Annotated in this window: 59 protein-coding genes, 1 pseudogene and 1 riboswitch (2 of these 61 cut by a window edge); of the genes and pseudogenes, 37 read left to right on the top strand and 23 right to left on the bottom strand. The window is 41.0% G+C overall.

Annotated features, from left to right (window positions below):
- Positions 1 to 403, top strand: the 3' portion of a protein-coding gene (locus GD002_RS09580) for an IclR family transcriptional regulator (protein WP_153732130.1). The gene continues 353 nt to the left of window position 1, outside the view; 403 of the gene's 756 nt are visible here — the last part of the coding sequence; its start codon lies off the left edge, out of view; the stop codon is at positions 401 to 403.
- 42 nt (positions 404 to 445) lie between these two features.
- Here the strand turns inward: GD002_RS09580 and GD002_RS09575 are convergent, their stop codons facing one another.
- Both GD002_RS09575 and pxpB read right to left on the bottom strand, forming a co-directional pair.
- Complete coding sequence (locus tag GD002_RS09575; RefSeq protein ID WP_153732129.1) at positions 446 to 1,438, bottom strand: 5-oxoprolinase subunit C family protein; 993 nt, start codon at positions 1,436 to 1,438, stop codon at positions 446 to 448.
- Positions 1,435 to 2,166: a 5-oxoprolinase subunit PxpB gene (pxpB, locus tag GD002_RS09570; RefSeq protein ID WP_153732128.1), complete on the bottom strand. Its 732-nt coding sequence runs from the start codon at positions 2,164 to 2,166 to the stop codon at positions 1,435 to 1,437. Before pxpB ends, GD002_RS09575 begins: the two co-directional genes overlap by 4 nt.
- A 264-nt stretch (positions 2,167 to 2,430) precedes the next feature.
- Here pxpB and pxpA point away from each other — a divergent pair, with 264 nt between their 5' ends.
- The 3 genes and pseudogenes from pxpA (at position 2,431) to GD002_RS09555 (ending at position 5,242) form a co-directional block, all read left to right on the top strand.
- Complete coding sequence (pxpA, locus tag GD002_RS09565; RefSeq protein ID WP_153732127.1) at positions 2,431 to 3,207, top strand: 5-oxoprolinase subunit PxpA; 777 nt, start codon at positions 2,431 to 2,433, stop codon at positions 3,205 to 3,207.
- Positions 3,204 to 4,424, top strand: a complete 1,221-nt coding sequence (locus GD002_RS09560; protein ID WP_153732126.1) for an NRAMP family divalent metal transporter — start codon at positions 3,204 to 3,206, stop codon at positions 4,422 to 4,424. Before pxpA ends, GD002_RS09560 begins: the two co-directional genes overlap by 4 nt.
- A 26-nt stretch (positions 4,425 to 4,450) precedes the next feature.
- A pseudogene (locus GD002_RS09555) lies at positions 4,451 to 5,242 on the top strand (putative hydro-lyase).
- A gap of 317 nt (positions 5,243 to 5,559) precedes the next feature.
- On the opposite strand, the gene GD002_RS09550 reads toward GD002_RS09555, so the two are convergent.
- The 5 genes from GD002_RS09550 to GD002_RS18045 all read right to left on the bottom strand — a co-directional run bounded on the left by GD002_RS09550 (position 5,560) and on the right by GD002_RS18045 (position 9,259).
- On the bottom strand, positions 5,560 to 6,069 hold the full coding sequence (locus GD002_RS09550) for a YfiT family bacillithiol transferase (protein WP_153732125.1): 510 nt from the start codon (positions 6,067 to 6,069) through the stop codon (positions 5,560 to 5,562).
- A gap of 618 nt (positions 6,070 to 6,687) precedes the next feature.
- Positions 6,688 to 6,852: a hypothetical protein gene (locus GD002_RS17780; protein WP_194841542.1), complete on the bottom strand. Its 165-nt coding sequence runs from the start codon at positions 6,850 to 6,852 to the stop codon at positions 6,688 to 6,690.
- A gap of 1,305 nt (positions 6,853 to 8,157) precedes the next feature.
- Entirely contained in the window at positions 8,158 to 8,526 is a 369-nt protein-coding gene (locus tag GD002_RS09545; RefSeq protein WP_153732124.1) for a hypothetical protein, read from the bottom strand.
- Positions 8,527 to 8,528: 2 nt separating this feature from the next.
- Positions 8,529 to 8,684 carry a hypothetical protein gene (locus GD002_RS09540; RefSeq protein WP_153732123.1) on the bottom strand — a complete coding sequence of 52 codons (156 nt, stop codon included), beginning with the start codon at positions 8,682 to 8,684 and terminating at the stop codon, positions 8,529 to 8,531.
- Positions 8,685 to 9,130: 446 nt separating this feature from the next.
- Positions 9,131 to 9,259, bottom strand: coding sequence for a hypothetical protein (locus tag GD002_RS18045; RefSeq protein WP_255425156.1), 129 nt, complete (start codon positions 9,257 to 9,259; stop codon positions 9,131 to 9,133).
- A 26-nt stretch (positions 9,260 to 9,285) separates the two neighbouring features.
- Between GD002_RS18045 and GD002_RS09535 the strand changes: the two genes are divergently transcribed.
- Entirely contained in the window at positions 9,286 to 9,423 is a 138-nt protein-coding gene (locus tag GD002_RS09535; RefSeq protein ID WP_153732122.1) for a hypothetical protein, read from the top strand.
- 528 nt (positions 9,424 to 9,951) lie between these two features.
- Here GD002_RS09535 and GD002_RS09530 read toward each other — a convergent pair.
- The gene (locus GD002_RS09530; protein WP_153732121.1) at positions 9,952 to 10,335 is read right to left on the bottom strand and encodes a hypothetical protein; all 384 of its coding nucleotides are present in this window, start codon (positions 10,333 to 10,335) and stop codon (positions 9,952 to 9,954) included.
- Positions 10,328 to 11,134 (bottom strand): HipA domain-containing protein, encoded by an 807-nt coding sequence (locus tag GD002_RS09525; protein ID WP_153732120.1) that lies wholly within the window; start codon positions 11,132 to 11,134, stop codon positions 10,328 to 10,330. The genes GD002_RS09530 and GD002_RS09525 overlap by 8 nt, the downstream gene beginning before the upstream one ends.
- A gap of 502 nt (positions 11,135 to 11,636) precedes the next feature.
- Here GD002_RS09525 and GD002_RS09520 point away from each other — a divergent pair.
- Positions 11,637 to 11,888, top strand: a complete 252-nt coding sequence (locus GD002_RS09520; protein WP_153732119.1) for a hypothetical protein — start codon at positions 11,637 to 11,639, stop codon at positions 11,886 to 11,888.
- Positions 11,889 to 12,367: 479 nt separating this feature from the next.
- Here GD002_RS09520 and GD002_RS09510 read toward each other — a convergent pair whose 3' ends face one another.
- The 3 genes from GD002_RS09510 to GD002_RS17775 are packed head-to-tail and all read right to left on the bottom strand — an operon-like array spanning position 12,368 to position 13,942.
- Positions 12,368 to 13,027, bottom strand: coding sequence for a GAP family protein (locus tag GD002_RS09510; protein ID WP_153732117.1), 660 nt, complete (start codon positions 13,025 to 13,027; stop codon positions 12,368 to 12,370).
- Complete coding sequence (locus GD002_RS09505; protein ID WP_153732116.1) at positions 13,020 to 13,775, bottom strand: MerR family transcriptional regulator; 756 nt, start codon at positions 13,773 to 13,775, stop codon at positions 13,020 to 13,022. The genes GD002_RS09510 and GD002_RS09505 overlap by 8 nt, the downstream gene beginning before the upstream one ends.
- A gap of 20 nt (positions 13,776 to 13,795) precedes the next feature.
- A complete protein-coding gene (locus GD002_RS17775; protein ID WP_194841541.1) occupies positions 13,796 to 13,942 on the bottom strand; it encodes a hypothetical protein in 147 nt (48 codons plus the stop codon).
- Positions 13,943 to 14,092: 150 nt separating this feature from the next.
- Here GD002_RS17775 and GD002_RS09500 point away from each other — a divergent pair, with 150 nt between their 5' ends.
- From GD002_RS09500 to GD002_RS09485, 4 genes are all read left to right on the top strand, one after another.
- Complete coding sequence (locus GD002_RS09500) at positions 14,093 to 14,764, top strand: DUF4097 family beta strand repeat-containing protein (protein WP_153732115.1); 672 nt, start codon at positions 14,093 to 14,095, stop codon at positions 14,762 to 14,764.
- A gap of 199 nt (positions 14,765 to 14,963) precedes the next feature.
- Entirely contained in the window at positions 14,964 to 15,326 is a 363-nt protein-coding gene (locus GD002_RS09495; RefSeq protein ID WP_153732114.1) for an HNH endonuclease, read from the top strand.
- Positions 15,327 to 15,429: 103 nt separating this feature from the next.
- Positions 15,430 to 16,221: a winged helix-turn-helix transcriptional regulator gene (locus tag GD002_RS09490; protein WP_153732113.1), complete on the top strand. Its 792-nt coding sequence runs from the start codon at positions 15,430 to 15,432 to the stop codon at positions 16,219 to 16,221.
- Between the two features lie 167 nt (positions 16,222 to 16,388).
- On the top strand, positions 16,389 to 17,012 hold the full coding sequence (locus GD002_RS09485; protein WP_153732112.1) for a HutD/Ves family protein: 624 nt from the start codon (positions 16,389 to 16,391) through the stop codon (positions 17,010 to 17,012).
- Positions 17,013 to 17,133: 121 nt separating this feature from the next.
- Here the strand turns inward: GD002_RS09485 and GD002_RS09480 are convergent, their stop codons facing one another.
- The 3 genes from GD002_RS09480 to GD002_RS09470 form a co-directional block, all read right to left on the bottom strand.
- A complete protein-coding gene (locus GD002_RS09480) occupies positions 17,134 to 18,525 on the bottom strand; it encodes a sodium/glutamate symporter (RefSeq protein ID WP_153732111.1) in 1,392 nt (463 codons plus the stop codon).
- Between the two features lie 21 nt (positions 18,526 to 18,546).
- Complete coding sequence (locus GD002_RS09475) at positions 18,547 to 19,713, bottom strand: alanine dehydrogenase (protein ID WP_153732110.1); 1,167 nt, start codon at positions 19,711 to 19,713, stop codon at positions 18,547 to 18,549.
- Between the two features lie 342 nt (positions 19,714 to 20,055).
- The gene (locus GD002_RS09470) at positions 20,056 to 20,829 is read right to left on the bottom strand and encodes an SH3 domain-containing protein (RefSeq protein WP_153732109.1); all 774 of its coding nucleotides are present in this window, start codon (positions 20,827 to 20,829) and stop codon (positions 20,056 to 20,058) included.
- A gap of 290 nt (positions 20,830 to 21,119) precedes the next feature.
- Here GD002_RS09470 and GD002_RS09465 point away from each other — a divergent pair, with 290 nt between their 5' ends.
- Both GD002_RS09465 and GD002_RS09460 read left to right on the top strand, forming a co-directional pair.
- Entirely contained in the window at positions 21,120 to 22,601 is a 1,482-nt protein-coding gene (locus GD002_RS09465; RefSeq protein WP_153732108.1) for an S-layer homology domain-containing protein, read from the top strand.
- A gap of 386 nt (positions 22,602 to 22,987) precedes the next feature.
- Positions 22,988 to 23,749, top strand: coding sequence for a glucose 1-dehydrogenase (locus GD002_RS09460; protein ID WP_153732107.1), 762 nt, complete (start codon positions 22,988 to 22,990; stop codon positions 23,747 to 23,749).
- An 87-nt stretch (positions 23,750 to 23,836) separates the two neighbouring features.
- On the opposite strand, the gene GD002_RS09455 is transcribed toward GD002_RS09460, so the two are convergent.
- The gene (locus GD002_RS09455) at positions 23,837 to 26,422 is read right to left on the bottom strand and encodes a CBS domain-containing protein (RefSeq protein ID WP_153732106.1); all 2,586 of its coding nucleotides are present in this window, start codon (positions 26,420 to 26,422) and stop codon (positions 23,837 to 23,839) included.
- Between the two features lie 447 nt (positions 26,423 to 26,869).
- Here GD002_RS09455 and GD002_RS09450 point away from each other — a divergent pair, with 447 nt between their 5' ends.
- From GD002_RS09450 to GD002_RS09435, 4 genes are all read left to right on the top strand, one after another.
- The gene (locus GD002_RS09450) at positions 26,870 to 27,712 is read left to right on the top strand and encodes an MBL fold metallo-hydrolase (RefSeq protein ID WP_153732105.1); all 843 of its coding nucleotides are present in this window, start codon (positions 26,870 to 26,872) and stop codon (positions 27,710 to 27,712) included.
- Positions 27,713 to 28,027: 315 nt separating this feature from the next.
- Positions 28,028 to 29,311 (top strand): polysaccharide deacetylase family protein, encoded by a 1,284-nt coding sequence (locus GD002_RS09445; RefSeq protein ID WP_153732104.1) that lies wholly within the window; start codon positions 28,028 to 28,030, stop codon positions 29,309 to 29,311.
- A 20-nt stretch (positions 29,312 to 29,331) separates the two neighbouring features.
- The gene (locus GD002_RS09440) at positions 29,332 to 29,835 is read left to right on the top strand and encodes a sigma-70 family RNA polymerase sigma factor (protein WP_153732103.1); all 504 of its coding nucleotides are present in this window, start codon (positions 29,332 to 29,334) and stop codon (positions 29,833 to 29,835) included.
- Positions 29,832 to 30,905: a S26 family signal peptidase gene (locus GD002_RS09435; protein ID WP_153732102.1), complete on the top strand. Its 1,074-nt coding sequence runs from the start codon at positions 29,832 to 29,834 to the stop codon at positions 30,903 to 30,905. The genes GD002_RS09440 and GD002_RS09435 overlap by 4 nt, the downstream gene beginning before the upstream one ends.
- 398 nt (positions 30,906 to 31,303) lie before the next feature.
- Here GD002_RS09435 and GD002_RS09430 read toward each other — a convergent pair whose 3' ends face one another.
- Entirely contained in the window at positions 31,304 to 31,744 is a 441-nt protein-coding gene (locus GD002_RS09430) for a cell wall hydrolase (protein ID WP_153732101.1), read from the bottom strand.
- Positions 31,745 to 32,082: 338 nt separating this feature from the next.
- Here GD002_RS09430 and GD002_RS09425 point away from each other — a divergent pair, with 338 nt between their 5' ends.
- Positions 32,083 to 33,441 carry an S-layer homology domain-containing protein gene (locus GD002_RS09425; protein WP_153732100.1) on the top strand — a complete coding sequence of 453 codons (1,359 nt, stop codon included), beginning with the start codon at positions 32,083 to 32,085 and terminating at the stop codon, positions 33,439 to 33,441.
- 167 nt (positions 33,442 to 33,608) lie between these two features.
- On the opposite strand, the gene GD002_RS09420 is transcribed toward GD002_RS09425, so the two are convergent.
- Positions 33,609 to 34,016 carry a hypothetical protein gene (locus GD002_RS09420; protein ID WP_153732099.1) on the bottom strand — a complete coding sequence of 136 codons (408 nt, stop codon included), beginning with the start codon at positions 34,014 to 34,016 and terminating at the stop codon, positions 33,609 to 33,611.
- A 712-nt stretch (positions 34,017 to 34,728) separates the two neighbouring features.
- Between GD002_RS09420 and GD002_RS09415 the strand changes: the two genes are divergently transcribed.
- On the top strand, positions 34,729 to 35,937 hold the full coding sequence (locus GD002_RS09415; protein ID WP_153732098.1) for an MFS transporter: 1,209 nt from the start codon (positions 34,729 to 34,731) through the stop codon (positions 35,935 to 35,937).
- A 107-nt stretch (positions 35,938 to 36,044) separates the two neighbouring features.
- Positions 36,045 to 36,731, top strand: a complete 687-nt coding sequence (locus GD002_RS09410) for a DNA alkylation repair protein (RefSeq protein WP_153732097.1) — start codon at positions 36,045 to 36,047, stop codon at positions 36,729 to 36,731.
- A gap of 67 nt (positions 36,732 to 36,798) precedes the next feature.
- Here the strand turns inward: GD002_RS09410 and GD002_RS09405 are convergent, their stop codons facing one another.
- On the bottom strand, positions 36,799 to 37,362 hold the full coding sequence (locus GD002_RS09405) for an MEDS domain-containing protein (protein ID WP_153732096.1): 564 nt from the start codon (positions 37,360 to 37,362) through the stop codon (positions 36,799 to 36,801).
- 269 nt (positions 37,363 to 37,631) lie between these two features.
- Between GD002_RS09405 and GD002_RS09400 the strand changes: the two genes are divergently transcribed.
- Positions 37,632 to 38,354, top strand: a complete 723-nt coding sequence (locus tag GD002_RS09400; protein ID WP_194841540.1) for a ZIP family metal transporter — start codon at positions 37,632 to 37,634, stop codon at positions 38,352 to 38,354.
- Positions 38,355 to 38,481: 127 nt separating this feature from the next.
- Here GD002_RS09400 and GD002_RS09395 read toward each other — a convergent pair whose 3' ends face one another.
- Both GD002_RS09395 and GD002_RS09390 read right to left on the bottom strand, forming a co-directional pair.
- Positions 38,482 to 39,063: a collagen-like triple helix repeat-containing protein gene (locus GD002_RS09395; protein ID WP_153732095.1), complete on the bottom strand. Its 582-nt coding sequence runs from the start codon at positions 39,061 to 39,063 to the stop codon at positions 38,482 to 38,484.
- Positions 39,064 to 39,397: 334 nt separating this feature from the next.
- Positions 39,398 to 39,895, bottom strand: a complete 498-nt coding sequence (locus GD002_RS09390) for a hypothetical protein (RefSeq protein ID WP_153732094.1) — start codon at positions 39,893 to 39,895, stop codon at positions 39,398 to 39,400.
- 112 nt (positions 39,896 to 40,007) lie between these two features.
- Between GD002_RS09390 and GD002_RS09385 the strand changes: the two genes are divergently transcribed.
- Positions 40,008 to 40,895: a 5'-3' exonuclease gene (locus GD002_RS09385; RefSeq protein WP_153732093.1), complete on the top strand. Its 888-nt coding sequence runs from the start codon at positions 40,008 to 40,010 to the stop codon at positions 40,893 to 40,895.
- Here the strand turns inward: GD002_RS09385 and GD002_RS09380 are convergent.
- Both GD002_RS09380 and GD002_RS09375 read right to left on the bottom strand, forming a co-directional pair.
- Positions 40,854 to 41,399: a C39 family peptidase gene (locus GD002_RS09380; RefSeq protein WP_153732092.1), complete on the bottom strand. Its 546-nt coding sequence runs from the start codon at positions 41,397 to 41,399 to the stop codon at positions 40,854 to 40,856. The two genes, GD002_RS09385 and GD002_RS09380, sit on opposite strands and share 42 nt — an antisense overlap.
- A 55-nt stretch (positions 41,400 to 41,454) precedes the next feature.
- Entirely contained in the window at positions 41,455 to 41,775 is a 321-nt protein-coding gene (locus tag GD002_RS09375; protein WP_153732091.1) for a thioredoxin family protein, read from the bottom strand.
- Between the two features lie 196 nt (positions 41,776 to 41,971).
- On the opposite strand from GD002_RS09375, the gene GD002_RS09370 reads away from it, so the two are divergent.
- The 16 genes from GD002_RS09370 to sufU all read left to right on the top strand — a co-directional run.
- The gene (locus GD002_RS09370) at positions 41,972 to 44,356 is read left to right on the top strand and encodes a 3-hydroxyacyl-CoA dehydrogenase/enoyl-CoA hydratase family protein (RefSeq protein ID WP_153732090.1); all 2,385 of its coding nucleotides are present in this window, start codon (positions 41,972 to 41,974) and stop codon (positions 44,354 to 44,356) included.
- A gap of 28 nt (positions 44,357 to 44,384) precedes the next feature.
- Positions 44,385 to 45,560 carry an acetyl-CoA C-acetyltransferase gene (locus GD002_RS09365; RefSeq protein WP_153732089.1) on the top strand — a complete coding sequence of 392 codons (1,176 nt, stop codon included), beginning with the start codon at positions 44,385 to 44,387 and terminating at the stop codon, positions 45,558 to 45,560.
- Between the two features lie 31 nt (positions 45,561 to 45,591).
- A complete protein-coding gene (locus tag GD002_RS09360) occupies positions 45,592 to 47,391 on the top strand; it encodes an acyl-CoA dehydrogenase family protein (RefSeq protein ID WP_304624983.1) in 1,800 nt (599 codons plus the stop codon).
- A 48-nt stretch (positions 47,392 to 47,439) separates the two neighbouring features.
- A complete protein-coding gene (locus tag GD002_RS09355; protein WP_153732088.1) occupies positions 47,440 to 47,664 on the top strand; it encodes a hypothetical protein in 225 nt (74 codons plus the stop codon).
- A 50-nt stretch (positions 47,665 to 47,714) separates the two neighbouring features.
- Complete coding sequence (locus GD002_RS09350; protein ID WP_153732087.1) at positions 47,715 to 48,074, top strand: arsenate reductase family protein; 360 nt, start codon at positions 47,715 to 47,717, stop codon at positions 48,072 to 48,074.
- A gap of 78 nt (positions 48,075 to 48,152) precedes the next feature.
- On the top strand, positions 48,153 to 48,536 hold the full coding sequence (gene gcvH / locus GD002_RS09345) for a glycine cleavage system protein GcvH (protein WP_153732086.1): 384 nt from the start codon (positions 48,153 to 48,155) through the stop codon (positions 48,534 to 48,536).
- Between the two features lie 56 nt (positions 48,537 to 48,592).
- Positions 48,593 to 48,946, top strand: coding sequence for a toprim domain-containing protein (locus GD002_RS09340; RefSeq protein WP_194841539.1), 354 nt, complete (start codon positions 48,593 to 48,595; stop codon positions 48,944 to 48,946).
- Positions 48,939 to 49,238 (top strand): thioredoxin family protein, encoded by a 300-nt coding sequence (locus GD002_RS09335; protein ID WP_153732085.1) that lies wholly within the window; start codon positions 48,939 to 48,941, stop codon positions 49,236 to 49,238. The genes GD002_RS09340 and GD002_RS09335 overlap by 8 nt, the downstream gene beginning before the upstream one ends.
- A 51-nt stretch (positions 49,239 to 49,289) precedes the next feature.
- Positions 49,290 to 49,395, top strand: a riboswitch (SAM riboswitch).
- Between the two features lie 418 nt (positions 49,396 to 49,813).
- On the top strand, positions 49,814 to 50,839 hold the full coding sequence (locus tag GD002_RS09325; protein ID WP_153732083.1) for a methionine ABC transporter ATP-binding protein: 1,026 nt from the start codon (positions 49,814 to 49,816) through the stop codon (positions 50,837 to 50,839).
- Positions 50,832 to 51,500: a methionine ABC transporter permease gene (locus GD002_RS09320; protein WP_153732082.1), complete on the top strand. Its 669-nt coding sequence runs from the start codon at positions 50,832 to 50,834 to the stop codon at positions 51,498 to 51,500. Before GD002_RS09325 ends, GD002_RS09320 begins: the two co-directional genes overlap by 8 nt.
- A gap of 64 nt (positions 51,501 to 51,564) precedes the next feature.
- Positions 51,565 to 52,425, top strand: coding sequence for a MetQ/NlpA family ABC transporter substrate-binding protein (locus GD002_RS09315; protein WP_153732081.1), 861 nt, complete (start codon positions 51,565 to 51,567; stop codon positions 52,423 to 52,425).
- Positions 52,426 to 52,662: 237 nt separating this feature from the next.
- Positions 52,663 to 53,844 carry a dicarboxylate/amino acid:cation symporter gene (locus GD002_RS09310; protein ID WP_153732080.1) on the top strand — a complete coding sequence of 394 codons (1,182 nt, stop codon included), beginning with the start codon at positions 52,663 to 52,665 and terminating at the stop codon, positions 53,842 to 53,844.
- A gap of 264 nt (positions 53,845 to 54,108) precedes the next feature.
- Complete coding sequence (gene sufC / locus GD002_RS09305) at positions 54,109 to 54,888, top strand: Fe-S cluster assembly ATPase SufC (protein ID WP_153732079.1); 780 nt, start codon at positions 54,109 to 54,111, stop codon at positions 54,886 to 54,888.
- A gap of 18 nt (positions 54,889 to 54,906) precedes the next feature.
- The gene (gene sufD, locus GD002_RS09300; RefSeq protein ID WP_153732078.1) at positions 54,907 to 56,214 is read left to right on the top strand and encodes a Fe-S cluster assembly protein SufD; all 1,308 of its coding nucleotides are present in this window, start codon (positions 54,907 to 54,909) and stop codon (positions 56,212 to 56,214) included.
- Positions 56,214 to 57,443 (top strand): cysteine desulfurase, encoded by a 1,230-nt coding sequence (locus GD002_RS09295; protein WP_153732077.1) that lies wholly within the window; start codon positions 56,214 to 56,216, stop codon positions 57,441 to 57,443. Before sufD ends, GD002_RS09295 begins: the two co-directional genes overlap by 1 nt.
- A protein-coding gene (sufU, locus tag GD002_RS09290) for a Fe-S cluster assembly sulfur transfer protein SufU (protein ID WP_153732076.1) crosses the window boundary here: on the top strand, positions 57,433 to 57,671 show its 5' portion. The gene runs 199 nt beyond the window's last position; only the first 239 of its 438 coding nucleotides appear in the window; the start codon lies at positions 57,433 to 57,435; its stop codon lies beyond the right edge, outside the window. Before GD002_RS09295 ends, sufU begins: the two co-directional genes overlap by 11 nt.

Raw genomic sequence — 57,671 nt, 5'->3', positions numbered from 1 at the left:
CCAAAAGGTTCGACTCTATACAGCGGTTGGAAGGCATAGCCCCTTATACGCTGGTGCTTGTTCACGTATTATTTTATCGTATTTAACGGATGATGAAGTCAACAAATATTTGGATTCCGTCGAGAGAAAACAATGGGCGAAGGGAACGATCACGGATCGAGAGGAGCTATTGTCATCCATTCAGGAAACTAGAAAGAACGGCTACACAATTAGTCATTCTGAATTAGAAAACTATACGTCTTCCATCGCTGCACCTATATACGATTTCAGTGGTGAAGTGGTAGCGGCAATTAGCATAGCGGGAATTGAAGCTAATTATCAAGAAGACAATATAGAAAACCTGATTCCAAAAGTAAAAAAAGCTGCGCTAGAAATTTCTAGGCAACTAGGCTATGTGGAATAATAGAAACCTTGCTGCACAAATTTACGTGGCAAGGTTTTTTAGTTAACGAACGATTTTGTAGGTAACTCCGATTTCAATTTCCCGAATGATCTCTTCCTTCAACAGCAATAAACGCTCAGCTTCTGAATGACTGACGACCTCAAATCGTAGCTTTCCACCCGGCTTCAACTGTGAAAGACTTCCTAAATCAGCAGTGATCACTTGACCAATCTTCGGATAGCCGCCGGTTGTCTGTCGGTCGGCCATTAATATGATCGGCTTTCCGCTTGGTGGTATTTGCACCGTTCCAAACGTTACGCCTTCCGACAGTAATTCAAACTTCTCCTTTAATAAAATCGAAGGTCCTTCTAGGCGAGAACCCATTCGATTCGAATGTGGTGTGACGATATAGGGTGTGTTTAAAAATGCTTCAATACTTGAGTCATCAAAACGTTCAAATTCCGTTCCTTCTATCATCCGGATCGTTTGTAGGGACTTCAAACTAATAAGGGAGTGGTAAGGTACTAACCAATCACTCGTACTCTCTGATCTTGCTAACTTTTCGTATAGCTTTTTATTCATTTCCGTCAATTCTCCGCATGTGAGGGTATCGCCTTGCTGTAAAGGTCTACCTTCAATTCCACCGATGCCTGCCGTAATATACGTGCTTTTACTTCCCATGATCCTAGGTGTGTCGAAGCCGCCCGCAATGGAAACATAGGCGCGGCAACCTTCAAGAGCGAATCCAAATTTCAATACAGAGCCTTTTTTAATAATGATTGGTCTCCAAGTGGGCGCAATGAATCCATCAATTGTTGCCTGCAAATCGCCGCCAGTAATTGCAACTACTGTATCTTCGTTAAATTGCAGTGTTGTCCCGAATAATGAAATTTCTACGGCCCCTTCATCTTGAGGATTGCCTACCAGGATATTCGCTATGCGTAATGAGTAGCTATCCATGGCACCGCTTACAATTACACCGTATTTTTGCGAGCCGTGTCTACCAATGTCTTGCAGTGTTGCTAATAGTCCAGGGTTCAAAACGTTTATCGTCATTTTTTCACCTTCTCATAGTGTGCATATTCTTCAGATGAAATAGATACAAACTTTATCTTATCACCGGATTGTAGTAGGGAAGGTGGTGACATGTCGGGCAGAAATAATGCTTTAGGTGTTCGGCCAATGATTTGCCAACCTCCTGGTGTTTCTAATGGATAGACACCCGTTTGTTTTCCTGCGATTCCAACGGACCCTGGAGCAATCGCGGCTCGTGGAGTTTCTTTTCGGGGTGTGGCAATGCGCTCATCCATTCCTCCTAAGAAAGGAAATCCAGGAGCGAATCCAATCATATAGACAAGGTATTCCGGTTCGGTATGAATCTGAATGACTTCCTCAATAGACAATCCATGAAATTCCGCCACGACTTGTAGATCGGGACCAAAGTCGCCACCGTACAGTACAGGAATCTCTACTAGTTTTCCTTCTGTCTCTTGGGCTTCAGATATATGTGTCGCTAATTCATTGATATAATAGTTAACTTTTTCTAAAGGAGTACCTGAAATCGCAAATGTATTTGAACGATGGACTATATACGGAGAATAGTACACCGTCAAATTATTATACGCTGGAACCGATTCGATAAAACCATCAAATGGATGTTCATTTAGTAACTGTGTTAAGTTCTTCACTTGTTGATGGATGTCTGGATGAATACCTTCTCCTAATTTAATAATTAAAGCGGAATCTCCAAGAACTTTACTAACCAAAGTAGGCATTTTTTTCATTCAATCAACTCCTTCTAGTGCCGAAAAATGAAACTTTAATTCTGTTAAATGAATCTTAGTTCCATTATAAATTGCTAAAGTGAAATTACAAGCATAATAACTAGTAAATAAAAATACTTTCTATTTTTTGATAATAATCTATTCAACAGTAGAATTCTATGATAAACTGGTTTCAAGTTTAAAACCTTAGTTTCGAATTTCGGGAATTAATAGTTTGTAAACGCTTACTAATGAGGTTTTTATAATGATGAGGAGGTCATTTGCATGGTGAAAGTAGATGTAAATAGTGATTTAGGAGAAAGCTTTGGCCGGTATACGTTAGGTGAACAAGAAGAGATTTTAAAATACGTCACGTCTGCCAATGTAGCATGTGGTTTCCACGCTGGTGATCCATCGGTGATGAGAGAAACGGTGAAGTTGGCGATCGATAATGGTGTTCGAATTGGTGCACACCCAGGATTGCCTGATTTGGTTGGCTTTGGCCGTAGAGATATGAATATCACGCCTCAAGAAGCGTATGACATGGTAGTTTATCAAATCGGTGCACTGCAAGCATTTTTAGCCGTACATAACGAACCGATGCAACACGTTAAACCTCATGGTGCACTGTATCAAATGGCATCTAAAGATAAAGAAATCGCACAAGCTATTGCGCAGGCGGTATATGATGTGTCGCCATCACTCGTATTATTCGGCCTCGCCAATAGTGAACTGACAAAAGCAGGGGAAACGATTGGTTTAGTGACGGCGCATGAAGTATTTGCGGATCGGACCTATCAATCAAACGGTATGCTGACTTCACGTGCACAAGAAGATGCGATGATTACAGACCAAGAGCAATCGGCTAAGCAAGTGATCCAAATGGTGAAGGAAGGGAAAGTGATTTCTCAGCAAAACACAGAAGTTCTTCTTCAAGCAGATACGATCTGTATTCATGGAGATGGAGAAAACGCGGTGGAATTTGCGAAGTATATTACGGATTCATTGAAGAAACAAGATATTGACATTACGTCCTTTCCTATAGTGGAGGTCTCTACATGACAGAGAATAAACTAGAGTTAAATCAAGATCAAAAGAAAGTCACAAGAAGTGTTCTGCTTGGAGCGGCCTTCTTGATGGCAACGTCTTCTGTAGGACCTGGTTTCTTAACACAAACGACAGTTTTTACTGAAAGATTAGCGGCCAGTTTCGGATTTGTTATATTAATTTCATTGATTCTGGACGTCTTTGCACAAATGAATGTGTGGAGAGTTATCGCCGTTTCAGGGTTGCGCGGTCAAGAGATTGCCAATAAAATACTACCTGGTTTAGGCGTACTACTTGCTGTCCTCATTGTAGCAGGTGGATTAGCGTTTAATATCGGGAACGTCGCCGGTGCAGGATTAGGTCTCAATGCGATGCTTGGTATAGATCCCATACTAGGTGCCATTATCAGTGCCGTATTTGCAATCTTCATTTTCCTTGTGAAAGAAGCGGGGAAAGTGATGGATAAAGTTGTAGCGGTAGCAGGTATTCTCATGATCGTTTTAGTCGTGTTTGTAGCATTCAAGACGTCTCCACCAGTAGGAGAAGCAATCGTTAGAACGTTCAATCCAACAGAAATTAGCTTCTTTGCGATTGTCACGCTTGTTGGTGGAACAGTGGGCGGCTATATTACATTCGCAGGTGGTCATAGATTGTTAGATGCCGGAGTTAAAGGTATTGAATCCGTACCACAAGTAACGAAAAGTTCGATCACAGGTATTGCCGTTACAGGAATTATTCGTGTGGCACTATTTTTAGCTGTTTTAGGTATTGTCTCTCAAGGCTTAGCAATTGATCCAGAAAACCCGCCAGCATCTGTATTCCAGTTAGGCGCAGGGGAATTGGGTCTGAGAATGTTTGGTGTGATTATGTGGGCAGCAGCAATTACGTCCGTTGTTGGTGCTGCGTATACATCGGTTTCATTTATTCGTTCATTCAGTCCAGTCATTGAAAAGTATCATAACTGGATTATCATTTTATTTATTGTCATATCGACATCTACATTTGCATTCGTTGGACGACCAGTCAATATTCTTTTATTAGTGGGTGCGTTAAACGCATTAATTTTGCCGCTTGCCCTAGGGACCTTATTGATTGCCGCATATAAGAAAGACATTGTTGGGGAATATAAGCATCCACTATGGTTGACGATCGGCGGAGCCGTTGTCGTAGTAGTGATGGGCGTGCTAGGTGTGATGACATTGATTGAACAAATTCCATTACTGTTTAAATAAGTAGATGCATACTGGAGGTTTTACGAATGAACGATTATCGCTTGATGAAGTCTAAAGAAGTTAGAGAACTCATCCGTAATCGGGAAATTACTGGTCAGACTTCGGGGATGGCCAAAGGGTTTACGCAAGCGAATTTAGTTATCTTGAAAAAAGAACATGCTGTTGGCTTTTTATTATTTTGCCAATGAAATCCGAAAAGTTGTCCACTGTTGGATGTAACTGAGCCTGGGTCATTCCATCCGAAGACTATAGCTAGAGAAGCGGATATTCGTACAGATATCCCGAGCTACCGAATTTACGAAGACGGTGTGTTCACAAAGGAAGTCACGGATATAACGGAATACTGGGAAGATGATATGGTTGGATTTTTACTAGGCTGTAGCTTTACATTTGAAGCCCCCTTGCTAGAAAGTGGAATTCCTATACGACATATCGAGGAAAATCGTAATGTGCCAATGTATAAGACCAATATTGCTTGTGAGAAAGCTGGCATATTTGAAGGACCGATTGTAGTAAGTATGCGACCCATGACAGCTCAAGATGCCATTCGAGCGATCCAAATTACTACGCGATTCCCGGATGTGCATGGCGCACCGATTCATCTTGGCGATCCGAGTGTTATTGGAATTGATGATATTTCGGCACCAGATTTTGGGGAGGCAGTGACGATCTATGAAAGCGAGATGCCTGTGTTTTGGGCATGTGGCGTGACACCGCAAGCGGTAGCTATGGAAAGCAAGCCGTCTATTATGATTACTCATTCTCCTGGCTGTATGTTCATTAGTGATGTGAAGGATCATGAGTTGAGTGTTTTATAAGATGTTGAAGAAGTTCTCCAATCGACTAATCGGTTAGAGAACTTCTTCATTTTTAAAGTATTTATTTTTTTACTTAATAAATAATTTGTGCTTTGAAATATCAGCTGTAAGAGGATTAATATTAAAAGTACATTTACGTCACAAAGACGGGTAATGCTCTTTATAATGAAAATACAAAAAAATGACAATTATTTATACAATGAAATCACTAAAGAAGGCAATCAGAAATATAACGAAACGATTAAAACGAAAAACACGGAATAAGAAATGGCGTACCCCCTCGGAGATCAGAATACCTGATTTCCGGGGGGCATTTTTCAATTTTCCAGAGCGATTTTTATATGCGCTAAGTGGTGTTCTTCGTGCCAAGCTAATTTCGCTACTTTTGCCGTTACTGTGATTTCACCATTTTCCGGATGAATAAACACTCGGTTGAATTGGTCCTCTGTTAAATGGTGGACCAGGTACACAATGCGCTCATTGATTCCGTCCAGCATGTGAATCGAGCTTTCTACGGGAAGTTTCGTATCTGGAAGAACAGCCCACTTGTCTTGGTCAAATACGCATGCAGTCGGTCGGTCATCTGTTATAGCGAGCTTTAATCGCTGGTACATGGTCAGCTGGGAATCTGCGATATGATGAACGAGCTGACGTACTGTCCAGCTGCCTTCGCGGTACGTTTTGTTTAATTCTTCGTCACTCAATGAATCTACCGATTGTCTTAACCGGTCCGTATACGTTTCAATTTCCGTTAGCCATTTCTGGATAACTTCTGCGGTTACTTTTTCGGGAACTTGCAATGTACCTATAGGTAAAGTCACATCCATTTTATTCGCCTTCTTTCTGTCGGTAGTTTAGACTTGCTTGTCTAGTAAATATACCATTAATGCAATAGTCATCAAACTATTATAAAGTTTCAGATCGTTATGTTGGTGAGAATTTACGTGATTTGAAGGAGGTTGGTCATGTTAGAATAAAAAGGGATTTTATGGGGCGAATATAAATGAATATATTTCGTTTTAGCATTACAAATTGATCCTGTTTACCTTCTTAAGGGGGAGCGGTGTGATTCTGTTTGGAAGAACCTGTCGGCAGGGAAGTATTAAAATACCTGATCCCAATGAAAGACAGAAATAATTTTAAATTGTTTCTGAACCTTATACCTTTTCCTAGAAATATACATTGCAGAGGGAAAAGCATGATATAGGTGCCGGAACTTCACGTGATATCAAAACATTTCAGTAACATTTTGATGTAGTGAGGAACTAGTACTTTATCATGCACTGGCAAGTTTGTTTCAAATTCTGTAGAAGGGTTTCTAATCGGTACATGTCTTGAATTCTTATAGAGAATGTACTGTGTTCCTAGCTGCACAATTTTAACTTGGTATCCAGGTACTGTATCTTGCCTATATTCTGCTGTTTAACTGAAAAATGTTTTTCCTTTTACTTACACCCTCTTTTTTCACAAGTAACCCGTTCAGCTGTATCTACCCAATCTTCGCGGTTATCATCAATCCTGGCTCCGCAAGCTGTATATTTACCTTTCTTTACATGAATTTTTCCACGCACTAATTTTGTTGAGTCTCTTCCAATGTATTTAATGTTCATATCAATTATCTCCTATTCAATATATTTTCTTTCACTTAGTGGACCAATTACATTGAAACCCTTCTATATTGCGCAAAAGATAGGTTACTTTTACTCGCCCTACAATTTACACGAATACTGAATATCTTGCCAAATATACGAGTCTACGTTGGATTATCCCAATAGAACGAATAATTTGTAAATAATAGGGCTGATATAAACATAACAGATATATTGAAGTTTTTCAAGTTGAATAAAAAAAGAAGACATTTTATAGTCTTCTCTCACATTACAGAAATATTTTTTCAATCCACTATCAACACAATCTCAATCAAGTTAAGAAAATGTGAGTGATAGACAACTTCAGTTTATAAAATACCATTGTTTATCAACAGAATCAAGTGATAGTAGGTGTTTTTCTTTGATGGACTCAGGACGGAAACTATGGGAAGTTATTGGTGTTTCAAAATTAATGAAATAAAGTTGATGTATAGATATTGTGTAATCAAAATTATAAGATATGTTTATGATAGGTTTTCAGTTTACATTCCAGGATTACTTTGATCCTTAGATGCCATTCAATGGGAAGGTCATTAAAAATAGTTTAAAACTTCCGGTTTTTAACGTAACTTTGCAACAATAGAGTCGTTCTTGAACTATATCGGGATCTGATAATTTTTTAATGAAACATTCGCCTTTGTTTCATTAAAATCGACTTCCGCAAGTAAGCTTCAGGCCATTCACTCGGAAAGTTGGGAAAGGAAAATAATCTCTATCTACAACGTTTCGCAGAGAAAGGATCTGAGCAAAAGGCGATTTTGAATAAGTGGCTAATAGGAGATCTCGATTTTTTTATTGAGCGGTATGTGAGCAAAAGCATTCCATTAATATCAGGACGAAACGTGCCGAAGAAGTTTTTGTACGTGCGATATACGGAGAAGTAGGTTTGCAAAGACATAGGACGCAGTGGAAATGAAAAGTGATATATGAGAGGATCTGTCTGTAATCGGTTCATTAATGGAAAAGAAGATATCAAAGCAAAAAAGCTTGAAAAGAAACTCCCTAACTATACGTTCCACTACGAGCAGGCAGGCCATATGATCGCAGAGCCGGGGTAGTCCGCTATTTTCTATCCAGAAAAGAATGTACACAATACCTGCAAATAAAGTGCACCCCAAAAGTTAGATAGTAAATCTAACTTTTGGGGTGCACTTTATTGAGTAGATAAGAATTCCAACTGGCCAATTTCTCTACATTCGTATACTAGCTTTTTAAACATTTTTTAGCTTTGTATTGTTAATAAAATCTATAGAATTATTTTATTGTTCACCAAGCTTCTTCATCTGAGTTTAAAAAATCTTCAATTTTTGCTAATGCACTATCAAGATCAAATCTATTCATTTTTCCTATATAATCATTAGTTGAAAAAAGCATAGTCTCTGTACTTGCCAAGCAGTTTGCCTTTACATAAGAAGCATCACGCAAACCTAAAGCACGCCAGCCGAAAATAGGAGATTTCCATTTGTCGTATTTTCCATCAAAGTCCTCAATCTCTGATGTTGTAATTGTTGCGAAAGATGCTATTAAACAATTGTCATCTTCTATACTTAACACTACGATTGGTCTTACTTCAGATTCATCAGTTCTTGGATTGACGACTCTAAACCAATAAACATCACCAATCTGTACAATCATATTTACTTCTTAAACTCTTCAAACCATTTTTTTTGCTGAGGATCTTTATCATTTATTTCAGCATAACCATTTGTAGCTTTTAAATGGGGTATTTTTGATTTGTATTTTTTAAATAGACTATTTGGATCTTTTTTGTTTATCAAGTTTGTAGTCTCCATGTCTTTTTCCTCCTCATTGCACACACACATCACTTCCTTATATATAGTATATGTGTGAGTATGTATAATAAAGATTTTTATTATACCACATTTACTTGTGCTGAATCCTATAAGAAAGAATGGACCTAACCATTAATACTATCCCACATTTACATCCAGTTTAAACCACTGTGATAGGTATAATATAAGTTAGTAATATGATTATGAAAACCAGTTGGATATATTCAGATAATTAGGTATAGAAAAAGTTTAAGAAAGACCGTAAGTTATCGTGTAACAGACCAAAATCAAAATGCTCAGTCTCTTGCTTGTTTAATCAAAAAATTAACTGGCTCTATATTAAGCTGAAAATAATTCCTGTTTTTTTGTTGTTTTGGATAGAGAAGCTTTCTTTTGTTTGCAGCCAATAAAAATGAACAGTACGTGTTAAATATCTTACGCTTATTTCAACCTTCGTAATCGTCATTGATCAATAATTCACCATATAAGTAGGCCAATTGGTCATGAAATCCCCAACGGATTCCATCTGTATCCATTACGATTTGTTCCAATCTTGCCTGATTATAAACCAACAAATGCAATGCTTTCTGAGGCAAAAGCTGTGGCGGAAGCAGTCAAAGAGAAGACACAGGAATACTTTAATTTTAATGAAATCGAAGAAGTGCGCTTTGATGGGAATCAAAAGGTATGGATATTAAAAGTGAGCGACGGTAGCGAAGTGAAAGTGGAAGATCGGTGAGTGAGGTTGATTGTTGTTATTAGGGGTTGCGAAATAGTGAGTAGAAGAGGATTCTATTAAATTAGGATCCTTATAGAAGATGCTAGTGTAGAAACGATAAAGCTTGTTCAAATATTTTATATTCAGATAGCCAAAGTAGAGAGGACAGCGATATGGACAAGCAGATTGATGAGTTAGTACTACCATTATTGTATGTAACTCCATGGGAAGAAGAGCTAGCGAAAAAATTGTGGCTAGGAGAAAAGGGGTGATTGTATAATTTGTATCAGGTTTGCAGCTAAACTTAGAAGCCAATCAAAAAAAAGTAACCAGCCTCCACTACGGCCTAAGTAGATGAGATGGTTACTTTTTAACATCCTTCCAACTGTTCACCAGCTCTTCAGGCGGATGTCAGCTGCATTGGTGGTTAGTGTAAGGTACCTTGCTTCGACTCTGAAACAAGAAAATCGTTCTTACACGATGTTGAAAACGGGTACCTATATAACGAAACATTTATCTTAATTTCTCTCACAGATTGCTTTTCGCTAACTATTTTGCTTCCGGATAATACAAATCTTTTCGCAGGCAGACGTCTTTATGAGTTACATGTTCTCCCTTGAAGCGTAGCCAAATTTCATCATCCGCCATCACACCATGTGTTTTATGGACGATGCCCCAGCGATTATAAGCTTGCATCCCTAAGCTTTCAAGCAGTTCATCGGCATTGGCGCGGGTTGGCGGGAAGGTACGCCATTTCAACCATTTTTCAAGTTCCTCCAGTGAGATATGTCCTTCCATATCCGGTGAGAACTGTTTATTGAAACCGGTTATATAATTTACCACATAGGGAGTGCCACCATTGGCAGGTTTCAAATCCACGCTTGCAATGACTTCATCCATCCACATCACATCAAATTTCATGTAATCAATCATGAGTTTCACTTCCTTCAAAGAAAAGATGAGCGAGACGTGGATCATGTAACTGAGACCATAGCACTTGTTTCGCCCGGCCAAAATCGAAATGTTCAGCCTCCAGCTTGTCTACTAGCTTTGTTTTGTTAATAAAAGGGGGTCCCTTGTATAAAGAGAGTTGTTTTGAAAAATTGGAATTAAACGGTTTTGCTATCACTTTGCGAGCTAAGACCGATACAGGCTTGCCGGGTGGGTAATCTGTTTCATCGGAAAGTAAACTTAACCCATTATCAAAAATAGGAGCAAGCCGCCATGTTTTTGCAAACGGGTTATATAAGAATAGAATATTATTCGTGTGACGATCTTCATTAAGAATTAACGCATCGAATGCCAGCATACGTGACACTTCCTCACGTACGTCCAGTCCTGTGAATCGCTCAACTTGTTGCAAAACTCGCTTAAACTTTTCATCAGTTGACAGCGATTGATCGTTCAAAATCAGATCGCTTGAAGTGAAGTTTGCTTCAAAAAGACGTTCTAATGTGACTTCTTGTAACTTTCCCCGAAAGTCTAGCGAATAGCAGCCGACCGATACTTCCTTATTTGGTAAAATAATTTCGCACGGGGAGTATACCACATACTCTTGTGTAGGTAAGGTGGAACAATATAAAATCAGTGAGGATAGTACCTCTGCCTGTCCTTCATAGCCTCGGGTATTCTGTTTAATCCACTTCTCGTCAATTTGCCATTTAGACTGGTCTCCTTTACTGGACGTACTTATCATTCGATCGACGTTGGCAGGTATATAAATTTTCTCCATACATATCACATCCAGTAAGTAGTCGCGTGTATCTTTGTGCGTATCGATTGGGTTTGTTTAAGGTTCAAGATTGTTTTTACATAGGTGCTTTTTGCTAATTCATCTTTCTTTATCATATCAAAATTCAATTGAAAATACACGGGGTGGCGTCTGTGAATAAAATAATTTCCTGCTCCATTAACTCTTCATTGTAAAAGTTTATACATTTCTATCTCTCAAATTTTTACCGAGTTTAGACACCGGGTTACTGAAGCTTAAAATGTAATGTAGTGCCTGGTTTTTAAAAAACTGGAGGTAAAAGGTACACGCTCCCTGTACAGTTCAGAATTGTTTGAGAACCAGATACTATTAATAGGCATGATAATCAAATGAAGAGAACTGGTAATTGGTTATCTCTTTTTATTCTGGAAATCAGGTTCTACTTTCTATATCATGTAAATATAAACAATTCAATTGGTCAAGTAGAATACCAAGGAAATTATATTTGACAGGGGGGAAGACGATGGAGAGAAAAATAGTAAAGTCGGCAATTTATTCGTTGATCGGTTCTTTTTTATTATTATTTGCCGTGATGCCTAGAGAAAAAAGTATAACCGATTTCGATGGTATGTCTTCAATTGAAATCATTCCGTATTCAGATTTTTTCTTTATGATTGCACTCTATTCTGTAAGGATCACACTAGGCGTACTGATTTTGAGCGGTTTCGTGTATTTTGCACAGGAAAACGAGAAAAAGACTTCTGTCAAGACTTAAAGAAGTCAGTTCCCATGCGTTGTTCCGAATACGGGGATAAGGAATGGAAGTAATTAAGGTGTCTTTCTTTGTATGACAAATCTGTAATTGCCAATAGTGTCAGCACTGGCCTATTATAAGGGAGTGTATCGAGTCCTCCGGATGAAAGGGAAGCAACCTGATGAAATGCTTCGGGGGACATGTCGAAATCCAGAGCGATTTGATAATATTTGGAGCGTGATGTTTCAAGCGTGATACCATTCCTCCTGATGCAGAACCGGTAACTCAGGCAAGCACAGTGATGAAAATATCTTCAGAGATGAGAAAATTTCCTTGCACACTCATTAACGGTTCTGCCAGTTTTTCGAATTTAGATTCCGTTTTAACTACTGAATCAATTCGACAGTAGTCCTCGTATTGGCGATAGCCGCGATCGATCATAGCACTTAAAGCGGCTAGGCACACGAACTAAAGATGTCTAGAGCTCCACTTTATCTACCTCATAAATAATCCAAACTATTAAAAATTAACATCAATCCAACAATACACATGATCCAAGAAAGAGCAGATCCGGTTTGCCCTTCTATTTTATCTCTCAATTTTTCCAAAGAACTGTGTATTCTCTTGCCGAGCAATTGGTATGCCACATACACCAAAAGCGAGGGAGTGATCATGATCAAGTTATATCCGACCAACAACAAAGGCCATTCCATCCAAGCTAGATGGGAGGCTGCCATGATGCCGATTGCCGCAAAATAGGGAAAAGCAGTGCCGACTTCGATGAGTGAGGTCGTGAATCCTAAGGCAATCATTGGGGATGTGCTAGTAAATTGGGGGGCAAGTTTCTGGGTTTTCTTTTGTTTTTTCGGTGTATAGAAGCTTCCGAAGAACAGCAGGATACCCATTGTGAATGCAGCCCAGCTCACTAGTTTGTTTTTTAGAACATTTGTCATATGATCAAGCAAAAAGTCTAATCCCAGCATGAGAGAGACCCCGACAAGGAAGTAAAATCCCGCTACTGTCGATAAATAGACCAGCAGATGGGCAGTTAACTTTTTAGGATTCGTTAACAGCAGATAAATTGTTACGGCCAATGTGGCAGGACTTAGCATATCCAGTAATGCCATGCCTCCAATTAGAAGAACGAGCTCGTTACTCATTCTGACTCTCTTTTCCTGCTGCATAGATAGCGTAAGCGTCTTCCATCAGCTTTAGCACGTCTTGGTCAATCGGATATAGCCCTAACTTTTCTGATTGAGCAGCTGACATTCTGATCTTCCAAAGTTTGTCGATAAATTCATTTTCCTCTTCGAAATCCTCTAGTCGCTTTTCATCCATTCTTTGAATAATAGCTTGAACGCTTGGTGAATGCGGTCCGTCTTTTGCATATCGCTTTAGTTGCCCAAGCAGAGCCATCCATTCAAGTGAATCGGGTTCGTCACTTGACATGGTGGGGACTTTTTTCCACAAATCGATCTCTTCGTTATTGAAAATTGATTCACGATAATAGGTCTGCATGTCTTGGTCTGCGTGTGATAATTGCATAAATTTTTGAATAGCTGTCCATTCATCTTCGCCTTCTACTTCAATGCCATTGATTAATTCGCGCAGAGAATGTTCCATTTTCTTTAGGTTATGTTGTTTTTCTATTATATACGTTAGCTGTTTATCTAAGCTTTCTGACCAATCCCAATGATCTGAGTCGAGCATCGTTTTAATTTCTTGCAGCTTAAAACCGATTCCCTTTAAAAATTGAATTTGCTGCAGTTTTTTTATTTCTTCATTCGTATACAAACGATGTCCGCCGTCTGATTTAGCTGCCGGTTTCAGTAAGTGTATCGTATCGTAGTATCGCAATGTCCTGACAGTGACGCCTGTCAGCTCTTGCACTTTATTTATGTGTATCAAGGGAAACACCTGCCTTTCTGTTAATCACTTTTTCCCAACATTACACTTTTCAGCAAGTAACCTGTTCCTAGTCCAATCAATACACCGGGCAATGCCAGGTTAAGTGCTAGTCCGATTCCTGCTCCCACAATGACACAACCATAAATAAGCAGATCCTCTGTTTTCATGTGAAAACTCCTCTCTAGAGTAATAATATAAAAGGCCTTATTTCCACTATACAAAATGACGTTACGTAAGCATCAAGTTTTTTATTACACTTGAAGCTGACGCAGCGGCATCTTGTACGATGAGGTTTCAGGAGAGGAGTGGCTAAGGCAATGAAAAGAAATACCTTTTCTATCGTATTGATAATTATTGGGGCTATGTGGACTAGCGGTTGTTCGAATGACACAGCCAGTGAGGATGTACAATCGACTTCGATAAAAGATATAGAAACCATTCATATAGATTATGGGAGTACGAATGTAATGTTATATTCAACAAATGAAACAGAGTTGGTAACGTCCTTGCGCTTATTTGATAACGGTCCTGGACTCGTTATGGATAAAGGTAAAAAGGAAGTGAAGCTTCGACTAAAAAGTGATGTGAAACGTTTGGTCAAAATTGGCCGAATGCCTCAGTTGGCAATAAGTATACCAACTGCATTTACAGGCGATTTAGTGTTGAAAGGATCTTCTGGAAATATTATAGGAGAAGATCTGGAACTTCATCAACTTGAGGTCCATGGAAGCAGCGGAAATGTGGAACTTGATTTCAAAACATTCCATAGTGACATTGTTGTTAATCTAACAAGCGGAAATATACATGTCCAGGTAAACGATGAGCAACTGGATGCCACCGTGCTTCTACAATCCAAAAGCGGAAGACATTCGAATGAATGGAAACTGGATCATCATAAGCAAAGCAAGAAAACAACCAGTGGAACGATTGGCAGCGGAAAATATACAGTAGAGCTAAAAACTACTTCTGGGAATATTAAACTGGAATAAGCGTGAAATAGCTAGGAGATTTTTAAATTAGTTGGTCTATGTTTGACAGCGTCAAGATGTTAGATATCTTTAATTTAGACCATATACTGTGAGTTCAATGTGAATTATGTATTTAACCCCATCTGTTTGAATAGTAGATTGTAACTCAAACTTTTGCGATACGCTTCATCCCTTAACTGAAACAGAAAAGTTAGAGCTAGTGAAGATCAGAATCGGGCAAGAAGTATTTAGGAAACCAATTCTTGCGGTCCATAAAACCTGCGCATTGTGCAATATGAGAAACGTAGAGTTGTTGGTTGCCAGTCATATAAAACCTTGGAAGGACTGTACGTCAGATGAAAGATTGGATGTTGAAAATGGTTTACTACTATGTCCCAATCATGACAGCCTGTTTGATAAAGGTTTCATAAATTTTGACGATGCAGGACAAATTGTGATAGCGGAAAACCTTTCGGATACTGACAGAATTTTTATGAATGTAATGGGTTCCATGAAAATTATCTATACAGAGCGACGACAAAAATATATGCAATGGCATCGGACATATGTATTTCGTAAGTAGTAGAAATTAACTGTAAAAAGTAATCAACTTAAATAAAAAATCGTACACCTTGTATCCTTTCCAACCCCTCTCTTCTATATAGAAGGAAAAAGGGGTTTTTCTTATGACACATTATCTTTCTAGTTACGCAAGATTCACGAATAAAGAGGAAATGGATGTAGCGGTATTTCAACATGTTGAACTGCACTGGAATACGATGAACAAAACAGACCGCGCTGTTTTGGAAATGATCCGTTGTTATTCTGTAAAGTATCTAGCATCCCACTTGAAGCATCAGACGATCGAAACGAAACTCGGTCTATCAAATTCCACAGTCAGACGGGCTCTTCGCAAATTGGAGAAGCTTGAGATCATTGAGCGTATTCATTTTGTAAGACCCATCATGAGTGGTCTAGGCGCCAATATTTATGTCATTTTGCCTGTCAATGACCAGGGGAAAATGGACAGGGGGGAGCAGGTGGTTGAACCCAATGAAGACGTAGTTTCGAAGACCATTACAGGAAATGAACCTTCTTTTTATAAATCTCAAAACACTAAAGAGCCTATAAAGACGTCTCACCTTGAAGATGAAAAGTTATCCACAACCTTGTTTGCGAGAATGAAGGAGCTTCTGTCGTTAACTGGAGATGATTCAAAAACTCGTGAGTTCTTTGGGATCTATCGAGCGTTAACAGGACGCTTGATGAAATTTGAGCTATACCAAGACTCAAAAGAATTGTTTGAGGATTTGGGATACCGAGCCATGTATATCAGCGTAATGGCGACGAAGAAAAAGAAGATCCGTAATTTGCCGGGTTATTTCAGTGGTGTACTACGAGAGATGATTGATGAGGCGTTTTTTAAAGATATTCATCGAGAGTATACAGTTTCAGTAGAGGAATTGTATTTCACTTGATAGGGAGGCTGTGTGATAGGCATTCAGTAGTTTTTGATTTCATGTGAATGGCTACATACCATTGCGCACAGAAAACTTTTAGCTGGTTCGAGCTCTTAACATCCTCCATTTTAATGATAGAATAAAAGGTGAATTAACCTAAGGTTTAGAAAAGGAGAACAATTAACATGCCGTATTCCATACAACTAATTCGAAAAAATGATCAAATAACGAATGAATGGTCAGGTGGGCTCACTACACAGCTCGCCATTTATCCTGAGGATGCAGACTATGCAAAGCGAAACTTTACATGGAGAATTAGTTCAGCCATCGTTGAAGTAGAAGAGTCTGTTTTCACTCCACTCCCAGATATTCAGAGGTTACTAATGGTGATTGATGGAGAACTGACATTGAAGCATGAAGGGCATCATCAAGTACATTTACAACCTTATGAACAAGATCGTTTCTGTGGAGGATGGACGACTCGAAGCTTAGGTAAAGTTAGAGATTTCAATCTGATGTTGGCGGAAGGATGCGATGGAGAACTTGAAGCCATTGCTATAGAAAGAGGTGATCTTCACGTAATCGACAGTCCTAACAATTCGGATGGACGCCAAATAACTGAAGCTTTTTTTTGTAATCATGGACCGATTCATCTATCGATTGATAGTCAAGAAGTTATTGAGGTAGAAGAGGGCGACTTGATCCTAATAAACAGAGAGCGTTTGGAACCGAGCATTTCGATAAAATTATTCAATAAATCGGAAGTCGAAGCGAACGTTATAAGAGCGAGAGTGATTTTTGATAAGTAAGGTACCTGGTTTCCACTAAGGACACATCATCTCCTCAGTTTACACATATAAGGGCATAAAAAACCTCCGCCAATAAATTACTGGCAGAGGTTTTATTGTTTTATTCTCTTCATTTATGAGATTACATATTGGACTGTTCAGTTTGCGACGTCGCTTCTGGGCGATCGTCGAATGGGATTTTCCAATACCACCATTTACATTTAATTGAGATGATGACACAAACGATTGAAATTGCAATATAAATACCAGCGAAGGCCCAATGTTGCCCACCTAACAGCATTGCGGGCCCAGCCGACCAGGCAAAAAGTTCAATTGGCGTGTTAAGAGGTCCGACAATGGCTGTATCTGTTAACGTTTTTGATTTGTTCTCAGGGTCTATAATACGTAATAGTGTTAAGCCAATCGCGAATACTCCCGTTGCATATCCGTAAATAAATATGGAGCGCTCGAACCAACTTTCATAGTTCATAGCAGGTCCAACAAGCCATAACAATACCATTACGATAATAATACCAGATAACATGAGGAGTCCTAGCGGTAACGCATATTCCATAATTACTGGCAATTTTATAGAAGCCACTCCGAAAAACACGAGGAAATCTGTCGCGGAGCTTCCTAATCGAGTGACGACATTTTCATCGACAAATTTATAAACGCCTTTTTTCCCTCTTCCTAATACAATGTACATTAGCAAGGCTACAATGAACGCGATTGTAAATGTCGGGAAATCAAGTCCCCATGTATTTGCAATATAATCATTTAACAAATAGCCTAAACCAGATGGGATCAGTATAAGTGCAAGATGAAATGCAAGCGGATCAAGGGCAACCGGTGAAATTGTTTCGTCTCCCATAGAAGTTCGATTCGCAGGCTTCACCAAACCTGTTCTCATATCATCTGAAATTTGAGAGAAGTCTTTCACATAATGAGTATAGCCTCTTTTCGTCGCAATTTTGATAGATATTAATCCGCCAAAAATGCCCGCCAATATCCCAATGGTAGCCGCAGTCATCCCTAAATCTGTTGCAGCTGTAAATCCTAAATTCTCAAAAGTAGAGCCTACAGCAGCTGCTGTTCCATGTCCACCGTAGAAACCAGCGGCTAATAGTAATCCAAATCCATAGTTAATATCAGGAATCCAACTGGAAATAAAAAATATAGAAAATACGACAGGTACACAAATCAGGACACACATGACCAGTATTTTATAAGATGCATAGGCACCCATTCGATTTAAGTCGTTTTTCATATTCCCTGGAGAAAAAGAAAATCCGTTGATTCCTACCGATGCAAATACAAATATAATAATGACTCCTGCATACGAGCCGATATCACCTGAAAACGGCAATAGATTTAAAAATCCGGGTCCTAATGCTAACCCTAAAAATCCTGCTAGTAAACTGGCAGGGATGAAATTTCGTTGCAAGAATTTCACTTTTGCACGTAAATACATACTTAGAAAGATCAGTATACTTGCGAACGTGAAGTCAACCAATAATGTATAGAGCGTCATAGTTGCGTACACCTTTTCTTATTAAATTTTTATGAAGTTATCTGATTTCGCGACTGTAGCAGGGGGTGCGGGGTTTAGCTTCTCCTGTGCAATATGTAAAATATCTTCTGGTTTGATCCACGGTCTATTTTGAACAGCGCTTGTTTCTTCATGTGTAAGGTACCCTTTATACGCTGTCAGGCTTCGTCTTAAGTAGCCATCTTTGATACAAGCTTCCTGTACGCCCACATTTAAAATAGATCTCAGATGACCTAATACGGATGCAGCGTACGCTACGGAAGTAGAGTTCGCGATAGCTCCTGGAATATTACTAACGCAATAATGAACAACGCCATTTTCAATATAGGTAGGGTTTTCATGAGTCGTTTCACGGAATGACTCAATTGCTCCGTCTGTATCATTGCTAATATCTACAATGACGGATCCTTTTTCCATCAAATGAAGCATGTCTCGATCGATTAAATAATCTTTGCTTCCTTTTGGCCATTTCACACAGTTAATCACCATATCGATTTCTGGTAGTAACTTTGCGATGTTTTGCTTTGTAGACAATTGTGTATTAACTTTTTCGTTATACACTTGTCCAATTTCTCTCATGGTTCCAAAATTTATATCCATGACGGTACACCAAGCACCCAATGAATGAAGTACTTGCAATGCCGATTTTCCGACTAATCCTCCGCCAAGAATAAGGACTTTCATACCCGGAGCACCTGCAAGCCCACTGACAAATTTTCCTTTTCCACCGTTGATCGTTAACATCGCTTGCAAGCCCATTAACGCGCCTTGTTTGCCTGCTGCTTCACAGTTTACAGATCCAAAACGATGGGAGTCTTCTGCTGTAAACGCAATACATTTACTGTCTAAAATCGCCTGAACTTGTTGTTCATGCGCTGCTGGATGAATGCATGTATAAATAATTTGGTCTTCTCTTAGTAACTTGTACTCCGCTTCTTCAATTTCTTTGACCTTCGCTAAGAGATCAGATCTTTCGTACATTTCTTCTACTGTTTCGACAATTTCAGCACCTTGCTTCTCGTATTCCTCGTTACTGAACCCAGCCTGAAGTCCGGCATCTCGTTCAACAAGAACGGTATGACCATCCGCTTTAATCGTACTCACTTCTAAAGGTGTGGCAATTACTCTGTACTCTCCAACTTTCCGATCTTTCAACACGCCAAATATCATGTCCGTTCCTCCTACATAAACTAGTTGTTCTCCTAACAAGCTACTGTTAAAGAGATCGTGTCTCTATACTAATTCTTATAACCATTTACAAAATTCGAATTTTAGAGATACACTTTATCTATCTTAAATGAGCAAACTGTCAGTTTCAATAAGAAGTTAGTTTTTAGACCTATATTCCAAAAGTTATCCTGTAAGAAAAAGTACTAGATATAAATTAATTACTAATGCTTTTTTAGTGTGTCATAGATGTGTGCGTATCAGTTATCTTTCATTAATGTACAAGCGTGAAAATCGCTGCCCTGGGAAAACTCAGAGCAGCGAAGTTTATGTTATGAAAGTTACTTATTTTCCTACCTTTACAGATACCAACTCAGTCGTTACTTTTCCGTTGCCGGCTGTAATTTTAATGAGTCCAATTCCTTTTGCGAAATACGCTCGGGAGCCGTTCGAGTAACGAAGAATGACGACATTTCTAAAGGTTCCTGCTTTCACAGTTATCGTTTTCGTTGTACTTTCCACTAGAACTTGCTCTTCAGAAAAGTAATCCATTTGTGTAACGTACGTACCTTGTTTCAATGGATAGGGAACGTTCACAAAGATGAAGTCTGAACTTGATACGCCCATCATCAATCTATTATTATCCTCCATGTATGTGAAGTTGGACAATTCTGGATACAACGGACTCTTCCTATTATATAAATAAGTAAATTCATCTTCTTTTTCTACATAGAACGTCTCTTTTTTATCTTCGAGAATAGAGGGAGCATATGTGAGAATTAACCCATCTACGGGCGTCAGACCTTTCGTGACAGTAGAGGGCGCAGCTTTCGGGATATTCTTAGATAGTGCTGATGTATATACATATCCTTTGTTTTTACCAGCTTGCACATAGGACCAACCATTTTTTGAAGATAAAACAGTCACAGTTGAATGGTTTTGAATACTTCCCAACTTATTTGCATGTTGATCTGGTTTGGAGCGTAGAAAAATATCCGTTTTCGCATTCACATACATCTCTGTTGTTTTTGCTGCGTGGGTTGTCTGTAGGGGAATTGCCAAAGAACAACTGAGTACCAATAACGTAATAGCCAATACCAATTTTTTTATTTCAATCACTCCTACTAATAGTTATTTACACACAAGTCTATGGGGGAATAGCAGTTAGTAGAACTAGGTAGGGCGTTAATCAAACTTTGCAGTATCTACTAGTAGTACCTCGTTCGCATACAACTTTAGGACAAGTAAGGATTGTTTTGATGTGGTGCAAAACCAGGTAATTTATTCTCCTAAACTTTGAAACTTTTTCTGAAAAACTCCGTCTGTACGTTGCGTGAAAATGCTGATGGGATGGTATAGGAACATTTTTTGTAAATAAATCTATAAACCAGAAAGGAAGAGAGCGTAAAATGAGAAAAAAACTTTTAGTAGTACTTGGTGCCATCTTGCTTGTCTGTAGCTTGCCTGTTTCTGGAGCAGCTGCAAACAAAATTCAATTTAAGGACGTACCACCGACGAAGCATTTTGCGGAAGCGGTCTATGAGTTGGCGGAACGCAATATTATTGGAGGCTATCCTAATGGGACGTTTAAGCCAGGAAATTCTATTACGAGAGGGCAGGCAGCCGCCATCATTGCCAAGATGGTCAAGTTAGATACAACGCACGTAAAGAATCCGAATTTTAAGGATGTTACGACTGCGAATGGCTACTACAAAGCCATTGCAGCTATGGCGGAAAAAAAGATGATTAGTGGTTATGGAGATGGGCGTTTTGGTCCGAACGATCCGATTACACGGGGACAGATGGCTTCAATTCTCGTCAAAGCATTCGATCTACCACGATATAGTTTTACATCCATAAAAAATCCATTTGTAGATGTGAAAAGTGGGGCGGGGCATGACAGGAACATTTTGAGTATCTATCGACTCGGCATCACAACAGGAACAGCTCCTGACAGATTCAGTCCGAATACAACTATTACAAGAGGACAAGCCGCCAAAATGTTGAAAGCAACGGAAGAGGCGAAGTCACAGATCGTAACTGTGCGGGCAAGTGATTATCAATGGGATCAATTTAAGATGTTCGATGCATTTGAAAATGAATCTGATGTATTTAATGCAGTACCGGGTAGTGATCATCCAAGCGGTTCTCCTACCAATAAGATTCACCTAGTTCCGCTTAAAGAAGGAACAGGTACTTTTAAGGTCGCTTTAGTGTATTCAGCGGAAGCAGATTCAAAATACTACCGGAAATTTTATGTGCATAGTAAAGAAGTGGACGGTAAACTGAAGCTATCCTTAGAGCGGACCGAAGATGTGTTACCTTCACCAGCTATACTGGATGTAAAGAATAAACAACAAGTTCAAAGTATTTCATTGTCCACAATGGACGGTAAGAAACTAACTGATCGTGTGGCTTTCAAAAAATGCCTATCTTACAGCCCGAGCGATTGCCTTGCGACAGATGAGACTGCACAGGACGGCACATATTATAATGTCCGCTTTAATCTAGATCAGCCGGGCCAGTATATTGCCACTATCCGTTTTGTTGACGGAGAAGAGATACGGTATGGGATTGAAGTAGTTCGGCACAATTCGTCGTTTTATTATGGAATTCAAACATTAGAAGAGAAGACAAGTGCGGCGGTTGATTTGGGAGGAAAATACCAAATTGGAAAGCATGTGTTGCCGAAAGATGCAGAGCAGATTGCCGAAATCACAAGAGATCCAGGGACCAACTTGTTCCGTGCAGTTGGGAAGAAAGGAGGCACGTTCTATATTAAACTTCCTGAACATAACAAGCCTGATCTGATCGATATCGGTGTTAGTGTTCGAACAATCGGATCAATTGTTCAAGTCAACATATATGAAAATATCGACACGCATATGTGAAAAATAAGTTTAGGACTCTGTTTCCATCTAAATTTGAAATAACTCTAACGAACTTGCTGATGAAATATATAGATCTGAAGCTGTCCTGAAAGTGAAATATCTTTCAGTGGCAGTTCTTTTATTTGCGTAAAAAAGTTAGGCAACGTGAGAAAGTTGCATTGCACCGATCGGTTTAAATGAGCGGTTGAGCGGGGTTTATGATCGCGAATGCGGTTTCTATGATCGGTTGAGTGGGGTTTATGATCGCGAATACGGTTTTAATGAGCGGTTGTGCGGGTGCTATGATCGGGTATGGGGTTTCAATGAGCGATTGAGCGTGGGCTATGATCGCGTATAGTAAGCCTATGGTATAATAAAGGAAAACAATACAAGGACAGGTGATTCATATGGAGCGTTTACAAGACAAAGTTGCTATCATTACAGGAAGTGCTGCAGGTATCGGGAAAGAGATTGCCAGAGCTTATGCAAAGGAAGGTGCGAAAGTTGTCATTGCTGATTTCAATGAGGAAGCGATGAAACAGACGGTGGAGGAATTCCAAGCTAGCGGATTTGGAGTGCATGGTGTCACCGTGAATGTTGCGAAACGGGAAGACGTGGAACGCATGGTGAAAGAGACGATCGAGACGTTCGGTAAGGCGGATATCCTTGTCAATAATGCGGGCGTGGGCGACAATATGCAGGCAGCGGCCAATGTCGAGGATCCAACGTGGAACCGGGTGATGCACATCAATGTGAACGGGGTCATGCATGGGCTACGGAGCATCATCCCTCATTTTATTGAGAATGGTGGCGGTACGATTGTGAATATGGCGTCTATTTCCGGTTTAGCTGGCGGGCGTGGCGGTCTTGCGTATACATCCGCAAAGCATGCGGTTGTCGGAATGACGAAAAACGTTGCAGCGCAATACGGTCCGCAGAATATACGATGTAATGCGATCGCACCTGCACATGTAGAGACAGGTTTTGCGCAGACGATGCCGAATGTGGATCAATTCGGCATGGAGGTTGCGTTGCGTGGCATTAAGCTTCTGCCGAAAGCGGGACAAGTTCAAGACATCGCCAACATCGCTTTGTTCCTAGCTTCCGACGAGTCAGCCTACATTAACGGTGTCGCTTTAGCAGCGGACGCTGGATGGAGCGCGTACTAAGACCAGTAAAAAAGCTTTTCAGAGACCGGTATTCTCCGGTTTCTCTGAAAAGCTTTTTTGATTGCAGTAGTCATTCCTAGAGCTAGGTCAGAGAGTACACAAATACTCTTCCAGCCATTTTTCTGCCTCTTCTTTGGATGAGATGTCCCCGTTCAGCTGGCTTACTTCAACGCGCAACAGAATCTCAGAAAAGAAGGGACTAGGTTGGAGCCCAGCTTTTACTAAATCGGACCCCGTTATATATTTTGTAAGATTACGACGATGATGCAAATAGTCAATGACGGATTGCCGATGTGAAATCTGATCGGCAGCCAAAATAAATAAGATGGCCTCATCGGAATGTCCGCTTAAAAACAAGTGGTAGTCTCCAGGCGTCATGGATTCTTCGCATTGCTTATTTCCACTTACATCCATGATCTCTTCCAATAATTTCAGTTCTTTTTTCTTCAGTGCAAACCTTTCCGCAGCGTGCAGACTGGAATTGCAATAGAACGGCAGTAAAAAGTAATCAAACCAGTCAGGCCAGTCATCCATAGGTAGATTGGAATCGTTCTGTGCTAGTTCATAGTGAATCTTTTGGAGAGTTTCTGCTGCTGCAATGGATGGTTCTAACTGTTTTTCGTCAATGCCCAACTGTTGCCAGACTTGCAGATCGAACAGCCGGTGGATCACGTCTTGTGGTTTGCCTTCACTAAATAATCGTTTCATTTCTTCATTAATACGATGCGGTGTGAGCTGTTTTACTTTGTCAATGGACTCCAAAGCTAGTTTTTCAGTCTGCTCGTCCATTGAAAATCCAAAACGTCCTTCAAAGCGGACTGCTCGGAATATACGGGTAGGATCTTCAATGAAACTGATATTATGGAGAATTGTAATCTTCCGTTCCTGTAGATCATGCTGTCCTCCGAACGGATCGATCAACTCACCGAACGATTCTTCATTTAGCCGAATTGCCATTGCATTGATTGTGAAATCTCGCCTCTGTAAATCGTCTCCCAATACGGACGTCTCTACTTGAGGCAAGGCAGCTGGCCGTTCATAATATTCGAGTCTGGATGATGTAATATCGATTGACAAGTCGGAGGGATGAACCCATGTTGCTGTTCTAAAGCTTTCATGCTCCAACACGTCTCCGCCATACGCATTCTGCAAGCCTCTTGCCAGTTCGATACCATCACCTTCCGCCACGATATCAATATCATGGTTCGGCCGGTTCAGCAACATATCTCTTACAATGCCACCGATCAAATAAACCGGTGTATTCAACTCGCTAGCCACTTCTCCAATTTCTTTCAGGAGCGTATAGACTTCTTCAGGTAGTTGTTCTTCCATTTTCTCGATCAACTCGTTCGCTGTCAGTCCTTCTTGTGAATTTTTATCTGCCAACACATCATTGTGCAAAACTTTTATAATGTTCGTCCTCGTGACAATGCCGACAATTTTCCCATCCACAATGACTGGGAGCCGTCCGATATTATGCTCGATGACGAGTTCCTGTATCTCTTCCAATGTAGCATCCGGTCCGATGGTAATGACTTTTGTCGTCATATACGCTTTTACAGGTGCGTGTCCGAGTCCGTGATGATTTCCTTTATCAAGATCCCTTCTGGTAATGAGTCCAATTAGGCGGCCATCTTCGACAATCGGGTAGCCGGAATGCCCGTAGCGGTACATGAGACGGCCCGCTTCTTCAATTGTTGTATCAGGAGTGAGTGTTTTGACAGGATGGGTCATCAGTTCTTTTGCGGTAATTGCCGGTTGTAACATCAATTCGAGATCATTGATAAGTTTGTGAAGGATTGCTTCCTTGTCTCCTTTTTTCACCGTAGCAGACCCTGCATGTTTATGACCGCCTCCGCCTAACTTCTGCAAGATTGGTAACAGTGTAATCCGCTCGGAATTGGCGCGGCCAACAACGCAAACCGTGTTTTTCATCTTGACAACGGAAATTGCGGCATCCGTTCCTTTCACTCCGAGCAATTTATTCGTCACCATGGCGAGTCCATTTTGGAATTTTTCCAGTTCATATGTACTGACGGCAATTTCTAGCCCATCCACTTCATGGATCACTGTATTGGCAAGAAGGTGATTCAACATTTCCTGCTGTTCGGGTTTCAGTGTCTGCTCCGAGAAACGTTGGACCATTTCTAGATTCATTCCCTGTTCCAGTAAATATGTGGCTGCTTTCAAATCTCTTGCTGTTGTATTGTTATATGTAAAATTTCCAGTATCCGTATATAGGCCGAGTCCAAATAAAGACGCTTCAAACTTCGAGATCGGCAACTTGCGTTTTTGAATTTCTTCAAGAAGCAAGGTGACGGCAGCACCTGTCTGTTCTACTATTCCTTCATCATACAGAACATCTTTTTCATCTTTCGGATGATGGTCATACACGACAATGTTTCGCTTTTGGGGGTCAAAATCCGTGGGGAGTTTGCCAATTCTTGCGAGGGAAGCGACGTCGACAATGATCATGTCCGTTACTTGGTCCCAGTCGACATGAGCACTCGGCACAAAATCGAATAGATCCCGGTAAATATTTAAAAAACGCTGTACCCGGTTTTCTAGCTTATCGGAAATGACCAGCTGCGCATCCGGGTAAATCTTTTTGGCCGCGATCATCGAAGCGAGTGCGTCGAAGTCGGTGTTGACGTGTGATATGATAATTTGCAATGTGAGGACCCCCAACTTTGTGAAATGGAATCCGTGCAAGAAACTGCACAGGAACCCTTTATTTTATGATAGAAAAAAGTAACCACCTTCCGCTCTGACCAAGTGTAAGGTGGTTACTCTTTGAGTTAAACGCTTGTCAACTAGTCAACCGCCCTTCTTGCGGAAGCCGGTTGCAAGAACGGGTAGAATGGACCCGGTCTTTTTCGATGTGAATATAGGGCTAGTTTATCATGATCATTCGAAAAACTCAATTGAATCCATAATGCTTTCATACATATCTATTTAGGGTGAAATGTTGTCAAACAGATTGAACACCCCACTAACTATCATAAATGTTTCTGCACAGGACTCTGCAAAGATATCTATCTGATACACTGCAAACGTTTAGAAACTTTGCACCAGGGAACACTTCCTAAAAAGTGCTGACAAGCCAAGGAGGGTCCTAGTATGAAAAGGAGTTCATCGACTGATAGAGTGTTGCCTGTTACTTCTGTGGATAGCGGTCATGTAGAGGAAATTGCGCCTGGGATTTATTGCTATACGATTCAGATCGTCAATGCGTATTTCATTAACAATCTTGAACATCCTACTCAATGGATTTTGGTTGATGCAGGCATGCCTGCATCAGGAGATAAAATTTTAGAAAAGGCGGAAGAGTTGTTTGGAGCGGAACACCAGTTACAGGAAATCATCTTGACGCATGGTCATTTTGATCATATTGGTGGTATTATTGATATTTTGGAAAAGCATCAGGTGCCGGTATATGTGCATCCTCTTGAAATGCCATTTTTGAGGGGGGAACAGGATTATCCAACACCGGATAGCACAGTGGAAGGCGGTGCTGTCGCGAAGATGTCGGTTGTGTTTCCAGTAGAGGCGATCGATATTTCTGAATGTCTTCGTCCGTTGCCGCAAGATAAAAGTGTACCACTGATGCCGGGCTGGCGGTGGATTCATACGCCTGGCCATTCACCGGGGCATGTTTCATTGTTTCGGGAAGAGGATCGTCTGCTGTTGGCGGGAGATGCGTTTGTAACGTTGAAGCAGGATTCACTTTATAAGGTGCTGACGCAAAAGCAGGAGCTTCACGGTCCACCGGTTTATTTGACGACGGACTGGGAGGCGTCACAAGAGTCGGTGCGAACACTCGCAGAGCTTAGGCCAAAGATTGCTGGAACGGGGCATGGTAAGCCGATGTCAGGTACTGATCTGCCCCACGAACTTGCTCGATTGGCTTCGAATTTTGCTGAATTGGCCGTTCCGGATCATGGGAAGTTTGTGCAAGAGTAATACATTTTACCAGGTCACTGCATGAATTTAAAATGATTCTTACATTGTTTTGTAAATATAGGGTTGTCCAGAAAGTCAGTGAAAACTGATTTTCTGTGACAGCCTTTTCGCTTAGAGGAAACCGAGTGGAAAAGTTTCTATTAACCTGATCCTCAAAAACATACAATAAAAACCGTCCAAGCTTCATTTTAGGCTACCTATGTTTTCATGAACATTAATTCTCAATCCAGTAAATTTATAAAATTGATCCAGTTTTGAAACTTTTTTTGAAAAACTCCGTCTGTACGTTGCTTGAATGACAGCGGAGGGGAAAGAATGAGAAGAATAGTTGTGGGGGTACTGTTGCTGGCGGGGTTAATCATATTGATTAGCAGTGGCAATGGAAAAATGAATTTGGCTGGGATGTCGGTGTTTGATAGAATGCAAGGGAAGGTATTTGCACAAATATTTCAAAAAGATCCATACACTAGTAAGAGAGAGTTTGAACGTGTGCTGACGTTGCAAGAACGCCAGCCGATCTACATGAAGAGAGAGACTTTCATTCCAATTGGCGAATTGGAAGCGGATCAGCCGGTGGTCCTAGTTGGTGAGGATGAAGCTTATTATGAAATCCAGCTAGGAAAAATGACGGTGTTTATTCGTAAAGAACAGGCGACAGTCGAAAAGAAGAAATTGCGTGTGTTTTTACATACGGAGCGATTAGCTGCCGTGAAGACGTTCCGTAAAACAGCGGTCTATGAAAATGCGGATGTGCAAAGCGGTATCATACTGCAATTGGAAGAAGGCTATCGGTATCCGATCGTGCAAGACGAAGAGGATTGGTATATTGTAAAAATAGGAGAGCGACCAGGTTATATACATAAGCAATCCGTTGCTTTGGATGAGGGGCTGCCAGTTCTTGTATACCATCATATCTTGCCGCGTGACGAGATGAAAACGATGACTAGTACCATTTCATTGGAATCTTTTGAGCAACAGATGGGGTATTTGGCCGACCATAAATTTGAGACGCTGACTTCACAACAGCTCTATGATTATTTGGAAGGGCGTCTCGTTGTTCCGAGTAAAGCAGTGCTCATTACATTCGACGATGGCTTACTATCATCCAAAGAGTATGCTTATCCAATTTTAAAGCAATACGGATTTAAGGCGCCGCATCATATTATTTCAACAAGAACGCATAGGGCACATGGGGGGCAACTATTCGATGCGGAAGGACCTTTTCAGTATTTATCGGCGGAAGATTTAGTTGAGATGAAAGATGTTTTTGATTTTGAAGCACATACAGACAACTTGCATGCACTCTTAAATAATAAAGGTATGGTATTTGAGCACTCAAAAGAAGAAATTGTGGCAGATTTACAGCGGAATATCGAGCAATTGCCAGTAGCTGTTTCGTTAGCCTATCCATATGGACAATATAATGAAGAATTTATTTCAGCGGCTAAAGAGATAGGGCTTTTAATCGGCTATACAACTGTTGAAGGATATGCAAATATGAAAGGTTCGAATTATGAGGTATGTCGATATGGAATGACAGAGAAAAAGTCATTTGAGCAATTTGTTATGTATGTTGATGGGGACATGACATGGCAATAGAAAAAGGTGAGGTTTCGTAAATGAATGAAATTGACCAAATAGTTCATGAGCATTCGCGTTACTTAGTGCGCATTGCTTATTTATACGTGAAAAATTGGTCAACAGCTGAAGATATTGTACAAGAGATATTCGTAACATATTTTCAAAAAAGTGACCAGTTTCGCAATGAGGCATCCTTGAAGACGTATTTAACTAAAATGACAGCCAACCGTGCAAAAGATTATTTACGCTCTTGGAAGTATAAGAAAGATGTGTTGTTTGACACGGTTTTCACTTCGACAATAGGTACAGAAGAAGCTGTGATCGAGCAAGAACAACTAGCCACACTCGAAAAACATCTTTTCCAGCTTCCAATAAAATATCGTGAGCCTTTAATATTATTTTATTATGATGAGCAATCTATAGCGGAAATCGCAAGTTATTTGCAGCTGAATGAAAATACCGTGAAAACAAGACTGCGAAGAGCAAAGCAGCAACTGAAGGAATTTTTTGAGGAAGAGGACGAGGAGGTAATGGGCAATTGAGTGATTTTAAACGCAAGCTCGATCAAATGATGGGTGATACCTCGGAGCAGGAAATGCGAATTCGACAACGTGTGCATGAAAAGTTGCGACCTTCAGCTAAAAAGTCTTCTTGGAAAGTGTTGGTTGTTTCAGCAGCGCTACCTGTCGTAGCATTATTACTACTATTTACATCTAACTCGTTAGATCTGATTTCTTCTGATGAGGGACGTGGTATTCCATATGATCCGCTAGATGATTTAGCTCAAATTTCAGCGCTGCAGAAAAAGCAGAAACTATCTGCTGTTGATTATGAAGAATTTGCAGCACTGCCACATTTTGATCAAGTTGACGGTCTTTACTATGTCGATAAAGATGGATTTACACTTAAAGGAAGTTCAGATGTTGTCCATACAGTAATCGAACGTAAAGCAAATTTATACGATGATGTGGTGTATCAGGCGGGCGACATTGTGCGCACGATGACGAATACGACAAGCCATCTGCCGACATACGATGATGTATATTACGAAGTGATTGCGGTTCCAGGGGATCGTGTCGTTCTGAAAAACGGAAAGCTGAAGATAAATGGGAAACTTCTGCAGTCTGATATTATGGAGCGCTATGAAGAACAAAAAATAGAAATTGTAGGAGGATACGATCAATTATTAAATGCGCGGGAATATTTTTTATTAAATCATTTCCCGGCAAGTGAAACAGTGCAGGGGGCGACTATTACGCCTGTTCACAAAATTTATGGGCAAGTAGCAGGCATTGCAACAGAAGGTCGTACAAATTCAATTTATCTAGATTATTTATCAGGACAGCTGGATGGTGATTATACACCTGAGCAGTATTTTGATTTGTATTTATATGACGAACTGTTGGGATTGCGTAATTTGCCGCAGACAACAGCATTTACACAAATGAATCGGTTAGGTGAGCTGTTTTTGGAAGCTTCTTATCGAAAATCGAATCCTATTTCCGAGAATGAAGTTGAAATTCGCTATCAATATGGGCGTGAAGGTGTAGCAGAGCATGTGTTTTCTATGAAACAGGATGTGAACTCAGGTCGCTGGTTAGTAGAGGACTAGTAAAGTGGTAAGAACTCAGATTTTATAAACAAAGACCAGGTTTTGTAAGCTAGGTTGACAACTGTCCAATTGTAGAGACTGTCAACCAACCGCTCATGATATAGGGCGTGTCAATCTAGTTTTCAATTTATGGATCTGTTTTAAGTGATGATTTCGCGTGGAGCCAGCCTTCCTCCAGCGCATTTGCTGCACATAGCGATTCTAGTACGAACTAAAATCGAAGCTGTTTTTTACTTAGAAAAATGCAATGTTTCGAGCGTTTTTTTTAGGTCATAAAGGTCTGTAGGCAATCAGCAAAAGCAAGATTGCAAACCCCACAAAAAGGAAGTTAGGATTTACTCGCCTAACTTCCTTTTTGTTTCTTTCATTGTTAGTGATAACATACATGCGTCCGCAATCTACCCCACATACACGCTATCACATGTTCCAGCTAATGGTTCATAAAAACAATGACTTTTAAATTGACCGGTAAACGGTTGCCCGTACCAAGTAGGAGGACAAGGACCATACGGGTTAAAGTACCAAAGGGCGTACTTCCCTGGATGCTCTCTCCAATAATCCAAGTTCTGTTTAGCTAATCTTTTTTCCGTGGCTCTAGCTCTTTGATAAAATAAATTACCTTTTTGAACAGCCTCAAACGAATAATTATTCCCTTGTACCTGGAAAATGACATCATTAATTGTTCGTACATCATTAAAGTCCAAACAATCTGCTATTGCACGATTTACAATGACGTTGCCCACATATAACATCCCTTGCTTTCCTTCACCCTCGGCTTCTGCTCTCATCATCCTGGCCATCAAATCTACGTCTGAATCTCGGTATTTCACTCTTGGCATTTTTTCACCCCAAACACATAATATGAAAACCTGTCGTCGTTCATGCTATGGTTTATGTTCAATTACTTATATAACAAAATTTTAATGGTTTTTTTGAAACTTTTCTCCAAAAACGGCGTCTATAGGTTTTCATTTTGAAAAGAATTGCAAAGCTATGCATTTTGACTAGAAAAGGAGGGGGCGATTTATAGCATTCAGGTGTGAATCATAAAGTCCTTTTGTGTAAACTAGGTTGGCAGCTACTTTAGAAGAACAGCGATCAACCAATTGCAAACCGATTGGACGCGCCACCCTGGTTCTAAATCCTTTCAACATTATAATAAGAGGAGGATAAACCTTTGAAGAAAAAACTAATTACCCTATTAACGACTTTGCTACTTTTATTCGCAGTTATTCCATTGCCTGCACGAGCGGCCATCCCTTTATCTGATATAGACGAACATTGGGCAAAGGAAGAAATCATGTATTTAATGGAACGAAATATTATCGGTGGTTATCCGGACGGTACCTTCAAGCCAAATCAGCCCATCACACGTGCTCAGGCTTCTTCCATGCTTATCAAAGCGCTGAAGATCCCACTAGTTAAAAATCCTACGGTTCAGTTTAAGGATGTACCAAAGACATCTCCTTACTACCCAATCCTCGCCACGGTGAATGAAAAGGGAATTCTTCGCGGTGACAATGGGTTCATGCGCCCGGGCGAAGAAACATCACGTGCGCAAATGGCAGCGATCTTGCGCCGAGCATTTGACATGCCTTTAGATAAGCAGGCCACTTTTATAGATGTTACACCGGCTCACTGGGCATATCAGGATATTAACGGAATTGCCAAACAACGGATCGCTTTCGGTTCAAAAGGAAAATATATGCCAACTGATTCAGTTACACGTGCCCAGTTTTCCGCGTTTTTAGTGCGTGCACTCGATGATTCTATGAAGCTCAGTAGCTATCATTCGTATGTCGGTACAAAAGGTAAAGTTGTTGAACAAAATGGCTTCTCCTATACGATCAGTGTAGATGGTTATAATTCCAAGCTATTTAAAGAAAATAGCAAGTCGGGTACGCGGGAAGTAATAGTCGGCCCATCAGATATTCCAAGTGACGATACGTTCCAAGTGTTTTTGCTTCAAGGTTTTCAACTCATCGTCTACAATGATGAAATATTTATCCCTTATTGGCATGCAGTCGGTGAAATGAGTGAGATGCCAATTTCATATGGGTTAATGAAGGTGAAAAATGACGGACAGGACCTAACACTCATGGATCAGCCGAAAGGTTTTACATTCCGCAATATGTTTATTTGGAACGATCGAATTTTTTACACGAATGAAAAGAATAAAGAACGCTATTTCGATTACTCATTTAATCCGAATCCTCCGATAGATGATCCACTGGTTCTGTATTCAATGACGATGGATGGCAAAGACAAGAAAAAGGAATTTGATTTTAATGCACGCGTGATTTTCGATGATGTCGCCTTGACGCCTAAACATGCTAAAGTAAATCAAAACAATAAATCCGTACTGTTCGATCACTCAACTATGTATTATTTCAATAAAGCAGGTGTCTTCAAGTATAGTTTGATAGATAAAAAGACTAGCAAACTCTCCAATGTCCTAGCGAAAGATATGCATGTGACAGAGACACAGTTAGTCGTGACCGATCAAAAAGGAAAGAAGCATACGTTGAAAAAATAATGAAAAAGTCAATCCTTCACTACGGAGTGAGGGATTGACTTTTTTTATTATATAAGATGCGCTTGAATCAATTCTGTGCAAGCTAGTCCGAGTACCGCACAACCAACGTCCCACCGACTTAGTTATCGACCCGCTCATGAAAGTGGATAGTAATCCTTCATTATCGATCATTTAACTAGTAACACGTCATTCGTAGGTGTTAGTATGTCGTGACTCTCATAGTTATTTCCTGATCTTCTCGAAATAGGAACAGTTTTAATCGCATGTTTCCCCTTTGCAAATACAAGTAGGAATCGATCTTCTAGTATCTCAATTCCGTGAGTACTGCCTTTAAATTTGATGTTCAATGATTCTTCGATAATATCTTCGGTTGTATAAGGGCCATAGACATGGGCTTTGTCCCAGTCGAAATCAGTTAGCGGGGATAGGGGAATTTCAGTTGCTCCATTTGCCGCTTGTTCTTCAATCTTCTTACCAAGAATTAAGTCTTCCGTCGCGCGATTAACGAGGAACATACTGAGTACTGTGATCAGTAATACAGCTCCAGTTATCCATGGGAGCCATTTCTTTGTCATTTACATACCACCATCCCATTAGTCGTTGTGAAATTATCAGTAATCATATCATATTTCATGTTATAGCCTTCATTTTTCCTGATCCTAAATGCTTCTCAATCATACTTCCTTGTTGCCGCATTTGATCGTATTCATGCTAAGTTAGCGCTTAGAGGTGTCTGTTCAGGCACCGTAACGATAGAGGGGTAAGTTCACAGGGGACGTTTTATGAGCCTGAGGTAATTATTCAGGCCTATTGGGATCTACACATAGAGCAAATGACAAAAAACTTGTTTTAGGGAATGGGAAGAAACCCATTGAATTACATACATGATCTAGATGTCTCCCTGTGGTAGGGGAGCAATAGGGGGGATATTTTAATTATCAAATAAATTAAATTTGTATGTTTGAAAAACTGTTTATTATGAATACGTAATTAAGGCCAAAAATTATTAATTTCCAGTAGAAAAGTTCAAGATCGTTTGATAAAATATAAAAAAATAATGATCCTTTAAGCCGGTCCAGTGAGGCCGAAAAGAGCAACTTGATATCGTGAGTTTATTTTGTCATGCCCTTTTGTCCTCTCTGGCGGAAGGGTATTTATTTTGCCTTTTTGTAGACAACATGAGCAACTCTTTTAAAGAAAGTCCTGTGAGGCTAGAAAAGAGAATAGGATCAATCCATTCTTTCAAAAGAGCAGAAAGACACCTAGAAAACACTGGAGGAACGTAGAATGGATTATCGAAAGAAAACCGTGGTAGCATCGGTAACAGGTTTAACATTAGAAGGTATGGACATTATGTTTATCTCATTTGCGATGACCATGATTATTTCAGAATTCCACATTGATTTAGCAGCTGGTGGAATGATTTCTTCCATAACGAATATTGGTATGTTGTTGGGAGGAATCGTGTTTGGTGTATTAGCAGATAAGTACGGAAGGGTAAAAGTGTTCACTTATACGGTTTTATTGTTTGCAGTCGGTACGGCTTTAACTGGATTAGCCACTAGTATTGAACAAGTGTACCTATATAGATTTATTGCTGGAATCGGGGCAGGTGGAGAATATGGGATTGGTATGGCGTTAGTTGCAGAAGCTTGGCCAAAGGATAAACAGGGGAGAGCCTCTTCATATGTCAGTGTAGGAGCGCAATATGGGGTGATTTTAGCAGCCTTGTTAAGTGCCATTATTCTTCCTACACTAGGATGGAGGGCATTGTTCTTTGTCGGTGTGCTCCCTGTCATTTTTGCTTTTATTGTACGAAAGAATCTAGATGAATCACCGGAGTGGCTAGCTGCTCAGAAGAGTAAAAAAACTATGAAGAAAGCCGAAAAGGGGAAGCTGGTTCAATTGTTTGAAACGCCACGAACTACTTTTACCACACTTTCTTTAATCCTAATGGCGACAGTTCAAATTGCCGGTTATAATGGATTAATGATTTGGCTGCCATCTATGTTGCAGCAATCACAAGGGTTATCTGTCTCTAGTTCCGCACTTTGGACAATTAGTACAGCAGTTGGCATGATCATCGGGATGTTAACGTTTGGAATTTTCTTGGATCGTTTTGGAGCAAAACGTGCCTTTGGCGTATTCCTAATCGCTTCAGCATGTGCTGTGTTTTTGTACTCCTACGCGACGGGAAGTATGGGTGTATTAATAGGTGGCGCAATTGTTGGTTTCTTCTCCAATGGAATGTTTGCAGGTTACGGGGCATTGATTGGTAGTCTGTATCCCGTTCAAATTCGGAGTACGGCAACCAACACGATCTTTAACTTTGGACGAGCGATTGGCGGTTTTTCACCCATCCTTGTGGGCTATATTTTGCAGAGCTATGACATGAAAGTCGCTATGCTCTACTTAGCCGCCTTGTATTGTATGTCCTTTGTTGTCATGACCACTCTTAGAAAAGGTCAAGTAGCTAATGTGAATAATACGATATAACTAAGTGAAGACACCATCAACTAAAGTGCAAATGTGCTTGAATTGATGGTGCTTTTTTAAAAAGTACTGCTTATTTCTCTTAGAACGTAAACAAAAAGGAGGCCGCAATGGAAAATACGATAAGAAAACAAATTTTTGAACTCATTGATTCGGATTATCAAAAGTTTTCGTCTGCTCTCATACCGAATGTTACGAATGTTTTAGGCGTCCGGATACCAGAACTCCGAAAAATAGCGAAGAAGATTGCGAAGGATGATTGGCGCACATATCTAGAAACTGCAGAGGATGAATATTTTGAGGAAGTTATGCTGCAGGGGATGGTCATTGGATATGCTAAGACGGATATTGAAGAAGTTCTTACATATGTGGCTGCTTTTGTGCCGAAAATTGATAATTGGTCAGTATGTGATGGATTTTGTTCGGGTTTAAAAATTACGAAGGATCAGCAAGAACGGGTATGGACATTTTTACAACCTTATCTGTCTTCTGAGGAAGAATATGATCTGCGGTTTGGTGTGGTCATGCTACTTATCTATTACGTTGAGACCCCGTATATTGACAGAGTATTGATGTTGTTAGATAGGGTGCAGCATGAAGGGTATTATGCCAAAATGGCAGTGGCTTGGGCCATTTCGATTTGTTATATTAAGCTTCCAGATCCTACAATGGCCTATTTAGAAAGTAACAACTCATTAGACAAATTTACGTATAATAAAGCCTTGCAAAAGATCACAGAATCGACTCGTGTAGATAAGGAAGTCAAGACTTTGATCCGTGGTATGAAACGTCGATAGGATCCATGACTCCCTATTCCGAAAATCCGAGCTTATACAATGACCTACTCTTAAAGCTTCTATAGAATTAAACGTTTTTCAAATATTGATTAGACAAGATAAGTTCATCATTAATTAGCACTAATGGATGGGTTTCTAGTAACAATGTTAATAAATAATCCGGCATTCTCTCTTTTGCATACGCACAAATTAACGGAAATGATAACTCGTTAACTGCCTCATCAATTATTATCTCTAGTTCTTTTATAATGTGCAGTGGACCTTTCATGGTAGCCCATTCAACATGTGCCCATGAACGAAAAGACAATTTATTTTCAACGTAACGTTGTACGGTTTGTTCAAAATAATTGACGATCGCAGGCGGATGATAGCTGCCACTTGAATAATAAAAATGAAAATTATTAACGAAGTGAACAAATGGCATTTGTTCTTTTGTTATTCGTTTACTTAGTTCTTTTTGAATAAGAGGATAAATGCGCTCATTCTCAATGATGATAGTGTATTCTCCAGCTTTCACTCCATCTTCAATATAAGTAACAGCCTGATCCACGTATTTATTTAGATTTTCATAAGAATAAAGTACATGGGTGTTCCGCTGTCTTTCAAAAAGTTGTTGCATATTACTTTTCATAGTCAAGTCAACTCCTTTTTGTTATTGTAATTACAAATAGTTAATCATAACTTTCTGGAGGGAAATCGGGATTTAATAATCTATCTATTCAGATAGTAATCGTAGTAATTTTATGGTAAACATTAAAAGGATTCTTGTAAAGAGTAAATCGTTAAATTTTGTGGATGTTTGCCATTCCTATACTATTTTTTAAAAATACAAAACGTTATATCATAATTTAAAATCGTAATCCATATAAACATAGAGACAAACACTAAAAGGATGGTTTATTGGTACCTATTTGGCTAATTGGATTTCTATCAACGGTTGCTGGAGTTAGTGTAGGTGGAGTTATTGCGGCCTTGATTAATAAATTTAGAAGAAGTGTAGGAACGATTTATGCCGTATGTATAGGATTGTTGTTAAGTTTGCTAAGTGTAGAGATTGTTCCAGAAGCGATAGAGCGAGGGAATGTGGTTGTTTTTGTATTAGGTTTCTTAGTGGGGGTACTTTTATTTAAGTTGCTTCATTTAGGGTTTTATCACAGTTCCCTTATTTCAAAAGAGAATGAACAAAGCTATAGTCTTCGAATGGGTGTGTTTTTAGCATTGATTCTGTCCATGCACAATTTACCGATGGGTATGGTCCTTGCAACGAGCGAGCACTTTCCATTTGGCCTTGCGCTGTTACAGACATTGATTTTGCATAATATTCCTGAAGGCATGATCTTATTTACCCCTTTATTTGTGGCGGGTGTTCGATTTTATAAGGTATTTCTTTTGTCAATATTCATTGCGGCTCCTGTTGCACTAGGTGCGTTCATTGGCGGATGGATGGGCATGCAAAGTAATACGATAGGAGCCTTTCTATTAAGTGTAACTGTCGGCTCGATCTATATGGTGACAATGAAGGAAATTTTACCTGCTTCTATTAAGTATTCTACCCATATGTATAGTATCGTCATTGCCTGTATTGCATTTGGTTTGTTGGCTGTCTATTTAGTGATTTTATAGGGCAAATGTACATGCTCATAAAACTCTATAAGTGATCACAAACGCTGTGGGAACGCCTATAAACTATCCCACTCGCTCATCACAACAAAAAAACCTGGCGATCAAAGCCAGGTTTTTTGGATTGCCATCAAGTACAACGGAAAGAATCGATATGCTTTAGATCCATTCCGTAATATTCCCAACGGTACTGACGTGGATCCCAACGATAACCAGCGATAGAGGTTTTACCTACGAATGTCGGATAGTACCAGAATCCTTTGTTTCTAGAAGTCCAAATGTAGGTGTAGCGGTATAGACAGCCTGCGATGCCTCCTGGATCGACTGCGCGCAATTGTGCATCAGGATAACTGGGTGTTTGGCTAGGCGGTGGCGAAGTTGGAGCTTGAGATCCATGTTGACCTGACTGCCCGGGATATCCCGGGTAACCAGGCTGTCCTGGGTAACCTGGATAACTTGGCTGCGAAGGGAATCCTGGTTGACTTGGAAAACCTGGTTGGCTCGGGAATCCAGGCTGTTGTCCAGGAAATCCAGGTTGCCATGGATAGTTGGACTGACCAGGAGGTGGGTATCCAGGATAGCCACCTCCTTGCCAACCCTGTTGTTGGGGTGGATATTGTGGTGGACGACTCGTATTGTGAGACATATCGTACTGACCTTGATAACCTTCAGGCAATTGCGGATACCACATATGTCCGTCTTGTTGATTCAATCGATCACTCCTTCTTTTCTTTCTCGTTTTATCATATGCAGTGACCACAACTTTTGTTTGATAAGTGTCTCTGCAATAACGAACGTACTATATAAGTTGAATTACTAAACCTGCGCATTCTATAAGTCACCTAGTACCGTTGATTTCCGTTCCAGGAGGACGCTTTCTGGAGGGCCCGCGGTGAGCCAACTTGGTCGCTACGCTCCCCTAAGTTGTCTCACCTGTCGGGCTGATCCTCCCAGAGTCACCGCCTTGCACTCCAATCAACTGAGCAGATAGAACATGGATTTCTGATGATGTGAAAAGTTTAATTCAACTTATATAGTTTATGGAATTAAAAACAGCGGAAGGAATCAATTCGTTGTAAATCGATCCCGAAGTACTCCCATCGAAATCTTCGTGAATTCCAACGATAGCCAGCGACAGATGTTCTGCCAACAAAGGTTGGATAAAACCAGAAACCATTAAATCTTGAAGTCCAAACATAAGTGAAACGGTATAAACAGCCGGCTATGGCCCCTGGGTCGACTGCAAATAATTGAGCCTCTGGATATGATGGAATTTGGTTTGGGGGAGGTGAAGTTGGAGCTGCTCCTTGACCTCCTTGTCCTGGTCTTCCTGGCTGACTTGGGAAATTGGGTTGTCCGGGGAACCCTGGTTGTGTTGGAAAACCAGGAAATCCTGGAAAACCAGGTTGACTTGGAAAGTTTGGCTGCCATGGTGAAAATGATGGTGTCGGGGAGCCCCATCCTGGTGAGCCAGGAAATCCCGTTCCTGTCCAACCTTGCTGCTGATATGGCGGATACTGCATATATCCATCTTGTTGATTCAAACGATCACTCCTTCTGTTTTGCTCTCTTTATCATATGCAACTATCGGGGTGATTGACTTTTTCTTCATTCGCTAGACAGCTATGATAAACTAGAGAAAAGGAGTGGACGACAATGAGTGGAACGAAACCTCATATTTTACTGATCGACGGGATGGCGTTGTTATTCCGCTCGTATTTCGCGACCTCTTATCGTGGTCAGTTTTTTCGTAATGCCTATCATGTGCCAACGAATGGCGTACAAGGTTTTGCTCGCCATACGATGAGTGCAATTTCAATATTTCAGCCGACACATCTAGCAGTATGCTGGGATATGGGGTCGAAAACATTTCGAAATGAATTATTTTCTGATTATAAAGCGCATCGCCCTGCACCGGAACCTGAATTGATTCCTCAATTTGATATGGCGAGGGAAGTTTCGGAAACACTAGGGTGGAAGAATTATGGAATTAAAAACATGGAAGCAGATGATTTGATCGGTTCGTTGATTGAAACGTGGAAGAATGAAGCGAAATTAACGGTAGTTTCGGGAGATAAAGATTTATTGCAACTCTTGAAACCTGATGTATCGATTGCTTTCACGCAGAAAGGCTACACGCAGTATGATGAATATAATGAAGCGCGTTTCCAAGAAGAATACGGGATCACTCCTGCGCAATTCATTGATATAAAGGCGTTCACGGGCGATTCAAGTGATGGCTATCCTGGAGTGAAAGGAATTGGACCAAAGACTGCTTTGAAGCTCATTCAAGAATATGGGTCGGTAGATGGGGTGCTGGCAGCACGTGATGAATTGTCTGCCGGTATTCGAAAGAAAATCGATGCAGACGAAGAAATGCTGATGCTCTCAAAGGAGTTAGCAACGATTCATTGCGAACTGACGCTAGACGATCCGCTCGAGCACTTGGTCATTCCTGAATTTACATCAGAACATGCAAAACTCATGGAACAACAGGGATATTCATTGATTGCTCGACAAGGACTTTCTGTTTCCCCGTTTTGAAGGTTCGATTTTTACGAAGGTGAGGATTTTTTTATTTGGTTGGTAGGGAATCGAGCGGACCTTGCTTGGGCGATTCCTCCCGCCATTATCATGGACCAATACATGCAAGGAATCTTCCACATATTCATAGCCGACCATGACGACCCAATGATAATCATATGAAAAACGTCCACACCATTTCAAACGAAACCATTTATCGAACTTTAAGGCTACTGGACGACCTTTGTCTAGTTGTTGAATTGCTTCGTGGACATGGCACACTTTCACAGTCCAGTCTGCACCAAGCAAGTGACCAAGTCTACGGACGAATCGCCAAGTGGGCAACCCGATTTTTGTGCCCCCGAGTTGACGGTATAGATCGTTGATAGTTGGAGTTTGTTGAGTAGGAAAGAGATGACGCAATAAAACGAACGCTGTGACTGGACCACAAGCAGAAGCTCGGTAAGATGGTTTAATATCCTCGTCGTATTGTGATTTACCTTTCACTTCTATTAGCTTAGACATTCCATCTTCTCCTCTATTCAGAAACAGCGCTGACAGAAGTCAGCGCTGTTTGTAGTTAAATTTTCACTTCATCTAAGAAATCTGTTACTTGTTGAGGTGATTTTGCATTCGCACTGTGTAAATGAGCATGTTTTTCCCCGTCTTTAAAAATTAAGAGACTTGGAATTCCCATTACTTCATATTTTTCAGCGATTTCAGGCAACACATCACGGTCAGCTTCATACCATGTATATGTATCGTATTTTTCTACGATTGGATCGATGAACATATCCATGCGTTTGCAATCTGGACACCAGTCTGCTTCGAATTTTACAAGGACCGGGTTGTCGCTAGAGATAATATCGTTAAATTGATCTGCAGATTTTATTTCTTTCATTTATCGTCGCCTCCATTCATAAGACAGTGTACAATGTTTCTATGAAGATGGGTATTTTAATGCTTATTCAGAAAAAACGAATTTTAATATTGCGAAAAAGACTCAAATGATTTACACTAGGAAATATAGGAAAGGCGTATTTTTTTTACGCAATAAATGAATGAGTGTTCATTCAAAGATAAAGGGAGGATTGCACGTGACATATCAAATTAGAAAAGCGGCAGTTTTAGGATCTGGTGTAATGGGTTCTGGTATTGCGGCTCATTTAGCCAATATTGGAATTCCTGTTCTTTTGCTAGACATCGTTCCACCAAGATTGGGTGCTGATGATGAAGCGAAAGGTTTGACATATGAAGATCCAAAATTCCGCAATAAGTTTGCAGCTACGGCATTGGACAAATTATTGAAACAAAAACCAGCTCCTCTGACAACAAAGAGAAATCTATCATTAATTACACCTGGGAATTTCGAGGATGACTTAGAGCGATTACAAGAAGTAGATTGGATCATAGAAGTAGTCGTTGAAAACTTGGACATAAAAAAGAGTTTATATGAAAAGATTGAAAACGTGAGAAAACCAGGAACGATCATTTCTTCCAATACGTCTGGAATTAGTATTGAAGCGATGGCGGAAGGACGTTCGGAAGATTTTCAAAAGCACTTCCTAGGAACGCATTTCTTCAATCCTCCAAGATACTTAAAATTACTAGAGATTATTCCTACTGAAACTACGGCACCTGAAGTCGTCGAGTTTATGACTGCATTTGGTGAAAATCGTTTGGGTAAAGGTGTTGTCATCGCAAAGGATACACCAAACTTCATCGGCAACCGAATTGGAACGTATGGTTTGCAGGTAACATTGCACGAGATGCTTGAGCGTGGGTATTCAATTGGTGAGATTGATTCGATAACGGGGACTCTCATTGGTCGTCCTAAATCCGCGACATTTCGAACATTAGATGTAGTTGGTCTCGACACCTATATGCATGTTGCAAAGAACGTCTACGATCAGACGACAGGGGAAGAACAGCAAATATTCCAACTTCCTGAAGTCGTAACGAAGATGATCGACAACGGCTGGATTGGTGCGAAGGCAAAACAAGGGTTCTACGTGAAAAAAAGTCGCGATATTTTAGAACTTGATCTCAAATCGTTTGAATATATACCTACACAGAAAATGAAAGCGCCTTCAATTGAAATGGCAAAACAGCAAAAAGGACTTGCCAATAAAGTGAAAACCTTACTTTACGCGAAAGATCGTGCGGGTGAGATTTTATGGCATACCTTAACACCTACCATGCTTTATGCAGCACAGCTTCATGGTGAAATTGCAGATGATATCGTAGCGATTGATAATGCGATGAAATGGGGCTTCGGCTGGACACAAGGTCCTTTTGAAATTTGGGATGCAATTGGCGTACGTAAATCAGTAGAGTTACTGAAAGAGGAAGGGAAAGAGATTCCTTCATTCGTTCAGTCATTGCTAGATAAAGGCTATGAAACTTTCTATAGAGAAGAAGACGGCGAACTATTCTATTTCGATGGTACGGACTACCAAGCCGTTCTAGTGAATGAAAAAGCGATAGATTTGAAGCGGTATAAAAAGAAACATGGTGTCATCAAGAAGAATTCAGGCGCTAGTTTGATTGATCTCGGAGACGGTGTAGCATTGCTAGAGTTCCATTCCCAATCCAATGCAATCGGTCTAGATATTATTCAGATGATCAACTTCGCGGTCGATGAAGTGGAGAAGAATTTCAAGGGACTTGTCATCGGAAATCAAGGGAAAAACTTCTGTGTCGGTGCAAACCTTGGAATGATTTTGATGGAAGCGCAGGATGACAATATCTTTGAACTCGATTTCGTCATTCGTTCGTTCCAAAATGCGATGTTAAAAATCAAGTATAGTAGCAAGCCAGTTGTCGTTGCACCTTTCCAAATGACACTTGGTGGCGGAGCGGAAGTTTGTTTACCCGCTGCCCATATCCAAGCTTCTATGGAAACGTATATGGGTCTTGTAGAAGTCGGTGTCGGTCTGATTCCTGGTGGTGCCGGAAACGTCAACCTCTATCAGAAACATCTGAAAGGCTTACCAAATGGAGTGCCAGTTGATTATCAGCATGTAGCGAATAAAGTATTCGAATCGATTGCAATGGCGAAAGTTTCAACATCTGCTGATGAAGCGAGAGAGAATAACTTTTTGGATTTCGCAGATGGCGTGAGTGTCAATCCAGATCATCAGATTTACGATGCCAAGCAAGCGGCGCTGTCCTTATATGAAGCGGGCTATGTAGCACCGAAGAGAGCGAAAGTTCCTGTAACAGGTGATTCAGGTTATGCGACATTGCTGTTAGCTGCAGAAGGAATGCACATTTCCGGTTTTATTAGCGATCATGATCTGAAGATTGCAAAGAAGTTGGCATACGTCATTTCTGGCGGAAAGATTCCGTTCGGTACGCTTGTAGATGAGCAGTATTTGTTGGACCTAGAGCGCGAAGCATTTTTGAGCTTGGTGGCTGAACCGAAATCACAGCAGCGCATGCAACATATGCTTGTGAAGGGCAAACCGTTACGTAACTGATGATGGATAGGATAAAGGAGGAAATAGAATGCGCGAAGCAGTAATTGTAGCCGGTGCTCGAACACCGATTGGAAAAGCGGGAAGAGGTTCTTTAGCAACTGTTCGCCCAGATGATCTTGGGGCGTTGACGATACAGGAAACATTGAAGCGTGCAGGAGGATATGATGGGCCGATTGATGATCTGATCATCGGCTGTGCGATGCCAGAAGCAGAACAAGGGATGAACATAGCACGAAATATTGGCGCACTTGCAGGGTTACCTGATACGACACCTGCTGTGACAGTCAACCGTTTCTGTTCATCAGGTTTGCAGTCCATCGCTTATGCAGCGGAACGAATCATGCTCGGTCATTCGGAAGCGATACTTGCAGGTGGGGTAGAGTCGATGAGTATGGTTCCGATGATGGGTAACACGATTCGTCCGAACTTTAAATTAGCGGAAGAAGCCCCTGAATACTATATGGGTATGGGTCATACAGCTGAACAAGTAGCACAGAAATATGGTATTTCCCGTGAAGATCAGGATGCGTTCGCAGTCGAATCACATAAACGGGCAGAAGCGGCAATTAAAGCAGGCAAGTTTGTCGATGAAATAGTGCCAGTAGAAGTGGTCAAGCGCTTTGTCGATGCACAAGGGAAGTATCAAGAAAAGCATGTATTGTTTGAAATGGATGAAGGGGTACGACCAGGAACTACTACGGAAGTGCTTGGTAAACTACGCCCCGCATTTGCAGCCAAAGGGTCGGTTACAGCAGGGAACGCTTCCCAGACATCTGATGGTGCGGGTACTGTGCTCGTAATGGATTCGGAAGTTGCAGAACAACGCGGATTGAAGCCGCTAGCAAAATTCCGTTCATTCGCTGTGGGCGGCGTACCACCGGAAATTATGGGGATCGGACCGATTGAAGCAGTGCCGAAAGCATTGAAATTGGCTGGTCTATCGATTGAAGATATCGACGTATGGGAGCTGAATGAAGCATTTGCATCTCAGTCGCTAGCTGTTATACGTCATCTCGAACTCGATATGAACAAAGTGAATGTCAATGGAGGAGCGATTGCGCTTGGTCATCCACTAGGAGCAACGGGTACGGTGTTAACGTTGAAGTTGATTAATGAATTGAAACGCCAAGGCAAACAGTTCGGTGTGGTCACGATGTGTATCGGTGGCGGAATGGGTGCTGCAGGGGTATTTGAAATCTTATAATTAAAAAATGGGAGAAATAGGGGGAAGTAATATGACAAAAGCTATGGAGGGAATTCATATGACAGAATTCGTTAAAGGTGGAGCGTTTTTAACTGAGGATATGGACGCAGAACGCGTATTTACACCAGAGGACTTTACAGATGAACAAAAAATGATTGCCAAGACGACAGAAGAATATGTTAAAAATGATGTCGTTCCATTGGTAGAGAAGCTAGAAAATCATGAGTTCGAACACTCTGTGAAACTATTGAAAAAAGCAGGAGATCTAGGACTACTTGCAGCGGATATTCCGGAAGAGTATGAAGGCCTAGGTTTGGATAAAATATCTTCCGCATTAATTGCTGAAAAGCTTTCTGTAGCAGGCGGTTTTTCTATCACACACGGTGCGCACGTAGGAATTGGCACATTGCCAATCGTGTTATTCGGTAATGACGAGCAAAAGAAGAAGTACTTACCAAATTCTGCAAGCGGAGAAAAGATTTCTGCCTACGCATTAACAGAGCCGAGCTCAGGATCCGATGCTTTAGGAGCAAAAACAACTGCGAAATTAAATGCAGAAGGTACGCACTACATTTTGAACGGTGAAAAACAATGGATCACGAACTCTGCATTTGCTGACGTTTTTGTAGTCTATGCAAAAGTAGATGGCGACAAATTCACAGCGTTTATTGTAGAGCGTGACTATCCAGGAGTTTCTGTAGGTCCAGAAGAGAAGAAAATGGGTATCAAATCATCTTCTACACGTACACTCATTTTGGAAGATGCGGAAGTACCAGTTGAAAACTTGCTGGGGGAAATTGGCCGAGGACACATTATTGCGTTCAATATCTTGAATATCGGTCGTTATAAGTTAGGCGTGGGCACAATAGGCGGCTCAAAGCGTGCTCTTGAATTATCTATTCAGTATGCAAATCAGCGGAAGCAGTTCAATACACCAATTTCTTCATTTAACTTGACGAAGGAAAAGTATGGTACGATGGCATCTAAGCTATATGCTACGGAAAGCTTGATCTACCGTACTGTTGGATACTTTGAAGAGCGTAATGCAGCGATGAGTACAGAGGAGCAGAAAGACGGCAAATTAGTTGCAGCTTCGATTGCAGAGTATGCGATCGAGTGTTCAATCAATAAAGTCGTTGGTTCAGAAGTATTGGATTATATTTCGGATGAAGCAGTTCAAATACACGGTGGCTATGGCTTCATGGCGGAATATGAAGTAGAGCGTATTTATCGTGATTCCCGAATCAACCGGATTTTTGAAGGAACGAATGAAATCAACCGGATGATCGTACCGGGTACATTTATTAAGAAAGCAATGAAAGGCGAATTGCCATTGTTGCAGCAAGCGCAAGGACTTCAAGAAGAGTTGCTCATGATGATGCCAGAAGAAGTGGGCGATGAGGCATTAGCACAAGAAAAAGTACTTGTAAAAAATGCTAAGAAGATCGGTATTCTAGTTGCAGGTCTAGCTGCACAACGATACGGCACGAAGCTAGAGCAAGAGCAGGAAATTCTAGTGAATATCGCAGACATCGCGAACGATATTTTCGGAATGGAATCTGCGTTGCTACGCACGGAGAAAGCGATCAATAAAAATGGCGAAGAGAAAGAAAATCAGAAGTTGCTCTATACGCAAATCTTCTGTCAGGAAGCGTTTGCTCGTATTGAAGCAGCTGCAAAGGAAACATTGCTTGCAGCAGTAGATGGTGACAATCAGCGCATGATGCTGTCTGCATTGCGTAAGCTGACTCGTAATAACCCATATAACCTAATTGCTAAGAAGCGTGAAGCAGCTGAGAAGCTAATCGAAGCTGAGAAGTACGTAGTTTGATCATCTTATAATGAAGAAACGCTCCGTTTAATGCGGAGCGTTTTTGTGATGTGGAGAACGGGAGTAACGAGCGAAACTAGTGGGGAAGCGAGCCAAACCACCGTAGGACCGAGCCAAACTTTTATTGTACAGCGCCAAAGAGGGACAGGACCGCACCAAACCAAGAGAGAACCGATCCAAAGCACGAAAGAACCAATCCAAACCACAACAGGACAGAGCAATTATTTGCAGCGCAGTCAAATGATCTACATCAACGATCAGTCATCAAATTAGCCCGTACCTCCAACTATTTGCTATACTGAGCAAAAAGGGGGACTCATACTATGACAATTACATACTACGGCTATCCCAAATGTGGTACGTGCCGCAAAGCAAAGAAATGGTTGGAGAATGAAGGCGTTTCATTTGAAGAAGTGAACATTGCTGAACAGCCTCCGAGCGAAGAAGAATTACGCACGCTGATAAACAACTCAGGCTTAGAAATGAAAAAGTTCTTTAACACGAGCGGCATGAAATATCGCGAACTTCAATTAAAGGATAAACTACCTACTATGACAGAGGATGAAAAAGTTGCGATGCTTGCTTCTGATGGCATGTTGATCAAACGCCCCATTGTGACAGATGGTAAAAACGTCACCGTGGGCTTCAATGAATCTGTATTCACAGAAACCTGGCAAAGCTGAACGTAGAATCTTGTCTTTCATCAGGAACTATGGCAAACTAAATAGAGATAAACTATTATAATTGTTGGAGGTTAAGACATGAGCACACCAAAAGAATTGCGTTATTCAGAAGAGCACGAGTGGGTAAAAGAAGAAGACGGTAAATACCGTATCGGCATCACACATTTCGCACAATCCGAACTAGGGGACATCGTATTTGTTGAACTTCCACAAGTAGGCGACGAAGTGAAATCTGACGAGCCATTTGGTAGCGTTGAATCAGTGAAAACGGTTTCTGAATTGTACGCTCCACTGACTGGTAAAGTTGTTGAAGTGAACGAAGAGCTAGAAGATAGCCCTGAACTTGTAAACGAATCTCCATATGAAGGTGCTTGGATGATCGTTGTTGAAATTTCAGACAAAGCTGAGCTTGACGAATTAATGACAGCTGAGCAGTATGATGAAATGACTGCTGGAGAATAAAAAATGAAAGCGCTGGGTCGTTCCAGCGCTTTTTTTAAACGATAGGAGGAAACTGAGTGGACTCGAAAGTACTCATCGTGGAAGGTAGCTCTGATCGCAATCGACTTTTGCCGATGCTAGCGGAGCCGGTAGAAATCATTTGTACAAACGGCACGATCAGTTCCTATCGTATTGAAGAGCTACTGGAGATATATGAAGAACAGGAAATCTTCATCTTTGTGGATGCGGATGCCTCTGGGGATTCTATTCGCAAGTTGTTCAAAAGGTTGTATCCAGAAGCAAAGCACTTATATACCGATCGGCTGTATCGAGAAGTCGCCACTACTCCGATCAAAGTATTGGCTAGTATTTTAGTTGCGGCCAATTTCAAGGTACATTCCAACTATTTGGCAGGTGGGACATATGGATAAATGGACAATTGAAGATTGGCAACGCGAACAGGCGGCAGAGCAATTGGCCGCTTTTTACTTGTATACCCCGATGTGTGGAACGTGCGCTGTGGCTTCCAAAATGCTATTGGTGATTGAAGCATTACGTCCAGACCTACCGATGGGCAAAGCAGATTTAAATTACGTCGAGCAACTAGCGGTAGAGTATGAGATTGAAAGCGTTCCTTGCCTACTCATTCATCGGGCAGGTCAACCGATCGAAAAGATATATGCCTTTCAATCCGTCCCTTATCTACTTGATAGGTTGAGTTGACAGAAAGAATGAAATTATGGTATAAATAGTACAATCAATTGAATACCGATACTCTTATAAAGAGTGGTGGAGGGAAGTGCCCGATGAAGCCCGGCAACCGTCACATATGTGAAATGGTGCCAAGTCACTCAAAGCGAATTGCTTTGACAGATGAGAGAATGGAAACGTACATATAACGATTATACGTTCGGCCTTTCTGCTTGTCTGCAGGAAGGCTTTTTTATAGACAAAAGCGGAAGATGCCGTCTAGCCCCGACAGGCGTTGGAGGTCTTGCCACAAAGGCGCTTTTTGCCTTTTTGGCAAGACCGAAACGACCCGAGGGGCTGGCATCTGGAGCTGGATGAGAACAAAAGCGGAATGCGCCGTCTAGCCTCGACAGGCGTTGGAGGGCTTACCGACAAGATGCGTTCTTTGCATCTTTCGGAAAGACCGAAACGACCCGAGAGGCTGGCGCATGGAGCTAGATGACACCAAAAGCGGAATGCGCCGTCTAGCCTCGACCGGCACTGAAGTATGATAAAAAAGTGGAAGACTGCGCTTTTGATAGTAAGGACTTGAAAAGGTGGTGCGGAAAATGATTCAACTGACAAACGTTCAAAAGCGGTTTAAATTGAATGGTTCAGAGATTGTAGCGGTAGATGATGTAACATTAACCATCCAAGAAGGAGAAATTTTCGGCGTCATCGGCTATAGTGGTGCAGGAAAGAGTACATTGATTCGGCTATTGAATGGTCTAGAACAGCCGACTTCAGGAAGTATTGTGATCAGTGATCTGGAGATGACTACACTAAGAGGTGCAGGGCTACGAAATGCTCGGCAGAAAATCAGCATGATTTTCCAGCACTTCAATTTACTCTGGTCCAGAACTGTGGAAGAAAATATTTCATTTCCTTTAGAAATTGCGGGAGTGAAGAAGGCTGAGCGGCAACGGAAAGTGAAGGAACTAATCGACCTTGTCGGTTTATCAGGTCGTGAAAAAGCATATCCTTCTCAATTGTCAGGTGGACAAAAGCAACGAGTCGGTATTGCACGTGCGCTTGCAAATGATCCAGAAGTCCTGTTATGTGATGAAGCGACTTCCGCTCTTGACCCTGAGACAACGAACGCGATTTTAGATTTATTGACAGAAATTAATGAACGTCTGGGCCTAACGATTGTACTAATTACACACGAAATGCATGTCATACGGAAAATCTGTCATCGGGTAGCAGTCATGGAAGCTGGGAAAGTCGTAGAAGTTGGCAATGTACTGAACGTTTTCCAATCACCGCAGGCAGAGATAACCAAACGATTTATTTCTCAAGTGACAGATACAGCGGATGCGGATGAAGCAATTGCGCACTTGCAGGAGGAAACACCGAATGGAAGATTAGTAAAGTTGACATTCATTGGGGAACGAACGGAACAGCCGGTTCTCGCAGAATTAATTCGCAACTTTGAAATAGACGTAAATATCGTGCAAGGGAATATTTCAGCAATGCGGGATGGAGCATACGGTACCTTAGTGTTACAGTTGATCGGCAATCCAGTGATTATTGACGAAGCGATCTCCTACTTGCATGCCAATGAAGTAAGGACGGAGGTGCTGGCAAATGATTGAACAGTGGTTTCCTAACGTTGATTGGGACAAGATGTGGACAGCAACGGGTGAAACGCTTTATATGACAGCGTACTCCACAGTCCTGACATTTGTATTGGGGATTGCACTGGGTCTGTTGTTATTCCTGACAAGCCCGGGTCAATTATGGGCCAATAAATTCACAAATGTGATCACCGCAGCAGTAGTCAATATTTTCAGATCGATTCCATTTATCATTTTAATTATTTTATTGTTTCCGCTGACAAAGTTCTTAATTGGCACACTACGCGGTCCAAATGCAGCCCTCCCAGCGTTAATTATTGGTGCAGCTCCTTTTTACGGACGTATGGTATTGATTGCCTTACAAGAAATCGATAAAGGTGTGATTGAGGCAGCTCGTTCAATGGGTGCTAAGACTTCAACAATCATCTTCAAAGTGCTATTGCCTGAATCAATGCCCGCATTAGTTTCAGGGATTACGGTTACTTCTATTGCTTTGGTCGGCTATACAGCGATGGCAGGGGCGATAGGAGCAGGGGGACTCGGAACGTTGGCGTATTTGGAAGGTTTCCAACGCAGTCGGGGCGATGTCACGATGATGTCAACAATCTTAGTACTCGTCATTGTATTTATCATTCAATTTATTGGTGATTTGATTGTCAGACGTTTGGATAAGAGATAAAGGGATTATCAGGGTGAACCTGTTAACCATATAAAAAACAGAATGGAAAGGGAGAAATGTGGATATGAAGAAGTTTTTATTCGGTCTATTCGCTGCAGTGCTTGTATTAGCTTTAGCTGCATGCGGAACGAAAGACGATAACAAGTCAGGAAGCGATGCAACAGATGGGGATGCAAGTGAACCAGCAGGGGAAAAGACGACCATTACAGTCGGTGCCTCACCTACACCACACGCAGTAATCTTGGAAAAAGCGAAGCCATTATTAGAAGAAAAAGGCTACGAATTGAAAATCGAAAGCTATACAGATTATGTATTGCCTAATAAAGATTTGGACGAGGGAGCGTTGGATGCAAACTACTTCCAGCACATCCCATACTTAGAAGGTCAGATTGCAGATTTTGGCTATGACTTTGTTAATGCCGGTGCAATTCACATTGAGCCGATCGGTGTGTATTCAAAAAAATATAAGACACTTGAAGAGCTTCCAGACGGAGCAACAATTCTTATCAGTAACTCTGTAGCCGATCATGGGCGTGTCCTTGCAATGTTGGAGGAAAAAGGATTAATCAAGCTAGCGGACGGAGTAGAAAAAGTAAAAGCAGAGCTAGATGATATCGTAGAAAATCCGAAAAACCTTCAATTTGATCCGAACTATGAGCCGGCGCTTATGCCTCAGCTTTATAACAATGATGAAGGCGAGGCGTTGTTGATTAACTCAAACTTTGCGATTGACGCAGGATTAAACCCAATGGAAGATGCGATTGCATTAGAAGATAAAGAATCACCTTATGTGAATATTGTTGCAACGAAGAGTGGCGATGAAAACAGTGATGCTATTAAAGCATTGGTAGAAGTATTGACGTCAAAAGAAATTCAAGATTTCATTGTTGAAGAGTGGAACGGTGCAGTTGTTCCAGTAAAATAAGAGGGAGAAAGCCGACAGCGACTGATGCTGTCGGCTTTTCATATGCCTAGTGATCATAAAAGCAAGTGCAACCGCTCATAAAAGTCGCTCATCCGCTCATATCCTCCACAACCTCAAAAACAAGCGTTCGATCATTTAGATAATTACAAATACATAGCAACATCTTCTTTCTTGATGTAACTTGTGGTAAAGTAGTTTTGTTGAGTAAGACATATGTGTATTTGAGGAGGACGTATTGTGAAATTCAAATTAGGACTCATTTGGCGGATTTTAATCGCCATTGGTCTGGCGATAGGGCTCGGCATGCTGCTGCCCGCTATTCATGAAGGGTTTGCGCATTGGTTTGTCCGACTGGCGGCAACGTTTAATATGCTGTTCGGTGGATTTTTGAACTTTATTGTACCGCTAATTATTATTGCATTTATTGCACCCAGTATTGCAAAGCTTGGAAAAGGTTCTGGAAAATTGCTTGGTCTGTCTGCAGCATTTGCGTATGCTTCTACTATTATTGCAGGTCTGATAGCTTATTTTACAGCTACTACAATTTTGCCGAATTTCATTCATGGCTCAACGGATACGTCGATTGCAGAAGGGGCTCGTGCTGCAGGAAAAGCATTTTTTGAAATGGAAATGGATCCGATCATGGGTGTCATGTCTGCGCTTTTACTAGCATTCGTGCTCGGTATTGGAATGGCGGCTATCAACGGAAAATCAATGCAGTCTTTTTTCGATGAACTCAATCTCATCATTGAAAAAGTCATTTCAGTTATTATTATTCCGTTATTACCATTTCATATTTTTGGGATATTCTTGAATATGACCTATACTGGAGAAGTTGCCAATGTACTATCTGTCTTTATATTTGTCTTCGTAATGATTATTATACTGCATTTGGTCATGTTGACATTGCAGTACACGGTGGCAGGTACGCTATCGAGACGTAATCCGTTTGTACTGATGAAAACAATGGCACCAGCCTATATGACAGCCATTGGTACACAGTCATCTGCAGCAACTATTCCGGTTACGCTTCGACAGGCAAAGAAGACCGGTGCTTCTGAGCGTGTGACCAACTTTACGGTTCCATTATTTGCTACAATTCATTTGTCAGGAAGTACGATTACGATTGTTTCCTGTTCAATTGGAGTCATGCTGATGAATGGAATGGATATTAGTTTTGGGAGTTATCTACAGTTTATTTTCATGCTAGGCGTTACGATGATCGCGGCCCCTGGCGTTCCAGGAGGAGCAGTAGTGGCGGCAACGGGCTTGCTCAGTACGATGCTCGGTTTCTCTGATGCAATGGTGGCGCTGATGATAGCACTCTATATGGCGCAGGATAGTTTCGGTACCGCAACCAATGTAACAGGTGACGGAGCACTTGCGATGATTGTCGACCGCTTTACCAAAAAAGTATAACCATAGATAAAAAGTCGGCGATGTTTGCCGACTTTTTCTGTCTAATTCTTATGTACTATCCTCTTGTTGATTCTCAATCGATCTACGTCAATTGAAAACTAACTATATACTAAATTGCTCTCAACCGCATGAAATCAAGGAATTGACTCTTAATTTATAATGATTCTTAAAGATTTGCAACCCGTCCGAATATGGGGTAAGATTAGAATGATACTAAATAGAGAATGGATCACCATTCAACGCGATCATACTGGAGGTATTAGAATGGCAACTTTGGAAATTAAAGATCTTCATGTCGAAATTGATGGCAAGGAAATCTTAAAGGGCGTTACCTTAACAATTAATACAAATGAGATTCATGCAATCATGGGTCCCAATGGAACGGGGAAATCCACACTTGCTTCTGCAATTATGGGTCATCCGAAATATGAAGTAACTTCTGGATCTATCACAATCGATGGAGAAGACGTACTCGAAATGGAAGTGGACGAGCGTGCAAAAGCTGGTCTATTCCTTGCAATGCAATATCCAAGTGAAATTACAGGCGTTACAAACGCTGACTTCCTTCGCTCTGGCGTCAACGCACGTCGTGAAGAAGGCGATGAAATCTCCTTAATGAAATTCATTCGTGAACTCGACAGCAAAATGGAGTTCTTAGAAATGGATGAAGATATGGCAACTCGTTATTTAAATGAGGGCTTCTCAGGCGGAGAGAAAAAGCGTAATGAAATCCTCCAGCTTATGATGTTAAAACCAAAATTTGCAATTTTAGATGAGATTGACTCAGGTCTAGATATCGATGCATTGAAAGTCGTTTCAAAAGGGATTAATGAAATGCGTGGCGAAGGTTTCGGCTGCTTAATGATTACTCATTACCAACGCTTATTGAATTATATTGAACCAGATCATGTTCATATCATCATGCAAGGTAAAATCGTCAAGTCTGGCGGTCCTGAATTGGCAGCTAAACTTGAGAGTGAAGGATATGACTGGGTTAAAGAAGAGCTTGGTATTGATGACGAGACGGTTGGACAGGAAGCATAAGAAAGGGGACGACTCAAAATGACGGTTGAAACAACTTTGGCATTGACCGAACAAGACGTCCGCTCTTATTCCGCAAACGTGGAGGAAGCTGCTTGGATGGCAAATTTTCGTGCGAACGCTCTCGCAAAAGCAGAAGTGCTTGCAATGCCGAAACCAGATAAAACTAAAATTACTAATTGGAATTTCACACAATTCCCTTCACATACAGTAGAAAGCTCGATCTTTGCGACACTAGAAGAACTACCGACAGAAGCAAAAACATTGATCGATGATGAACAACAGCAAAATATTTACGTACAACATAACAACACACCTGCATTCACTTCATTATCAGAAGAACTAACGTCACAAGGTGTGATTTTGACAGATATCTTCACAGCAACTCGTGAACATAGCGACTTAATGCAAAAATATTTAATGACAGATGGTGTCAAAGTAGATGAGCATAGATTGACAGCTCTTCATGCGGCTTTGATGAATGGTGGCGCATTTGTTTATGTACCGAAAAATGTTGTCATTGAAGAGCCTCTTCAAGTGCTATTCATTCACGACAATGAAAAAGCGTCATTATTCAATCATGTATTGATTGTGGCAGAAGCGAATAGCTCGGTCACGTATGTGGAAAACTACCTCTCCACTATGGAGCATGCTGAAGGTCAGGCGAATATCGTATCTGAAGTATTTGCGATGGATAATGCAAAAGTAGTCTATGGTGCGGTTGATGTATTGGCAGAAGGTTTGACAACATATGTGAATCGTCGGGGTATTACAGCACCTCATGCAAGAATTGAATGGGCTCTTGGATTAATGAACGATAGTGATACGATTTCTGAAAATATCACGCATCTAGTAGGGAATGGCTCTTCAAGTGACATGAAGTCTGTGGTCGTTGGACGCGGGAAGCAGAAGCAAAATTTTACTTCTGAAATTGTTCATTGGGGTCTTGATACAGATGCATTCATTTTAAAACATGGTGTAATGAAAGAATCGGCTTCAGCCATTTTTAATGGAATTGGTCGAATTGCAAAAGGGGCAACTCGTTCGAATGCTGTTCAAGAATCACGTATTCTGATGCTGAGTGAAAGAGGGCGCGGTGATGCAAACCCAATTTTACTAATCGATGAAGACGATGTAACAGCAGGTCACGCAGCATCTGTAGGTCGCGTAGACCCATTGCAAATGTTCTATCTTATGAGCCGTGGTATTTCAAAGGAAGAAGCAGAACGCCTCATTATTCATGGATTTTTAGCACCGGTGGTCAGCAAATTGCCGATCGAAGGAGTTAGAAAGCAATTGACGGAGGTTATCGAAAGGAAAGTGCGCTAATGCTCAACAAAGAGATCCGCAATCATTTCCCTATATTAGATCAGGAAATCAATGGACATCCACTTGTGTATTTGGACAGTGCGGCGACATCGCAAAAGCCTGTCCAGGTCATCGAAGCATTGGATCGCTATTATCGCTGGGATAATTCCAACGTTCACCGTGGTGTGCATACACTTGGGAACCGAGCGACTGATGGCTACGAAGGTGCTCGTGAAAAGGTCCGTAAGTTCATCAATGCGAAATCGACGCAGGAAATTATCTTCTTGCGCGGTACGACAACCGCATTGAATACAGTCGCTCAAAGCTATGGACGTGCAAATGTTTCGGAAGGTGATGAAATTGTCATCACGCATATGGAACATCACTCCAATATTATTCCGTGGCAGCAATTGGCGAAAGAAAAAGGCGCTGTGTTGAAATATATTGATTTGGAAGAAGACGGCACACTATCACTTGATAAAGTGCGCCAAACCATTACAGACCGGACAAAAATCGTGTCGATTATGTATGTCTCAAACGTCCTCGGAACGATGAATCCGATCGAAGAGATCACGAAAATCGCCCATCAACATGGTGCGGTCATGTGTGTCGATGCTGCACAGGCAGCTCCTCACTTGAAAATAGATGTGCAAAAACTAGACTGTGATTTCCTAGCGTTTTCTGGACATAAAATGTGTGGACCGACAGGCATCGGTGTGCTATACGGTAAAAAAGATTTGCTCAATAGTATGGAGCCAGTGGAATTCGGCGGAGAGATGATTGATTTTGTCGGCTTGTACGAATCTACTTGGAAAGAGTTGCCTTGGAAATTTGAAGGTGGCACACCCATTATTGCTGGTGCTATTGGACTAGGTGCGGCAATTGATTTCTTAGAAGAAATAGGACTGGATGCTATTGAGCAGCATGAACATGAATTAGCTGGCTATGCAATGGAGAAAATGTCCGAAATTGATGGTGTCGCTATTTATGGACCAAGTGATCCAGGACAGCGTGCAGGTTTGGTGACATTTAATTTACATGATGTCCATCCTCACGATGTCGCTACCGTGCTAGATATGAATGGAATTGCTGTCCGTGCAGGTCATCACTGTGCACAGCCATTGATGAAATGGCTTGCTTGTTCTGCGACAGCACGCGCTAGCTTTTATTTATATAACACTACAGATGACGTAGACCGCCTCGTGGAAGGACTTCGCACAGCAAAGGAGTATTTTAACGATGTCTACTAATAAACTCGATCAACTATATCGATCTGTAATTATGGATCATTATAAAAACCCTAAAAACAAAGGCGTTTTGGAGGATGGGAATGTCACGATCGACATGAACAATCCGACATGCGGAGATGTTATTCATTTAACGATGAATGTGGTAGACGATATCGTCAAAGATGCGAAGTTTGAAGGGGAAGGCTGTTCGATTTCAATGGCCTCTGCCTCCATGATGACACAGATGAT

It is taken from the genome of Sporosarcina obsidiansis, from assembly GCF_009651005.1.
GTDB lineage: Bacteria > Bacillota > Bacilli > Bacillales_A > Planococcaceae > Sporosarcina > Sporosarcina obsidiansis.
The sequence above is the reverse complement of the archived record's forward strand: the minus strand, read 5'-3'. Positions and strand labels throughout refer to the sequence as shown.

Coding starts and splice junctions, on each gene's coding strand:
- GD002_RS09575 (WP_153732129.1), bottom strand. CDS start 1,438: ATGACGATAAACGTTTTGAACCCTGGACTATTAGCAACACTGCAAGAC.
- pxpB (WP_153732128.1), bottom strand. CDS start 2,166: ATGAAAAAAATGCCTACTTTGGTTAGTAAAGTTCTTGGAGATTCCGCT.
- pxpA (WP_153732127.1), top strand. CDS start 2,431: ATGGTGAAAGTAGATGTAAATAGTGATTTAGGAGAAAGCTTTGGCCGG.
- GD002_RS09560 (WP_153732126.1), top strand. CDS start 3,204: ATGACAGAGAATAAACTAGAGTTAAATCAAGATCAAAAGAAAGTCACA.
- GD002_RS09550 (WP_153732125.1), bottom strand. CDS start 6,069: ATGGATGTGACTTTACCTATAGGTACATTGCAAGTTCCCGAAAAAGTA.
- GD002_RS17780 (WP_194841542.1), bottom strand. CDS start 6,852: ATGAACATTAAATACATTGGAAGAGACTCAACAAAATTAGTGCGTGGA.
- GD002_RS09545 (WP_153732124.1), bottom strand. CDS start 8,526: ATGATTGTACAGATTGGTGATGTTTATTGGTTTAGAGTCGTCAATCCA.
- GD002_RS09540 (WP_153732123.1), bottom strand. CDS start 8,684: ATGGAGACTACAAACTTGATAAACAAAAAAGATCCAAATAGTCTATTT.
- GD002_RS09530 (WP_153732121.1), bottom strand. CDS start 10,335: ATGATTGATTACATGAAATTTGATGTGATGTGGATGGATGAAGTCATT.
- GD002_RS09525 (WP_153732120.1), bottom strand. CDS start 11,134: ATGGAGAAAATTTATATACCTGCCAACGTCGATCGAATGATAAGTACG.
- GD002_RS09520 (WP_153732119.1), top strand. CDS start 11,637: ATGGAGAGAAAAATAGTAAAGTCGGCAATTTATTCGTTGATCGGTTCT.
- GD002_RS09510 (WP_153732117.1), bottom strand. CDS start 13,027: ATGAGTAACGAGCTCGTTCTTCTAATTGGAGGCATGGCATTACTGGAT.
- GD002_RS17775 (WP_194841541.1), bottom strand. CDS start 13,942: ATGAAAACAGAGGATCTGCTTATTTATGGTTGTGTCATTGTGGGAGCA.
- GD002_RS09500 (WP_153732115.1), top strand. CDS start 14,093: ATGAAAAGAAATACCTTTTCTATCGTATTGATAATTATTGGGGCTATG.
- GD002_RS09490 (WP_153732113.1), top strand. CDS start 15,430: ATGACACATTATCTTTCTAGTTACGCAAGATTCACGAATAAAGAGGAA.
- GD002_RS09485 (WP_153732112.1), top strand. CDS start 16,389: ATGCCGTATTCCATACAACTAATTCGAAAAAATGATCAAATAACGAAT.
- GD002_RS09480 (WP_153732111.1), bottom strand. CDS start 18,525: ATGACGCTCTATACATTATTGGTTGACTTCACGTTCGCAAGTATACTG.
- GD002_RS09475 (WP_153732110.1), bottom strand. CDS start 19,713: ATGATATTTGGCGTGTTGAAAGATCGGAAAGTTGGAGAGTACAGAGTA.
- GD002_RS09465 (WP_153732108.1), top strand. CDS start 21,120: ATGAGAAAAAAACTTTTAGTAGTACTTGGTGCCATCTTGCTTGTCTGT.
- GD002_RS09460 (WP_153732107.1), top strand. CDS start 22,988: ATGGAGCGTTTACAAGACAAAGTTGCTATCATTACAGGAAGTGCTGCA.
- GD002_RS09450 (WP_153732105.1), top strand. CDS start 26,870: ATGAAAAGGAGTTCATCGACTGATAGAGTGTTGCCTGTTACTTCTGTG.
- GD002_RS09445 (WP_153732104.1), top strand. CDS start 28,028: ATGAGAAGAATAGTTGTGGGGGTACTGTTGCTGGCGGGGTTAATCATA.
- GD002_RS09440 (WP_153732103.1), top strand. CDS start 29,332: ATGAATGAAATTGACCAAATAGTTCATGAGCATTCGCGTTACTTAGTG.
- GD002_RS09430 (WP_153732101.1), bottom strand. CDS start 31,744: ATGCCAAGAGTGAAATACCGAGATTCAGACGTAGATTTGATGGCCAGG.
- GD002_RS09420 (WP_153732099.1), bottom strand. CDS start 34,016: ATGACAAAGAAATGGCTCCCATGGATAACTGGAGCTGTATTACTGATC.
- GD002_RS09415 (WP_153732098.1), top strand. CDS start 34,729: ATGGATTATCGAAAGAAAACCGTGGTAGCATCGGTAACAGGTTTAACA.
- GD002_RS09410 (WP_153732097.1), top strand. CDS start 36,045: ATGGAAAATACGATAAGAAAACAAATTTTTGAACTCATTGATTCGGAT.
- GD002_RS09405 (WP_153732096.1), bottom strand. CDS start 37,362: ATGAAAAGTAATATGCAACAACTTTTTGAAAGACAGCGGAACACCCAT.
- GD002_RS09385 (WP_153732093.1), top strand. CDS start 40,008: ATGAGTGGAACGAAACCTCATATTTTACTGATCGACGGGATGGCGTTG.
- GD002_RS09380 (WP_153732092.1), bottom strand. CDS start 41,399: ATGTCTAAGCTAATAGAAGTGAAAGGTAAATCACAATACGACGAGGAT.
- GD002_RS09375 (WP_153732091.1), bottom strand. CDS start 41,775: ATGAAAGAAATAAAATCTGCAGATCAATTTAACGATATTATCTCTAGC.
- GD002_RS09365 (WP_153732089.1), top strand. CDS start 44,385: ATGCGCGAAGCAGTAATTGTAGCCGGTGCTCGAACACCGATTGGAAAA.
- GD002_RS09360 (WP_304624983.1), top strand. CDS start 45,592: ATGACAAAAGCTATGGAGGGAATTCATATGACAGAATTCGTTAAAGGT.
- GD002_RS09355 (WP_153732088.1), top strand. CDS start 47,440: ATGTGGAGAACGGGAGTAACGAGCGAAACTAGTGGGGAAGCGAGCCAA.
- GD002_RS09350 (WP_153732087.1), top strand. CDS start 47,715: ATGACAATTACATACTACGGCTATCCCAAATGTGGTACGTGCCGCAAA.
- gcvH (WP_153732086.1), top strand. CDS start 48,153: ATGAGCACACCAAAAGAATTGCGTTATTCAGAAGAGCACGAGTGGGTA.
- GD002_RS09335 (WP_153732085.1), top strand. CDS start 48,939: ATGGATAAATGGACAATTGAAGATTGGCAACGCGAACAGGCGGCAGAG.
- GD002_RS09325 (WP_153732083.1), top strand. CDS start 49,814: ATGATTCAACTGACAAACGTTCAAAAGCGGTTTAAATTGAATGGTTCA.
- GD002_RS09320 (WP_153732082.1), top strand. CDS start 50,832: ATGATTGAACAGTGGTTTCCTAACGTTGATTGGGACAAGATGTGGACA.
- GD002_RS09315 (WP_153732081.1), top strand. CDS start 51,565: ATGAAGAAGTTTTTATTCGGTCTATTCGCTGCAGTGCTTGTATTAGCT.
- sufC (WP_153732079.1), top strand. CDS start 54,109: ATGGCAACTTTGGAAATTAAAGATCTTCATGTCGAAATTGATGGCAAG.
- sufD (WP_153732078.1), top strand. CDS start 54,907: ATGACGGTTGAAACAACTTTGGCATTGACCGAACAAGACGTCCGCTCT.
- GD002_RS09295 (WP_153732077.1), top strand. CDS start 56,214: ATGCTCAACAAAGAGATCCGCAATCATTTCCCTATATTAGATCAGGAA.